51 protein-coding genes, 1 tRNA gene and 1 pseudogene (1 of these 53 only partly in view) are annotated in these 57,671 nt (G+C 41.4%); 9 read left to right on the forward strand and 44 right to left on the reverse strand.

From position 1 onward, the window contains the following. Positions 1-398 precede the first annotated feature (398 nt). The 4 genes from IAE45_RS12705 to IAE45_RS12720 form a co-directional block, all read right to left on the reverse strand. Positions 399-599, reverse strand: a complete 201-nt coding sequence (locus IAE45_RS12705) for a cold-shock protein (protein WP_005225331.1) — start codon at positions 597-599, stop codon at positions 399-401. A gap of 247 nt (positions 600-846) precedes the next feature. Then, entirely contained in the window at positions 847-2,307 is a 1,461-nt protein-coding gene (locus IAE45_RS12710; RefSeq protein ID WP_140965693.1) for a glycoside hydrolase family 1 protein, read from the reverse strand. Between the two features lies 1 nt (position 2,308). Continuing rightward, entirely contained in the window at positions 2,309-3,751 is a 1,443-nt protein-coding gene (locus IAE45_RS12715) for a glycoside hydrolase family 1 protein (RefSeq protein ID WP_200125950.1), read from the reverse strand. Further along, positions 3,748-5,619, reverse strand: a complete 1,872-nt coding sequence (locus tag IAE45_RS12720) for a beta-glucoside-specific PTS transporter subunit IIABC (protein WP_086338607.1) — start codon at positions 5,617-5,619, stop codon at positions 3,748-3,750. Before IAE45_RS12720 ends, IAE45_RS12715 begins: the two co-directional genes overlap by 4 nt. Before the next feature lie 107 nt (positions 5,620-5,726). On the opposite strand from IAE45_RS12720, the gene IAE45_RS12725 reads away from it, so the two are divergent. Continuing rightward, the gene (locus tag IAE45_RS12725) at positions 5,727-6,536 is read left to right on the forward strand and encodes a MurR/RpiR family transcriptional regulator (protein WP_144772045.1); all 810 of its coding nucleotides are present in this window, start codon (positions 5,727-5,729) and stop codon (positions 6,534-6,536) included. An 89-nt stretch (positions 6,537-6,625) separates the two neighbouring features. On the opposite strand, the gene IAE45_RS12730 is transcribed toward IAE45_RS12725, so the two are convergent. The 3 genes from IAE45_RS12730 to IAE45_RS12740 all read right to left on the reverse strand — a co-directional run bounded on the left by IAE45_RS12730 (position 6,626) and on the right by IAE45_RS12740 (position 10,296). Further along, positions 6,626-7,936 carry a PTS sugar transporter subunit IIC gene (locus tag IAE45_RS12730; protein WP_200125952.1) on the reverse strand — a complete coding sequence of 437 codons (1,311 nt, stop codon included), beginning with the start codon at positions 7,934-7,936 and terminating at the stop codon, positions 6,626-6,628. Between the two features lie 11 nt (positions 7,937-7,947). Continuing rightward, positions 7,948-9,360: a glycoside hydrolase family 1 protein gene (locus tag IAE45_RS12735; RefSeq protein WP_200125954.1), complete on the reverse strand. Its 1,413-nt coding sequence runs from the start codon at positions 9,358-9,360 to the stop codon at positions 7,948-7,950. A 156-nt stretch (positions 9,361-9,516) separates the two neighbouring features. Next, positions 9,517-10,296 (reverse strand): GntR family transcriptional regulator, encoded by a 780-nt coding sequence (locus IAE45_RS12740; RefSeq protein ID WP_200125956.1) that lies wholly within the window; start codon positions 10,294-10,296, stop codon positions 9,517-9,519. A 209-nt stretch (positions 10,297-10,505) separates the two neighbouring features. On the opposite strand from IAE45_RS12740, the gene IAE45_RS12745 reads away from it, so the two are divergent. Next, a complete protein-coding gene (locus IAE45_RS12745; protein WP_200125958.1) occupies positions 10,506-11,090 on the forward strand; it encodes a polymer-forming cytoskeletal protein in 585 nt (194 codons plus the stop codon). A 193-nt stretch (positions 11,091-11,283) separates the two neighbouring features. Here IAE45_RS12745 and IAE45_RS12750 read toward each other — a convergent pair whose 3' ends face one another. The 4 genes from IAE45_RS12750 to IAE45_RS12765 all read right to left on the reverse strand — a co-directional run bounded on the left by IAE45_RS12750 (position 11,284) and on the right by IAE45_RS12765 (position 15,852). After that, entirely contained in the window at positions 11,284-12,948 is a 1,665-nt protein-coding gene (locus tag IAE45_RS12750) for a peptide ABC transporter substrate-binding protein (RefSeq protein WP_200125960.1), read from the reverse strand. Between the two features lie 228 nt (positions 12,949-13,176). Further along, positions 13,177-14,124 (reverse strand): hypothetical protein, encoded by a 948-nt coding sequence (locus IAE45_RS12755; protein ID WP_081118379.1) that lies wholly within the window; start codon positions 14,122-14,124, stop codon positions 13,177-13,179. A 108-nt stretch (positions 14,125-14,232) separates the two neighbouring features. Further along, the gene (locus IAE45_RS12760; protein WP_200125962.1) at positions 14,233-15,072 is read right to left on the reverse strand and encodes a Cof-type HAD-IIB family hydrolase; all 840 of its coding nucleotides are present in this window, start codon (positions 15,070-15,072) and stop codon (positions 14,233-14,235) included. Positions 15,073-15,228: 156 nt separating this feature from the next. Continuing rightward, positions 15,229-15,852, reverse strand: a complete 624-nt coding sequence (locus IAE45_RS12765) for a GNAT family N-acetyltransferase (protein WP_200125964.1) — start codon at positions 15,850-15,852, stop codon at positions 15,229-15,231. 73 nt (positions 15,853-15,925) lie between these two features. Here IAE45_RS12765 and IAE45_RS12770 point away from each other — a divergent pair, with 73 nt between their 5' ends. Continuing rightward, positions 15,926-16,714, forward strand: coding sequence for a MerR family transcriptional regulator (locus IAE45_RS12770; RefSeq protein WP_200125966.1), 789 nt, complete (start codon positions 15,926-15,928; stop codon positions 16,712-16,714). A gap of 86 nt (positions 16,715-16,800) precedes the next feature. On the opposite strand, the gene IAE45_RS12775 is transcribed toward IAE45_RS12770, so the two are convergent. Beyond that, entirely contained in the window at positions 16,801-18,573 is a 1,773-nt protein-coding gene (locus IAE45_RS12775) for an oleate hydratase (protein WP_087627042.1), read from the reverse strand. Positions 18,574-18,816: 243 nt separating this feature from the next. Next, positions 18,817-20,460, reverse strand: a complete 1,644-nt coding sequence (locus tag IAE45_RS12780) for a C40 family peptidase (protein ID WP_077453567.1) — start codon at positions 20,458-20,460, stop codon at positions 18,817-18,819. A 613-nt stretch (positions 20,461-21,073) separates the two neighbouring features. Between IAE45_RS12780 and IAE45_RS12785 the strand changes: the two genes are divergently transcribed. Further along, complete coding sequence (locus IAE45_RS12785; RefSeq protein ID WP_170920126.1) at positions 21,074-21,214, forward strand: hypothetical protein; 141 nt, start codon at positions 21,074-21,076, stop codon at positions 21,212-21,214. 345 nt (positions 21,215-21,559) lie between these two features. Here IAE45_RS12785 and IAE45_RS12790 read toward each other — a convergent pair whose 3' ends face one another. The 4 genes from IAE45_RS12790 to IAE45_RS12805 all read right to left on the reverse strand — a co-directional run bounded on the left by IAE45_RS12790 (position 21,560) and on the right by IAE45_RS12805 (position 25,247). Beyond that, complete coding sequence (locus tag IAE45_RS12790; protein ID WP_081118375.1) at positions 21,560-22,018, reverse strand: GNAT family N-acetyltransferase; 459 nt, start codon at positions 22,016-22,018, stop codon at positions 21,560-21,562. Positions 22,019-22,090: 72 nt separating this feature from the next. Continuing rightward, positions 22,091-22,390, reverse strand: a complete 300-nt coding sequence (locus IAE45_RS12795; RefSeq protein ID WP_195266012.1) for a MazG-like family protein — start codon at positions 22,388-22,390, stop codon at positions 22,091-22,093. A 152-nt stretch (positions 22,391-22,542) separates the two neighbouring features. Then, a complete protein-coding gene (locus IAE45_RS12800) occupies positions 22,543-23,856 on the reverse strand; it encodes a PTS sugar transporter subunit IIC (RefSeq protein ID WP_005225308.1) in 1,314 nt (437 codons plus the stop codon). A gap of 11 nt (positions 23,857-23,867) precedes the next feature. Further along, entirely contained in the window at positions 23,868-25,247 is a 1,380-nt protein-coding gene (locus IAE45_RS12805; protein WP_200125968.1) for a glycoside hydrolase family 1 protein, read from the reverse strand. Positions 25,248-25,446: 199 nt separating this feature from the next. Here IAE45_RS12805 and IAE45_RS12810 point away from each other — a divergent pair, with 199 nt between their 5' ends. Further along, positions 25,447-26,145: a GntR family transcriptional regulator gene (locus IAE45_RS12810; protein WP_034868333.1), complete on the forward strand. Its 699-nt coding sequence runs from the start codon at positions 25,447-25,449 to the stop codon at positions 26,143-26,145. Between the two features lie 65 nt (positions 26,146-26,210). Here the strand turns inward: IAE45_RS12810 and IAE45_RS12815 are convergent, their stop codons facing one another. From IAE45_RS12815 to IAE45_RS12825, 3 genes are all read right to left on the reverse strand, one after another. Beyond that, positions 26,211-27,530 carry a glycosyltransferase family 2 protein gene (locus tag IAE45_RS12815; RefSeq protein WP_015509139.1) on the reverse strand — a complete coding sequence of 440 codons (1,320 nt, stop codon included), beginning with the start codon at positions 27,528-27,530 and terminating at the stop codon, positions 26,211-26,213. Continuing rightward, positions 27,530-28,036, reverse strand: a complete 507-nt coding sequence (locus tag IAE45_RS12820) for a hypothetical protein (protein WP_142963158.1) — start codon at positions 28,034-28,036, stop codon at positions 27,530-27,532. The genes IAE45_RS12815 and IAE45_RS12820 overlap by 1 nt, the downstream gene beginning before the upstream one ends. Before the next feature lie 98 nt (positions 28,037-28,134). Next, on the reverse strand, positions 28,135-28,881 hold the full coding sequence (locus IAE45_RS12825) for a YcjF family protein (RefSeq protein WP_142963159.1): 747 nt from the start codon (positions 28,879-28,881) through the stop codon (positions 28,135-28,137). Between the two features lie 390 nt (positions 28,882-29,271). On the opposite strand from IAE45_RS12825, the gene IAE45_RS12830 reads away from it, so the two are divergent. Then, positions 29,272-29,478, forward strand: coding sequence for a hypothetical protein (locus IAE45_RS12830; RefSeq protein ID WP_223597468.1), 207 nt, complete (start codon positions 29,272-29,274; stop codon positions 29,476-29,478). 206 nt (positions 29,479-29,684) lie between these two features. Here IAE45_RS12830 and groL read toward each other — a convergent pair whose 3' ends face one another. Both groL and groES read right to left on the reverse strand, forming a co-directional pair. After that, a complete protein-coding gene (gene groL / locus IAE45_RS12835; RefSeq protein ID WP_005237384.1) occupies positions 29,685-31,313 on the reverse strand; it encodes a chaperonin GroEL in 1,629 nt (542 codons plus the stop codon). 31 nt (positions 31,314-31,344) lie between these two features. Then, positions 31,345-31,629, reverse strand: a complete 285-nt coding sequence (groES, locus tag IAE45_RS12840) for a co-chaperone GroES (RefSeq protein WP_005225291.1) — start codon at positions 31,627-31,629, stop codon at positions 31,345-31,347. Between the two features lie 218 nt (positions 31,630-31,847). Between groES and IAE45_RS12845 the strand changes: the two genes are divergently transcribed. Continuing rightward, the gene (locus tag IAE45_RS12845; RefSeq protein ID WP_005225290.1) at positions 31,848-32,492 is read left to right on the forward strand and encodes a CPBP family intramembrane glutamic endopeptidase; all 645 of its coding nucleotides are present in this window, start codon (positions 31,848-31,850) and stop codon (positions 32,490-32,492) included. A gap of 42 nt (positions 32,493-32,534) precedes the next feature. Here IAE45_RS12845 and IAE45_RS12850 read toward each other — a convergent pair whose 3' ends face one another. The 10 genes from IAE45_RS12850 to IAE45_RS12895 all read right to left on the reverse strand — a co-directional run bounded on the left by IAE45_RS12850 (position 32,535) and on the right by IAE45_RS12895 (position 43,345). Then, complete coding sequence (locus tag IAE45_RS12850; RefSeq protein ID WP_200125970.1) at positions 32,535-33,965, reverse strand: 6-phospho-beta-glucosidase; 1,431 nt, start codon at positions 33,963-33,965, stop codon at positions 32,535-32,537. A 25-nt stretch (positions 33,966-33,990) separates the two neighbouring features. Further along, positions 33,991-35,283: a PTS sugar transporter subunit IIC gene (locus IAE45_RS12855; protein ID WP_005225288.1), complete on the reverse strand. Its 1,293-nt coding sequence runs from the start codon at positions 35,281-35,283 to the stop codon at positions 33,991-33,993. A 155-nt stretch (positions 35,284-35,438) separates the two neighbouring features. Beyond that, positions 35,439-36,176, reverse strand: a complete 738-nt coding sequence (locus tag IAE45_RS12860; protein WP_010747610.1) for a MurR/RpiR family transcriptional regulator — start codon at positions 36,174-36,176, stop codon at positions 35,439-35,441. A gap of 43 nt (positions 36,177-36,219) precedes the next feature. Then, positions 36,220-37,026, reverse strand: coding sequence for an MBL fold metallo-hydrolase (locus IAE45_RS12865; protein WP_005231151.1), 807 nt, complete (start codon positions 37,024-37,026; stop codon positions 36,220-36,222). A gap of 55 nt (positions 37,027-37,081) precedes the next feature. Further along, positions 37,082-37,936, reverse strand: a complete 855-nt coding sequence (locus IAE45_RS12870) for a two-component system regulatory protein YycI (RefSeq protein WP_194193935.1) — start codon at positions 37,934-37,936, stop codon at positions 37,082-37,084. Continuing rightward, positions 37,937-39,247, reverse strand: coding sequence for a YycH family regulatory protein (locus tag IAE45_RS12875; protein WP_200125972.1), 1,311 nt, complete (start codon positions 39,245-39,247; stop codon positions 37,937-37,939). Next, positions 39,244-41,085 carry a cell wall metabolism sensor histidine kinase WalK gene (gene walK / locus IAE45_RS12880; protein WP_077453585.1) on the reverse strand — a complete coding sequence of 614 codons (1,842 nt, stop codon included), beginning with the start codon at positions 41,083-41,085 and terminating at the stop codon, positions 39,244-39,246. Before walK ends, IAE45_RS12875 begins: the two co-directional genes overlap by 4 nt. Positions 41,086-41,088: 3 nt before the next feature. After that, the gene (gene yycF / locus IAE45_RS12885; RefSeq protein WP_010747607.1) at positions 41,089-41,793 is read right to left on the reverse strand and encodes a response regulator YycF; all 705 of its coding nucleotides are present in this window, start codon (positions 41,791-41,793) and stop codon (positions 41,089-41,091) included. A 132-nt stretch (positions 41,794-41,925) separates the two neighbouring features. Beyond that, positions 41,926-42,786, reverse strand: coding sequence for a DegV family protein (locus IAE45_RS12890; RefSeq protein ID WP_140965716.1), 861 nt, complete (start codon positions 42,784-42,786; stop codon positions 41,926-41,928). Then, on the reverse strand, positions 42,779-43,345 hold the full coding sequence (locus IAE45_RS12895; RefSeq protein WP_034872437.1) for a DUF1836 domain-containing protein: 567 nt from the start codon (positions 43,343-43,345) through the stop codon (positions 42,779-42,781). Before IAE45_RS12895 ends, IAE45_RS12890 begins: the two co-directional genes overlap by 8 nt. Before the next feature lie 268 nt (positions 43,346-43,613). Here IAE45_RS12895 and IAE45_RS12900 point away from each other — a divergent pair. Continuing rightward, positions 43,614-43,686, forward strand: a tRNA-Lys gene (locus IAE45_RS12900). Positions 43,687-44,375: 689 nt separating this feature from the next. On the opposite strand, the gene IAE45_RS12905 is transcribed toward IAE45_RS12900, so the two are convergent. The 8 genes and pseudogenes from IAE45_RS12905 to IAE45_RS12940 form a co-directional block, all read right to left on the reverse strand. Next, a complete protein-coding gene (locus IAE45_RS12905) occupies positions 44,376-45,380 on the reverse strand; it encodes an SIS domain-containing protein (RefSeq protein ID WP_140966287.1) in 1,005 nt (334 codons plus the stop codon). 11 nt (positions 45,381-45,391) lie between these two features. Further along, positions 45,392-46,441 carry an SIS domain-containing protein gene (locus IAE45_RS12910; RefSeq protein WP_200125974.1) on the reverse strand — a complete coding sequence of 350 codons (1,050 nt, stop codon included), beginning with the start codon at positions 46,439-46,441 and terminating at the stop codon, positions 45,392-45,394. 12 nt (positions 46,442-46,453) lie between these two features. Then, positions 46,454-47,272 (reverse strand): PTS system mannose/fructose/sorbose family transporter subunit IID, encoded by an 819-nt coding sequence (locus IAE45_RS12915; protein WP_170920130.1) that lies wholly within the window; start codon positions 47,270-47,272, stop codon positions 46,454-46,456. Further along, positions 47,259-48,044: a PTS mannose/fructose/sorbose/N-acetylgalactosamine transporter subunit IIC gene (locus IAE45_RS12920; RefSeq protein ID WP_074536862.1), complete on the reverse strand. Its 786-nt coding sequence runs from the start codon at positions 48,042-48,044 to the stop codon at positions 47,259-47,261. Before IAE45_RS12920 ends, IAE45_RS12915 begins: the two co-directional genes overlap by 14 nt. Before the next feature lie 17 nt (positions 48,045-48,061). After that, the gene (locus IAE45_RS12925; RefSeq protein ID WP_200125976.1) at positions 48,062-48,532 is read right to left on the reverse strand and encodes a PTS sugar transporter subunit IIB; all 471 of its coding nucleotides are present in this window, start codon (positions 48,530-48,532) and stop codon (positions 48,062-48,064) included. Between the two features lie 10 nt (positions 48,533-48,542). Further along, positions 48,543-48,962: a PTS sugar transporter subunit IIA gene (locus IAE45_RS12930; protein WP_074536866.1), complete on the reverse strand. Its 420-nt coding sequence runs from the start codon at positions 48,960-48,962 to the stop codon at positions 48,543-48,545. Positions 48,963-49,045: 83 nt separating this feature from the next. Continuing rightward, the gene (locus IAE45_RS12935) at positions 49,046-51,820 is read right to left on the reverse strand and encodes a sigma 54-interacting transcriptional regulator (protein ID WP_200125978.1); all 2,775 of its coding nucleotides are present in this window, start codon (positions 51,818-51,820) and stop codon (positions 49,046-49,048) included. A gap of 171 nt (positions 51,821-51,991) precedes the next feature. Next, a pseudogene (locus IAE45_RS12940) lies at positions 51,992-52,222 on the reverse strand (type II toxin-antitoxin system RelE family toxin). Positions 52,223-52,661: 439 nt separating this feature from the next. Here IAE45_RS12940 and IAE45_RS12945 point away from each other — a divergent pair. Continuing rightward, positions 52,662-54,089: an APC family permease gene (locus IAE45_RS12945; protein WP_005225272.1), complete on the forward strand. Its 1,428-nt coding sequence runs from the start codon at positions 52,662-52,664 to the stop codon at positions 54,087-54,089. 115 nt (positions 54,090-54,204) lie between these two features. On the opposite strand, the gene IAE45_RS12950 is transcribed toward IAE45_RS12945, so the two are convergent. From IAE45_RS12950 to IAE45_RS12965, 4 genes are all read right to left on the reverse strand, one after another. Continuing rightward, the gene (locus tag IAE45_RS12950; RefSeq protein ID WP_081118357.1) at positions 54,205-54,831 is read right to left on the reverse strand and encodes a TetR family transcriptional regulator; all 627 of its coding nucleotides are present in this window, start codon (positions 54,829-54,831) and stop codon (positions 54,205-54,207) included. 47 nt (positions 54,832-54,878) lie between these two features. Beyond that, positions 54,879-55,580, reverse strand: a complete 702-nt coding sequence (locus tag IAE45_RS12955) for an ABC transporter ATP-binding protein (protein WP_077453594.1) — start codon at positions 55,578-55,580, stop codon at positions 54,879-54,881. A 5-nt stretch (positions 55,581-55,585) separates the two neighbouring features. After that, a complete protein-coding gene (locus tag IAE45_RS12960) occupies positions 55,586-56,662 on the reverse strand; it encodes an ABC transporter permease (protein ID WP_200125980.1) in 1,077 nt (358 codons plus the stop codon). Positions 56,663-56,981: 319 nt separating this feature from the next. Continuing rightward, positions 56,982-57,671, reverse strand: the 3' portion of a protein-coding gene (locus tag IAE45_RS12965; RefSeq protein ID WP_015509125.1) for an L-lactate dehydrogenase. The gene runs 270 nt beyond the window's last position; the window shows 690 of its 960 coding nt (coding positions 271-960); the start codon falls outside the window, past its right edge — the gene reads right to left on this strand; its stop codon occupies positions 56,982-56,984.

Consider the following 57,671-nt stretch of genomic DNA (forward strand, 5'->3'; position numbering starts at 1 on the left):
TTCCATTGTACCTGTTTCTTTATTCCATTCAAATGAGACATGCCATTTGAATCACGAGCGATCATTGCTTTTATTGATAGCGATGTTCCTAAACCTATTCAATCACTTTTTCATTTACTTTGAACGGCATTTATTTATTGAATACGGTATAGCGCCCTCTTTCTCTTTTCCTCTTTTGATACGCTTATCATCGAATGAGAAATCATGGGTAAGATTAACACAACGCTTAGGGCTAGTTGAATAGTGAAATCAAAGATGTACTATTTACCATGTCAGGTACTCAAAACCTGCAACTATTCTCTTGTAGCAGGTCATCAAAACCCGATCCATTTCAATATTTATATAAAATAAAACAAAAAAAAGCGAGAACCCAATGGATTCTCGCTTGTTAACGTCAATTAACCTTTAACGATGTTTGTTGCTTGTAAGCCACGTTGGCCTTCTTCAACGTCGAAAGTCACTGCTTGACCTTCTTCTAAAGTTTTGAAGCCGTCGCCTTGGATAGCTGAGAAGTGAGCAAATACATCATTGCCGTCTTCACCTGTAATAAATCCAAAACCTTTATCTGCATTAAACCATTTTACTGTACCGTTATTCATAAACGTATACCTCCATATTACACATCGACTGTGTTTATTTGTTTGTAATAGAAAATGATGTGTAATTGAAGTGTGTATCAATAGAAAAGATAAACAAGTATTAACATATCAGAACTTTACCTATTCATCATAGCACGGTTAAAATAAAATAGCAAATAAAGTTGGGCTTTTTTCTTGATAAAAAGCGAAATTGTTAAGAAACCTTATGATTAAGCCTAGCAATTGCTTTATCTGGAAGAATCAAAAATCAAAGAGTTGCGCCGTTTGAAGCAATTACTTTTTTGTACCAATCAAATGACGCTTTCTTGATGCGTTTCTTTGTGCCATTGCCTTCATCGTCTTGGTCGACATAGATAAAACCATAGCGTTTCGACATTTGTGAGGTCGAAGCACTGATGATATCGATGCAGCCCCATGCCGTATAGCCAAAGACCTCGACGCCATCATGCAATGCTTCATTGATTTGTTCAATATGCTGACGCAGATAGTCGATTCGATAAAAATCATCGATCGTGCCATCTTCGTTTACGACATCCTCTGCTCCCAAACCGTTTTCGGCAATAAACAAAGGTTTTTGGTAGCGGTCATAGAGTTGATTCAATGCGGTTCGCAACCCTTTGGGATCGATCTGCCAGCCCCATTTACTGCTTGGCAAATAGGGGTTTTTGATCCCACCAGTAATCAAATTCCCGACAGCACTTTCCAATCGTTCTGGATGCGCGCTGACTGCACTGGACATATAGTAACTAAAGGAAACAAAATCCACAGGGTTTTCCCGGATGACTTCTAAGTCTCCTGGTTCGATCACCAATTCCACTCCTTTTTCTTCAAACATGCGGTTGGCATATGCTGGATAATAGCCTCTTGCCTGCACATCACTGAAAAAGAGTGAGGTTCGTTGACTTTCGACTGTTTTTTGAACATCGTCTGGATCACAGCTGTACGGCGTTAATAATTGATAGCTGATCATACAGCCGACCTTGGCATCCGGAATCAATCGATGGCAATAGTCAGTCACGATTGCGCTGGCGACAAATTGATGGTGCGCCCCTTGGTACTTGTCTTGTTCAATATTAGGATGACCTTCTTCAATGATCCCGACACTAACATATGGATGGTGTTTGACACAATTGATTTCATTAAAAGTCACCCAGTATTTGACTTTCTTTTGGTATCGCTCAATCACCGTCTTGGCAAAACGAACGTAAAAGTCGATCACTTGCCGATTCGGCCATCCTCCATACTCAGTCACTAAATACAATGGCATTTCATAATGGGATAGTGATACTACTGGTTCGATCCCATACTTCAAACACTCATCAAAGACTGCGTCGTAAAATGCCAATCCAGCTTCGTTTGGGTCTACCTCATCCCCCTTTGGAAAGATCCGTGTCCAGGCAATTGACATCCGATAGGCTTTGAAGCCCATCTCAGCAAATAAACGAATATCTTCTTTAAAGTGATGATAAAAATCGATGCCCTGTCTTTTCGGATAGTATTTCGTGCTGTTTGGATCCTGTGCTTCTGCAACTTGCTGATGAGTCATCATATGCCATTGGTCAGTCCAACGTTCTTTCGGCATGGAGGAATCGAATAGATAGACATCAGAAACCGACAAGCCTTTTCCATCGATTCCAGAACCTCCTTCAACTTGGTTGGCAGCTGTTGCTCCACCCCAGAGGAAATCTTTTGGAAAATAACTTTTCATTTTACTTGCCGCCTTTCAAAAATGATTCGTACGCCAACGCTTCCCCATTCGTGGCGATCACTTGCTGATAATACGCAAAACTAGCTTTTTTCTTGCGGGAAAGATCTCCGCTACCATCTTTTTGCTTATCAACATAGATAAAGCCGTATCGTTTTTCCATCTCTCCTGTCCCCGCAGAAACGATATCGATTGGTCCCCACCATGTATAGCCTAGAATCGTTGCGCCATCTTTGATCGATTCCGCCATTGCTTCTACATGGTCTTTCAAATAGGCCATCCGTTCTTCATCGACGATCGATCCATCTTCATTGACAACATCCTTTAAACCAATTCCATTTTCAACGATAAATAATGGTTTTTGATAGCGATCAGTCAATTCGCTGCAAACATAGCGTAATGCCAACGGATCGATCGGCCATCCCCAAGCAGTTTCTTTTAGGTAAGGATTCTTTTTCCCCAATAATCCGCCAGTATTGCCTAAAATTTTCATGCCCGTTTCATGCAATGAGCTGCGGTAAAAACTAAAGCCTAAATAATCGCAGGTTCCCGCTTTAATGATCGCTAGATCTTCTTCTGTAATGTCCAGCAACAGATGATTATCCTTCACGATGCGGTCGAAGTATTCCGGATACGCTCCTCGCAATTGCACATCACTATAGAACAAGGAACGACGGCGCAGTTGATACGATTCAAAAACATCTTGCGGGTTGCACGTTGCAGGGTAAATCGGACTCAGTGACAGCATACAGCCAATCTGATTGTTTCCATCTACTGCCTTCCCATTCAAAACTGCTTTGGCACTTGCAACAAACATATTATGACTCGCTTGATAAAGTGCCTGTAATTTTTCTTCTTCAGTCTCGAAAGAAAACACATCGATACCTGCTGCGAGTAACGGGATCGTATGGGTATGGTTGATTTCATTGAAAGTCATCCAATATTTCACTTTCCCTTTATAGCGTGCAAAAACCACTTTTGTATACCGATCAAAAAAATCGATCAGTGCACGATTTTGCCAACCACCATATTTCGTCACCAAATGCAGTGGTGTCTCAAAGTGAGCTAACGTAACAACTGGTTGGATTCCTTTTTCATTCAAGGCATCAAATAAATCATCATAAAATTGTAAACCTGCTTCATTGGGTTCCGTTTCATCCCCATTCGGAAAAATGCGACTCCAAGCAATTGAGGTACGCAGACACTTCAAGCCCATTTCCGCAAACAGTTCAATGTCTTCTGGGTACCGATGATAAAAGTCGATGGCTTCATGGCTCGGATAAAAGTTGTCCTCCTCAAGCTGCAGTGAAACTTGCTCAATACGTTTTTCACCAACTGGTAAAATATCTGCTACGCTTAATCCTTTTCCTCCTTCCAAATAAGCTCCTTCGGCTTGATTTGCGGCGATTGCGCCGCCCCATAGGAAATTTTTTGGAAATACACTCATGAAATCGCTCCTTTTAATAAATCATTTGCTACCAATGCGGTAACGTCTTTTTTCGCTTGATCCACAACTGTCAATGCATCTTCTTTGATCACACTGGTAAAGACCAACATGGTTGTCGGATCATATCCTTTTTCAATAATTTTTGCTAAGTCAAAGGTGCCAATTTTTTGCCCCTTCACGACTTGATCCCCTTGTTTCACCGAAATCTCAAACACGCCTTTTGCTAAATCAACCGTGTCTAAGCCGATATGAACCAACACTTCCGTCCCAGCAGCTGATTGGATCCCAAAAGCATGTCCAGTTGGAAACACTGTCACAACCGTACCAGTAAGTGGCGCATAAATATCGCCGGCTGATGGATAAACGGCTAATCCATCCCCCATTGCTCGAGAAGAAAATACTTCATCTTTGACATCATCAAGCGTGATCGCTTCACCAGCAACTGGTGTCATCACTTGCAGCCCTGCACCTTCTTCTAAAACAGGTTCTAGCGTTTCTTCAAATCCTAATACATAGGTCAAAATAGCAGTACCGAAGAACGCAAAGGCAATGCCGATCAAATAGTACACAAAGGTGTCCCCAAAGAAAGCTGGCAATGTCGTCAATGCTGGAAAAACATAGACGATGGCCTTGGTTTGCATCATGCCCATAAACGCACCAGCAAGGGCACCAACGATGGTTTGAGCAATCAACGGCTTTTTAAATTTTACCGAAAGTCCATAGACGATGGGCTCTGTAATTCCTCCAAGCAATGCTGGAAGCAAAGAAGATAGCGCCAAGCCTTTGGTTTCTTTTCTGCGAGAGCGTAAAAATACACCTAAAGCAACCCCAGCACTCGCAAATGTTGCTGCTGCGATCATCGGGCGCAGCGTATCATAGCCATATACCGCTAGGTTATTGACCATGATCGGTACAACTCCCCAATGGATCCCGATCATTACTAAGAATGTCCAACCGCCACCGATCAACAAGCCAGCCAACAGCCCACTCTTATCGCTGATAAAGTTCATGGCATTGCCTAAACCGTCCCCAAGCATTACACCGACCGGTCCAATGATCAAAACGGTCAGAGGCACCATGATCAAAAGAGCCACTAGCGATAGAGCAAAAATCTCGATACTCTTAGGAATGATCCGTTTGAGTAGGCGTTCCAAGTGCGAGTAGATATAAATCGAAACAATCGCTGGAATCACGGTACCCGAATACCCCATCAGCACAGCTGGGATGCCAAAGAAATCAACCGTCACACCGTTTTCCGTCACCATTGCTGTAAAATTCGGCTCCAGCAACGCCCCAACGATTGCTAAAGCAATAAACATATTGACTTTGAAAATCCGCGCTGCACTGATCGCTAAAAATAAAGGCAAGAAATAAAAGACACTATTGCCAGCAGCAGCTAATATTTTATAGGTGCTTCCTTCCGCATCCATCAAATGATAGGTTGTAAAAACAACTAGCAAAGCTTTCAACATCCCTGCCCCTGCAAGAGCAACAATGATTGGATTAAAGATCGCAGACAATACATTGAAGAATCGGATAAATACATTGCCTTGTTTTTCTGTTGATTCTTCGGCATCCCCATCACTTTCCAAAGCATTTTGGATCGAATACTTACTCATGATCGTTTGAAAAACATCCGCTACATGATTACCGATCACGACTTGAAACTGGCCATTTCCTTCAATGACAGACAATACCCCATCAAGCTGCTGAATCTTATCCTTATTTTTTCGTGCCAACTCGACATCTTTCAACTTAAAACGCAATCTAGTGATGCAATGATACAGGCTAACGATATTTTGTTCCCCACCGACCTGTGCTATAATTTCACTAGCAAGTTTTGAATAATCTTTCGCCAAATGACTCACTCCCGTGTTTGATTTATAAAGCGCTTTATGGCGTTACTATAGCAGATTTTTTTCTCTCACCTGCGAAAGTTCGCAATTTGGAAACTGCTTACAAGAAAGGAAAGAAAATGGGCCTCTTAATCATTCGTTTATTGAATCTTTTAAATAATGCACCCACTGATTCCACCAACTACTATATCGGTTTGACCATGATCAACCATTATGATCAGATCCAAACTCTAAGCATTGGTGAATTCGCTGCTCTTTGCCATGTGTCAAAGTCAACCGTTTCAAAATTCGCTCGCACCTTGGGCTTTGATGATTATGGCGATCTAAAAGACAACGCTGCCTTTATCGAAAACCGCTTCAACAATCCCCTGAATTATCGTTCGAATATTTTGTCTGCCTTAGAGCAAGAGGGCGTAGACTCCTATTTTGACGCAGTTGTACAAGACATCGATTATCTGCGTCATCATCTTGATCTGCCAACCATCGAACGGGTCGCAAAAGCCATTGTGACGCATAAAAATGTCTTTGCTTTTGGAATTTTATTCTCAGAATCGGCTGCTATTGATTTCCAGATCAAACTAGCATACAACGGCAAGTTCATTCGGACCTTCCAAGACGATCTCGTACAGGAAGAAATCATCAAGACCGCTGATGAAGAATCGCTGTTTATCATTTTTACCAACTCCGGTGACTACCTAACGAAACAGCAAATTCGAAATGGAACACCACGGAAAGATTTCTTCGATCGAACCAAAGCCAAAGTCATCGTGATCACCGCTAATCCACAGATCTCGGAACTGCCCTTTGTCCAAGAAGCAATCATCTTCCCTCATCAAACCCATTTTCAAACCCATGCTTTTATGTATCAGTTCATCATGGATTTGATCGTATCGAAGTTCAAGCAGTTGACGGATCGAAAGCGCATGTAGCACAAAAAACACACGCACAGCCGATAGCGGAAAGAAGCTTCCGCTCACATGACTGGACGTGTGTTTGTTTTTTTATAGGAAAAATCTGCTTATTTGTTGCCCGTTTCGCTACCTCTCATACGGTTCGAAGCTAAAACAAATGGAGTATAGATCAAAAAGGCTAGAACCAAAATAACTACTTGAACCAAAATGGCCGCAAAACTCTGGTAACCTACGAAAGCATTGACAAATAAGGGCAATCCAAACGGCACTTCTACACTAGCTGCTGGAATAATCTGGGTCACTGTAGCAATGTAAGCAACAACGGTAGCCATCAATTGCGAAAGGATAAATGGAATCGCAAAAATTGGATTCATAACGATCGGTAATCCATAGACTAGCGGTTCGTTTATACCGAAAATTCCTGGAATCAAAGCTAGTTTTGAAATGAGTTTTTGATCTTCTCTTTTTGAAAAAACCAGTAAAGAGAGAATCAAGGCAATCGTCACTCCAGCCCCACCCATTACCACATATACTCGAAAGAATGTCATGGTCAACGGATTTGTAGCAGCTTCTCCTGCTTGAACTTGCGCAATATTGTCTGCAAGACCTGCTAACGCCAATGGACTTAAGATAGGCATGATTACCATATTGCCATGCAGACCAAAGACCCAAAAAATGGCTGAAGCAAAAGCCAATAAAATGATTCCAACAGGACCGTTTTGCATCACTTTTTGCATCGGTACTTGCAATGTATTATAGATAATGTCACTTAAATAATTGCCCGTCCAATTGAAAATAACGGTACTAATAATTGAAAATACTAGAAGAACGAGCAGTACTGGTATCAAAGAATTAAAAGACCGAGCAATTCCGCTTGGTACACTTTCTGGCATTCGGATTTTTAATTTTTCTTTTTTCATTAACCAAGAAAAAAGTTCTACTGAAAGAGTAGCAATTAGCATCGCTACAAACAATCCTTGTGCATTGATACTTGTTGTTGCAATACCACTAGTTAGGATGTCCTCCATTCCTTCCACTACTGTTACGATCGCTTGTGGCACGATTGTCAAAAATGAAACGACTGCTACTAACGCACTATAGTTTTCATCCACACCATTTCTTTGCCCAATAGTTTTCCCAATCAAAAAGGCAATGGCAATACTCATCGTCGACATAGTTGCATAATTAATTGCTGTAAAAGCTGGACCGATAGCGCTTAAAAAAGAAAAAGTTGCAAATTGCGCCAAACCGACTTCTTCAGAACAAAGAATAGTGTTAAATAAAGTTGCGAACGAGCCAACAATAATAAATGGCATATAAACGGTAAAGGCTGTTTTAATACTGTAAAGATATTTATTCTGATTGATTGCTTCGGCAGTGTGGCCGATTTTATTCGCAAAAGAATCAAAAAAAGACATAATTTTCCCTCCTACATATCAGCTAGATTATTATTTTGTTCGATTATTTTTTTGTAATACGCAAAGCTGTCTTTCTTGCGACGCTCAAAAGTTCCGTTCCCTTCATTATCAACATCTACGTGGATAAAACCGTATCTTTTATTCATTTCTCCTGTGCCTGCACTTACAATATCTATGATCCCCCACCACGTATAAGCAAGGATTTCACAGCCATCATGGATGGCTTCAGATAAGGCAAGCAAATGATCTCTTAAATAGTTTTGGCGTTCTTTATCGATAATCTTGCCATTAGCGTCTATGTGATCTTCCATGCCGAGGCCATTTTCAGCAATCATTAAAGGAATTTGATAGCGATCATACAATTCGTTACAAACATACCGCAATCCCAAAGGATCAATTTGCCAGCCCCAAGGCGAAGTTACTAAATAGGGATTTTTTTTCCCTTGTGGACCGCCAGTTCCCGTCTTCATCTTTAAATCATGAGAGTAGACTGTCGTTAAGTAGTAACTGAATGCTAAATAGTCACTCGTATAGGATTGAATCGTTTCTAAATCGCCTTTTTCTATTTCAAGATTAATAGATAACTCTTCAAATAATCGTTTAGAATATGCTGGATAGGCACCTCGGATCATCACGTCTGAAAAAAACAAAGATTTTCTGCGAAACTCATAACTACCAAATATATCTTTCGGATTGGGTGTATCAGGATACACACCACTAAGTGAAAGCATACAGCCCATTTTTGCTTTAGGATTTATCTTCTTCAATGATTTGTTTGCTAAAGAATGGGCAACGAACATATGATGAGCTGCTTGATATTGCGCTTGTGCAGGATTTTCGTCTTCCTCAGTTCTTAAAGCACCCGCAAACCACGGAATTTTTACAATATTATTGATTTCATTAAAGCTCATCCAATAAGTGACCTTTTTACCATATTCTGAAAAAATCACCTCACAATAATTGAGAAAAAAAGAAATCAGTTGCCGATTTTTCCAGCCACCGTATTCTGTCGCCAAGAATAATGGTGTTTCATAATGAGAGATGGTCACGATTGGTTCGATCTTTGCAGCTATTAGTCCATCAATCAAGCGATGGTAAAAGTCTATTCCTTCTTGATTCGCTTCTTTCTCATCGCCACGTGGAAAAAGTCGCGCCCAGTTGATTGAAAAACGAAAGCATTGTAGACCCATTTCTTTTAACAAAGCAATGTCTTCTTCAACATAATGATAAAAATCGATTGCCTTATGGGAAGGATAATAGTGATCTTTTTTTAACTGAGGATCAATCGTCAGTAATCGATCTTTCCCCACCGGTAAAATGTCGCAGATTCCCAATCCCTTGAGCCCCTCTTGGTAGGCTCCTTCCGCTTGGTTTGCTGCAATGGCTCCGCCAAATAAAAACTTGTAGGGAAATCCTTTGCTCATAACTATCACTCCTCTTTCTTGATAGCTAAAATTTATCATAGAAAAAGAAAAACACAATTTTATAAAAAGGCTTACAATTTTTGATTTAAAAAGGTTTCACAAAAAATCTGGTACCTTTTAAAGATAGAAATCCATCTATAAAAAGTACCAGAAAAATCAAAAATCATGAAGTTTATCTTGTTGATGTCGAAAATCGAAGGTTTCTTTATTAAATGGCAAACGGAAAGTCCCTTTATAATCTACAGCAATTCTTGAAGTTAACTCAACAATCAGTCCCTCAGTAGTAATCGTTCGGCTGGTGACTTTCATTGCAGCACTATTTTTTTTAAGATGAAAGACTTGCGCATCTTGCTCCGAGAGATTTACAGCTTCAAAACTCGTCAAACTATGAGAGATATAATAACCAGCATCAATCAATAGTTTCTGAATCGAACCTTTCCCCATCTCTTCATCAAAATAAGGAAATACTTTTTTAGGAAAAATCGACTCTTGGATCTCCGTTACCTTTTGATCAAGAATGCGTAGACGCTTCAATTCCCAAACAGATCCAATCAATTGGGCATCAAAGATATTCGCTTCTCTTTTTGTCATTTCTCGTTCTTTTAATAAAAGGACTTTTGATTCTATTTGATTCGACTTTTTTTCAGTTACCGAGCTGTAGATCAAGCTTGGGTTTACTTTTGTCTTCTTGATTAGATAACCTTTTTTAGGGACAGCTTCCAAAACACCTATATCGATCAATTTTTTTAACGCTTTTCTAACAGTATTTCGCGATACTTCATATTTTTCCGAGAGATTTCTTTCTGAAAGAATTTTTTGGGAGGGTTTGCTCTTCTTTTGATAGATTTTGCTTAATAAATCCTCCACAATAAACTCAGCTTTACTCATTCTTTCCCCCCTTTTTTTCAGACTATAGCTTCCTTCAAATTTTAGCATTAATCTTTGTCAATAAACCACCTACGATTTTTTTAACCTACAGAAATTTTCCTACCTCTCCCATCTGTGAATTTGAATTTTTTTTAATCCTAGACTGCTATTTATTAAATTTCTCCTCATTTATGTTTTTTGTTTCACAAACTTCACTTCGGTATGGTATAATCATTTTGTTTTTAAGAAAACTATGGGAATACAAAGGAGAAGGAAACATGAAAAAAACTAAAATCACTTTAATCGCTGCATCATTGCTTATGGGAGGCACTCTTTTAGCTGCATGTAGTTCAGATAACGATACAGCTGCAAGCTCATCATCATCAACAGCAGCTTCAACTGCTGCATCAACTGAATCATCAGATGACGTTGTTTCAACTGCTTCTATCAGTGACCAAACTTCAGTGATCGAAAAAGCATTGAGCGCAGATGGTAACTGGATCGTTGCTGTAACTGGCGACATGACATTTGATAACGATGTAACCGTTGATGGCGAATTCCACGACAAAGGTGACGACTCTGCTGATATCTACCGTAAATTTGCATTGTACTCACAAGATGAAGACCGCAACGTAACAGCTGAATACACAGTAACTGTTCCTAAATTGATCGTTAACTCAGAAAACTTCAACATCGTTCACGGTGTAATCAAAGGTGACGTTAAAGTGAATGCTAACGGCTTTGTATTGAACGGTGCAAAAGTTGAAGGTAACGTAACATTCACTTCAAAAGAATTCCAAGATTCAGCAACACTTGACGAAGATGGCGCTTCTGTAACAGGTGACGTAACAGTTAGCGAATAATCTTTCACTGGATTTCTGTGAAATAGATGAACAAAAAACGAGGTTGGCAAGTTGATCATTGATCCCTTGCCAACTTTTTTTGTTTTTTTATAAACAATTGCATCCGCTCTCATTACTAACATTGTGTAAGTAAGAACAAAGCTCAAGAAAAAAACTGGCTTGCTTACGCAAAACCAGCTTCTTCTTTAGACGCTTATTCTTCAATAACTGCCCACTTGTAATCGTATTGCGCACCGGCACCGTGAGAAACGACCCCTTTTACTTTTGGTGCACGTAAATGAGCTTCAACGTTTTGGTACACAGGGATAACCCCTTGTTGATCCATAATGATTTTCTCTGCATCCAACAGATCTTGCCAGCGGGCATCTGGATTGCCAGCATTTGTCGTGGCAGATGATTTCACTGCTGCATCGTACTCCTCACTTGTCCAACGACCCCGGTTGTATGAATTATCGGTTACAAATAGATCTGTAAAACTGCTGGCATCCGCATAGTCAGCACCCCAGCCACCCATAACGACATCAAAATCACCTGAGTTTGAACGATCAAGACGAACAGAGAAAGGTACGGGACTTAGGCTAACTTTCACCCCATCAAGCGTATCTTGAATCGCACTTTGAATATATTCAATGGCTTTTTTGGTTGAGTCTGTGTCAGAGGCCAAAATTTCAAAACTTAAAGAATCGATTCCCAAAGCCTCTTTGGCTTTTTCCCAATGTTCTTTGGCTTTTTCTTGATCGTATTCAATGACACTTTCCGCTTCATCGACAAAATCAGTATTATCAGTTGGGTTAAAGGTCATTCCTTTTGGTATCAATCCTGTGGAAGCCAATGAGCCATCACCTAAAATCGATGTCACTAATGCATCACGATCGATGGCATAAGAGATTGCTTTACGCAGATCCTCATTGCGGAATGGCGAATCTTCTTCTCGCTGATTCAACTCGATATAGGAAGTACGGGCTAATGGTTCTGACACAAATGCTTCATCATTGGCCATTTGCTGCGCCAATTCTCCTGTTAAGATGACGTCGTCCGCTTGCCCATCCTGGAATAGATTCAAGGAGGTCGATGATTCTTTTACGACGCTGACATTGATCGTATCAAGTTTCACTGTATCTTTATCCCAATATTGGTCGTTCTTTTCATATGACCATTCTGTATCGGTTCCTGGACCATCAAAGCCAGCTAACACAAACGGTCCATTGTAAACGGCATTGTCGCTTGTTGAAGCATATTGATCGCCGTTGTCTTCTACGACTGCTTGGCTTTGTGGGAAGAAGGATGGAAATGCCAATAAGTATTGGAAGTATGGCGTAGGTGTCGTCAGCGTGATTTCTAATTCATAGTCACTGACTGCTTTGATCCCCAATTCTGAGGCATCTTTATCACCTGCAGTTATCGCTTCGGCATTGGTTACGGGCGCAAATAAGTACGCATACTCAGAACCTGTTTCCGCACTTACAGTGCGTTGCCAGCCAAAGACATAATCCGCTGCTGTTACTGGTTCTCCATTTGACCATTTGGCATCTTCTCGTAATTTCAATTTATAGGTCAGACCATCTTCACTGACTTCCGCTAATTCGGCGGCACCTGCTGGTTCGGGCTTACTATCAGCATCTAAGCGGTACAACCCTTCATACACATTATTTAAAGCACTAAAACTGATCGTATCGGTGGCTAAGGATAGATCGGCACTAGGCATTTCTTGTTGAACCACAACATTAAAAATTTGTTCGGCAGCTGCTGTCCCACTACCACTTGAACTTTCACCTGTACTTGATGTCCCTCCTGTTGAGCAACCTGCTAATACGATTCCACAAACAGCGATGACACCATATCCCCATTTTTTCTTCATCTTACCTACCCCTTATAAAAATCCAAAATTTTCAGAATTATTACAAAACTCTGAATGTAAATAAGATTTTAATAAATATTAATTATAAAAGCAAGCTATTTTTCTCATTTTATTATTATTTATTTTTTATGTTAACACTGCATGTTATTATTTATGACACAAAAACAAAAAACACAAAGCGAAAGAGATCGCGCTTTGTGTTTTTTTATCTTTGGATAGAAGAGTGGATTACTCCATTTTATAGCTTTGACGCGTCACTTTACCATCTCGTACCGCAGCGATAATAGTTGGCACAGCCCCAATCGCCGTAAAGAGATAGACCAGACCTAAGTTCCCATAATATTGACTCGCTTCCAAATACCCTTCACGAATCAAATCAGGTAAAATACGGAAAGCATAGAAGACATCAACATCCGTGTAATAATTCGCTACACTGATCGACCAGTCGATACGATTCCCGACATAGACCATAATGATCATGACGATGATACTACTAATAATACCTTTTGTACTGAGTTTTCCACCTAATAATTCATACCCTTTGATGGCACAGATCGCCATTGCGATTCCAGACAATGCAGCAACATACCCCAGTTGTCCTAATAAAATAATTGCGCCAGCACCAATCAGTGAACCAAGAAACGCGCCCACTGTTCCAGCTAGCCAATTTTCTTTTTTCTGCCCTTTTTCCCGTTCTTGTGCAAGGACCGCTTCTTGTTGTTTCTTAAAGCAAGCTTCACAGGCAATGACGGGAGCGCCGCCAATCGCATACAGCGAAACCGGTTCAGTGACCGCGCCACAGAAGGTACAAGCATTTTGGAAGCCTTTATTCTTCAAAAAATTCGTCAACTGGTCCAACGCAGTACGGATCTTATCCACAGTTTTCCCTGCCGTCATCGCTCCGCGTAATGTATAGGCAACTTGATATCCTTGGATCACACAGTCGGTGATCTCTTTTGACTCACTTAAAACTTCTTTGACTTCTTCTTGGTTGGGAAGTTCCCCATCTTTGCTAAGTGAAAAATGGGCCACTAGCGAATAACTATTGTTATTCTCTTGAACTAAAAAAAGTTTATAACTATGATACGTTCCATAAATCACCCCGGTGGAAGTATCAACTGAGAGCCCCAACGGCTCGGCAAATTTGGTCAATGTCTTCTCGATCTTCTTATTCATTTTTCTCCTTCTTTCCAACAAACACTTACCTTTTTAGGTATAGCTAAAAGTTTAAGGAGAGTAGAAATGAAAGTCAATCAATTTGTTCAAAAAACCTAGTTTTTTTATCTATTCTGTAACAAATCGCCGCAATGCATCAGCAACCCCATGGTCTGTATTGCTAGCCGTCACAAAATCAGCTTTTGCTTTGACCAAATCGGGCGCATTCTCCATCGCAACACCGATACCAGCTGAAGCAATCATTGGCAGGTCATTAAAATTATCGCCGATCGCTAAGGTTTGCGCCAGCGGCACTTGGAAATAGGCCGCTAATTCATTTAGCGCCTTATCTTTTCCCACAGCTTGATGAGTGACTTCCAAATAATTCTCTTTGGATAAATAAAAGGCGCTTTCTAAAAATCCAGCGTTCTGGCAGGCAGCATGAAGCGCTTGGATTTCTGCCGTTGTGCCGATCAAAAGAAACTTATGAACCTCAAAAGCTTCTTGTGCCAACAGTTGTTCTAATGAAGTTTCCACAGGAGTCTCTTTGGTGATTGCCGCTTCTGCCTGTGCCCATTGGTCCACTCTTTCGCAATACCACTGATCACCAGAGTAGACATTGATGGAAACATCAGGAAAATCAGCTTTGATGCGCGCGACCAAAGTCTTTGCCTCTGCTTTTTTGACCTCATGACTGAAAATCGGTACCAGTGTGCCCTGTTGATCGTATCGTCCAATCAGGGCACCGTTGTAACAAGCCAAGGGCCAGTCTTCTAGCCCTAACTCTTGAGCTATCGGTAGCATTCCTTTCGGGGAGCGAGCGGAAGCCAAAACAAAAGGAACCGCTTGCTGCTTCAATCGTTTGATTTCTTCAATCAAATCCAGATCGATTTGATGCTTATGATCCAAGATCGTCCCATCAATATCACTTAAAATAAACCCTATCTGCTTTTTTTCCAAATAAACCATCCTTTCCCATTCCCCATCCTTTTTACGAAAGCGGATTGATCTATCGCTTTCGACCAGAATAAGCGCCATTTCCATAAAACGAAAACAACTTTCTTGTCCTTCTTTGCTTCCAGTTTACCATACTAGCCAATGAAAAAAGAGTGCGTCGCTGCACTCTTAGGAAGTATAGATATAAAACTCGATTTCCTTCTTGATCGGCTTTTTGATCCAGCGTTTCACAGCAGCTGCCCGCTTCAAGCCCATATGCTCATAAAAACCGTAATTACAGGTAGTATCGGTATAAAGGAAAAACGGAGCCGTTTTTTCCTGCTGGACCATCGCTAAAAAGGAAGTAAAGAGCTGCTTGCCTACACCCAATCCTTGTGTTTTGGGACTAACGGCAAACAAACCAACTTCGGTCTGAAAAGGAGTTTGTAAATCTTTCAACATCGCTTGATTTAACTCAACCACCTCTTTGGCATAATGCAGCAGCGTGTTTCTCCCTTCTTTCGTAAGCAGTAAGCAGCCAGCATGCCACATCGTTTTCCCCCAATAGTGCATTGGATGAAGCTTCTTCCCTCTTTTACTGTCTGCTAATAAGATACCGACAGCTTCACCATTAAAAAGAGCCACACGTGAATAGGTCGCACGGGCAAGTTCATAACACAAAAAGACATGAGCAAAGTGCTTGGCGGTCATCTTGTCAAATTGCTTGTCGTAGTTCCAGCTATCAATAATTACTTGCACAAGCGCAGGCAGATCTTCTCGTTTAAATGGTCGATATGTTACTTGTTTATTCATTCTATCTTCCTCCCAGTAGTTGACTATCCTTAGTATAAAGTTTACAGTAACTGTAAAGTCAAGGAGGAACGCCATGAAAACCAAATTAAAAGTATCGGAAATGGCACGCTTAGCGCGGATCAATCCTCGGACACTCCACTATTATGACGAGATTGGGCTATTTCAACCAAACAGCAAAGACGAGAACGGGTATCGGTATTATTCCCTTGATCAACTTTTGGATCTCGGATTGATCCTGTCATTGAAAGAATTATCGATGCCCTTAAAAGAGATCCAAACAGCGTTGCGGGGGGATGCCGAGACCATGAGAAACTTATTGGAAGCCAAGCGGCAAACCATTGATGAAAAAATTCAGCAGTTGACCAACATCAAAAAAATCATCGAACGAAAAGCGGCGGATTTGCACCTAGCTGTAGAAAAAACTTTCCCCTTCACCTTGAAGGAACAGCCAGAGGAATATTTCGCCCTTAGTCCTAGATTAAACGGTAGCAGCATCCCAGAGATGATCACCCAAGCCTACGACCTTTTGATGGCACAGCCTTATCTTTTCTCAAATAACGAATATGGTTTTATGATTCGGACGAACAAAGACGATACGCAAGACATCGACTACGTTTACGTGCGGCAAGAAGAACCACAACGTGCTTCCTTCGTGAAACCGGCAGGATACTATTTAACCGCCATTTATCAGGGGGATGACGAAGGATTGAAGCAGTTCTATCAAAAACTCAAGCAGCTGATTGCGACGCACCAATGGCAAATCGATGACTACTTCTATGAACGATCGATCCACGAAACGACCCTTAGCAACGAGCAAGCTTATTTGACAGAGATCCAAGTACGGATTTTATCTGAGGAATAAGGATCGTTCAAACAGCGTTGGAAAAGTAAATAAAAGACGCAACGACAACGAGCAGTTTCTTTCGCCTCGTTGTCGTTGCGCTTTATTTAAATCAAATGGTTTTCTTTCAACAGATCGCCAATGTAGGTATGTTCGGTTTTCTTAACGAAGCCTTCCAATAGTTTACGTTCGATAAATGGTAGCTCCATTTCCGTGATTTTTTTCTTATCGGTCAGATAATAGACAGCTTTGGCCAAAGTACGTAGATCATAAGCGGAAGCAAACACTTCTGGTACCCCGCGTTCCACAGCTAATAGCTGATAAACAGCCTCCATGGCGGTCCGAACGGAATATTCTGTTGTAAATACAGTGTCTCGTTCAGTCTCTGCGAAATTACCGATAAAAGCTAAGTTTTTGGAGCCATTTGGAATAACCAATGGCCGATCCCCTGGTTCACGCAGCATGAAGTAAGAAGTGATAAACGGCATGTAGACTGGAACTGCCACACTTGATTCTTTTGAAATGCGTTGGATTTCTGCTTCCGGCACACCTAAGTGGTACAGCAGTTCTTGCACGATTTCTTGTCCAGAACATTGTTCAATTGGTTTTTTGATGTAGTTTCCTGGCGTATTTGACAACAATCCATACACCCATGTGATCGTTTGTTGGTCTTTTTGTTCTTTAAAGTGCGGTTGGCGATGGGTCGCAAAGCTCATCATCCAATTGGAATCTTTGATGGTGATGATCCCGCCAGTGACGATTCTGCCTGTTCGCAACTTGCGATGGGTCAATTTTTCTAAATAAGGTTCCACATCAAAATTTTGCCAAGTGACGGTTGCCGACACAAACCAGCTTTCTTCAGGTAAGTTTTCATAAAAGACTTCTGGATGACCAAACTCAGGCGATTGCGCCGCCAAGTTTTTCCATAAACGCCAGCTGCCACCAGGTGCTTTTGAGATAGGCGCTGGGGTATAATGGTCCCCTTGCGTGGAACTTTCAGTGATCGATCCGTTGGTAACAAAGACCAAGTCATCTTCTGACAAAGGAATTTCTTCGATTGCCCCCGCTTTTTCTAGCACAAGTTTTTGAGCAACTTTTTCCTCGCCCACGATCCGAACATCGATATTGCTGACGGTGCATTCATATTGGAAATCAACTCCTTGTTCTTCCAAATAAGCAAGTAGTGGTTTGACCAATGACTCATATTGGTTGTAACGGGTAAATTTTAACGCAGTAAAATCAGGCAAGCCATCGATATGGTGCACAAAACGCAACACATAGCGGCGCATTTCAATCGCCGAATGCCATTTTTCAAAGGCGAACATCGTACACCAGTATAGCCAAAAATTGGATTCAAAGAATTCTTCGCCAAAAACATCTTCGATTTTTTTCCCGATCAATTGATCTTCTGAAGTCATAAATAATTGGGTTAATTCTTTTTGTGCTGTAGCAGACAAGGTAAATTCTCCATCATCTGCTGCTCGTTGGCCGCGATTGTGGATGATCCGACAGTTAGACGAATTTGGATCATCGTGGTCCAACCAGTAAAACTCATCTAGCACCGAAGCATCTTCCACCTCCAAAGACGGAATCGAGCGAAATAGATCCCACAGACACTCAAAATGATTTTCCATTTCTCGACCGCCGCGGGTCACAAATCCATCATGGGGAATGAATTTTCCGTCTAATGAACCGCCTGATAAAGAAAGTTCTTCAAGGACGTGGATTTTCTCACCCGCCATATGGCCGTCACGGATCAAGAAGACTGCCGCAGCAAGTCCTGCTAATCCCCCACCAACAATATAGGCTTCTTTCTTTTCGACATCTTTCGGTTTTCTGCTTCTTGCAAAAGCTTCGTAATTTCCGTTCGTATATCTCATGTAGATCCCTCCTAATATTGGTACGTTTTTATGGTATCAGTAACTATTTTTTTTGACAAAAATTTGTACCAGTAAAAACAAGTGATTTTGACAAATCGGCCTTTTTGTCAAAAAAACAGGGCAAAGACCCACCTTTTAGAGGATCTGCGCCCAGCACAAAAAGCGCCCCTAAGAAAACTGATTGCAGCTTTCTTAGGGGCGTTTCTAACAAAGGACAAACTCTTTGCCTTTTCAATGAAATATTTATTTCACACGTAGAGCGAAGCTAGCAGTCGAAAAGCCTGATTGTGCTTCGGTGACTGTATAACCCGTGCTTGGCGCATGGATATAGCTTGTATTACTGGTAGCGATCGCTACGTGGTAGGTATTCCCTTTTTGACCCCAGAACAGCAAGTCGCCAGCTTGTGCTTGCGAGACAGGAATGATCGTCCCTGCGCTTTCTTGTGGGACTGTCCAATCACCGATGTTTTTGCCCGTCACTTTTAAGAAGACGTAGCGTGTAAACCCAGAACAGTCGAAAACATCTGGTCCTTTGCCTCCCCATTGATAAGGAGTGCCGATATGTTTTCTAGCTTCTGCAACGATCGCTGCTCCATCCACGCTCATTGGAACATTGGTATTGCCTGCGTTGTTATTGTTGCCAGGAGTCGTTGCACTGACTTCTTTGACATATGCTGCAGATACCCAGCCACCCGTTGATAACTTATACCAAGTGGTATTGCCATTGACTGACGTGCCTTGTTTTTGAGCAACTGCTTTGAAGGTCGCATTGCTGCCCAAACTGCTGACTACACTTGCAGAAGTTGATGCATTTGAGCGGACATTCATACCAGTGGTTGTTTGGAACGTCTTATTGATGGCTTGCTCACTCGCATTGCTTGAGCCGTTTGATGAGCCAGTATTGTTTGAACCTGTGTTTGAATTATTGTTATTACTTGTATTTCCAGAACTAGACGTGACATCACGCACATATGCCGCTGTGATCCAGCCACCGGTCGATACTTTGTACCAAACATTGGTGCCGCCAACGGATGTGCCATTTTTCTGGGCAACGACCTTCACCGTCGTGCTGTTGCTTAGGCTGCCAACGACACTGCCGCTTGTTGACGCACTCGAACGAACATTTAATGCCGCTGTTGTTTTCACGTTCTTGCTGATAGCCGTTTCTGCAGAAACACTTGTATTGCCGCCAGAAGAACTATTGCCTGTGGAGCTACTGGACACATCTTTGACATATGCTGCCGTGATCCAACCGCCTGTGGACAATTTGTACCAAGTGGTCGTGCCATTCACCGATGTACCACTCTTTTGTGCAACGACTTGTACTGTCGCATTACTGCTCAAACCGCGTACGACACTAGAACTTGTCGTTGCATTTGAACGGACGTTCAATGCAGTAGTCGTTTTCACTGATTTCGAAATTGCTTTTTCCGATGAAGAAGACGACGAATTGGACGAGCCTGTATTGGCAGAAGAGGAGCCTGAGGTGCTCTTCACATAAGCCCCTGAGATCCAGCCGCCTGTTGATAGCTTATACCATGTTGTATTGCCATTCACTGAGGTACCGTTCTTTTGAGCCACCGCAGTGATTGTTGTATTTGCTCCTACACCACTTACGATAGAGGCACTTGTTGAAGCATTTGAACGAACATTCAGTGAAGCTGTTGTTTTAAATTGTCGATTGATCGCCGTTTCAGCTGACGATCTGGCAAGAGTAGCAGTTGTGTTGGTTGATGACGAAGCGTTCGTCGTTTCGGTCGCATGAGCAAGAGACGTAAAGACACCTGATGTTGATGCTAACGCTGCTGTGATACCCAATCCTTTTTGTACGAAAAGGGACCGTTTTTGTTTCACTAAACGCTTACGTTTGATTTTCCGAGATTCCAATAAAACACCCCCTGTACCCCATTTTAACAAAAATTAATATTTTTTGATATTGTTTTCGTTTTGTATTTTTTTACTTTACGTTTAATAAAACGTGTCATTTATTTTCCTGCGTTATTCTTTTTGATCACTTTCTCTTTGGTGTTGCTCAATGGCACTCTATTTACAAAGATTTCTATAAACTACAGAAAAACGCTATTTCATTCAACGTTATTTTAATTCGCGAATAAAAACAGGAATTTTTTTGCAAACAAACCCACTTTTTGAAAAACAAGACTGTTATTTGAATAACATTTCTTTTCTTATCCCATTCTTCAAAAATCGATACTAAAATCACCCATTTATCATTCCTTTTTTACACAAGGGATCCTGTGAAAAAGTTTTTTCAAAAAGAATGCTTCTTTCACCAGTGTGATCGACGCTATGATGAAATCCTGTTACATCGCTTCCAACTGGATACGAATTATTTGATAGAGAAGTCACTCACTTCTACCGAAAGAAATATTTTCACAATTTATTTTATTCAAAAGATTATAATACCAAGGATAAAACCAAGCATTTGCATGAGTTTGTGAAATCGTGCTATACTTAAAAAAAAAGGAAGAGGTGACCGAGTATGAAAACAAAGACGAAAGAAAAAGTTTATGCTGAACGACAACATAACTATAAAACGAAAAAAGAAGAGATTTTCAAAAAAGCCCTAGATTCCGTACAGACCACAGACAAGAAAAAAGAAGAACAGAAAAAGAAAGCGTAGACTCCTGCGTTTTCTTTTTCTGTTGATCTGTAAAAAGACGAGGCTTCGCCGAAGGGTTGCGAGTCTCGTCTTTATTGTAATCGAAAAAAAGCAGGCTATGATACTTTCTATCTCAACCATTGCCAAGTCACCTTGAAAATCACCGAATGACTACCATCAATGCAGTAAAGGGAAATACTTCCTCAAAGAAGCGACAGTTTCTTATTTCAACGGGGATCAAGCACAATATTTAGTAGGCGAAAACACGTTCCTACAACATATTGTGGATAAACCTGTTGAAACTGTGCATAACTAAAAAGCCTGCGATTTTTTTCGCAGACTTTTTTATTTATTGACATGCTTGAATTAATCTAGAGATAAATAATAGCTCACATTATCTGGTAGCGGTTTAAAGCCATTCTTTTTATAAAAATCCGCTGCGGGCATACTTTCTTCAGTATCTAACAGGATCGTTGGGATCTCTTTCTTGAGTAGATCCTCTTTGATCCTTTCTAAAAAAGTGGAACCTAAGCCTTTTCCTTGGTGCGTGCCAGTAATTAAAAAGGTATCGATCACATACTCTTTTCCTTGATACCAGGGCTTGATAAAGCCTAAAGAAAGACCAATCAATTCATTCGATGCTCGATCTGTTAGTCGATAACCAATAAAAGTATTCATTGCCATCATTGATGATACATAGTCGGTGATTTGCGGCACTGTCAATTGGTCATTCCATGGTTCTGCTGAAAATACAGCAATATAGTGGTCCACGACTTCTGCTAAATCTGCCGTTGTTAATTCACGCATGCTTACGTTCTTTTCCATCCTATCTCCTGCTTCCATTTCTATTTCGGTAAGAGCCTATACTCGTAGAATCCACTAATTTTTCTGCGTGTATCAATCATCGATTCGTTTTGCATAGCCATTGCCATAACTGGTATAACGGCGCTTTTGGTTGACGGCCATTTTTTTATGAATCTCTGCTTCAAGATCGATGGAAAGGATTTCCGCTAACCCAAGAAGATAAATCGCCACATCCGCCAATTCTTCTCCTACCTCTTGTTGCTTCCGATACGCGTCAAAGGCTTCCCCTATTTCACCATATAAAGCCAAAAACTCTTTTTCAATATTTGTGACATTGAATTGGTGATCGATTTTGTTTTGATAGATCGCTTTTTGCATTTCTGATAGTTTCATAGTCGCTCCTTTTGGGATAGTATACCATTTAATTAAAGTTCAAAATAGAAACTTAGTAAAAAAATCACCTCAAAAAATAGTGACCCCCAAAACGTTAGAATTTTGTTCTAACTTTTGTAGGTCACTCTAGTATAGGATTCATCCTGTTTTGTTTATTCTGCCCGCTCCAATTCAGCAGATTTGATTGCAACCCGTTGAGCGATTTTTAAAAATGGAAAATAGATTGCTACACAAACGACGATGATGATCACTTGAACCAAAACAACTTTAAAATCCCCTTTTGATGCCAACAATGCACTAAGAATTGGTGGTGTCGTCCAAGGAACCATCACAGAAAGCGGCTCAATGAATCCTACTGCGGTAGCAAAGTAGCCAATCAACGTCGCAACAATTGGACTTGCAACGAAGGGAATGATCATGGGTAAATTGAAGACGATCGGTAAACCAAAGATGATTGGCTCGTTGATATTAAAAATACCCGGAGCTAGGGATAGATTGACGACATCCCGAAAAGGTTGGTAATTGCGGACGAATAAGAGCACTGCAATGATCAAGCTGATCGTAAATCCAGTCCCGCCTAGTTGTGCGAAAACCGTCACGAATGCTGAATTTAAGATATTGGGTGGCGTAGCGCCTTCTTGCACGGCTTGCATGTTTTCATTCATATTGACTAACAGCAATGGATCTAACAAGGTGCCATTGATGACGGTTTGGTGAATGCCTAAAGTAAACAGAAAATTGCCCGTTGAATAGATGATCAAGAACCCAAAAATCGATGTGTTCAACAAACGCAGTGGTTCTTGGATCACTGTTGAAATGATTTGAATCAGGTCGGTATCAAAGGCTGCTAGCACGGTCGCAACTACGGCAAAGAAGGAAATCACCAAAATAGCAGGGATCAACGTGCTGAAGGATTTGCTGACGGCAGGAGGAACTTGATCCCCTAAATTGATTTTTAAGTGCTTGTTTTCTGACAGTCGAATAAATAATTCCGTGGCAACTAACCCACAAATGATTCCAGAAAACATCCCTTTGGTCCCGACATCGTCAAATAGCATCACACCACTGATGGTCACTTCTGCTTGAGCGCCTTCTGGCATCACGGCATGAACCATCGCCAACATGACCACTAAGCAAGTCGTTGCCACAAAGGTTGCATTGATGGCGCTCGGATTGTTTTTGTTGCGGCAAAGAAAATAAGCGATCATCGGGGCGATCAGCAGACCGGCGATATTCAATGTTCCATTGGTGATGGAATTGCCAAACACTTGCATTCGCGCCAAGGCAGCCCCTTCTAAAAACCATGGAAAGAAGACATTATTAAACAACACAGCGATCCCTGCGATAATAAAGGCAGGCATTAAGGTCGCAAACGCATCACGAAGACTTTTGAGATGAACCTGATTGCCGAGACGGACCGAAAACTCTGTAAATTTATCTAAAAACGTGCGCTTTTCTGCTGCCATTTTTGTTCCTCCTATTCTGTATATGGGTTTGTATAGATCGTACTACCATTCGTTTTGATCACTTCTTTGAACCATTCATACGATTTTTTCGGTACACGTTTCATATCTCGCAACTCATGGTTGCCACGATTGACATACACGAGTCCGTATCGTTTCTCCATATCACCTTGCGAGCTCAAAATGTCGATCAGCCCCCAACCAAGATACCCAAGACAGACCACTCCATCTTCCACCATCGCTTCAAACATCGCTCGAATATGCTCTTGATGATAGGCAATACGGTAATCATCTTGAATCGGTTCTTTGCCATCCCAATGCTCTCTGACACCAATCCCGTTTTCAATCGGAAACACTGGCAAGCGGTACCGCTGATAGACTTTATTTAAGACATCACGGAAGCCGAGCGGATCAATTTGCCAATTCCATTCCGTCGTTTCGATATACGGATTGTCTTGTTTTCCAAAAGTCATGTACCGATTCGGCGGCGTTCCTTCAGGAATTTTTTCAGCATTCAAGGTAGAAGAAGCATAATAGCTAAAGGCAATGTAATCATTTTTCTGCGCTGCGATCGCTTCTAATTCCCCAGGTAAAATATTCATATTGAGTTGATGATTTTTCACGTATCGGTCTTGTGCTGCCGAATACTTGCCGTGCGCATAGCAATCTAATAAAGTAAAGTTCGCAAATTCATCAAACTCTCTTGCTGCTTTGATGTCTTGTGGACGACAAGTCGCTGGATACGCCTCAGAATACGCCAGCATGCCGCCGATCTTCGCATTTGTTGTTTCATGAAGATAATTACAGAGTTCTGCATGGCAAACCATGACATTGTGGAAAATCTGATACAATTCTTCTGTCGTTTCTTCCCCTTCTAAATAGCCGCTGATCTTAAAACCATGGTCTTGGTGGAAAAGATTTTGTTCGTTAAAGGTTAACCAATAATGGACTTTATCCGCAAAACGATCCACCATTTCTTTTCCAAAACGAATGAATGCGTCCTTCACTTCTTTGCTGATGAACCCGTTATAGGTTTTCGCCAGATGCAGAGGCATATCAAAATGGTACAAACAAATCATAGGCTCGATCCCTCGAGCTAACAGATCATCAATAAAACGATCGTAATAGGCGATCCCTTCTTCATTAAAGGCACCATCTCCATCGTGAACGACCCTTGACCAAGAAATTTGGAAACGATACATGTTCATCCCCAAATCTTGCATATAATCAAAATCTTCTGTATACACATGATAGTTATCATTTGCTACATGCCAATCGCTAGCCTGTTCCGAAGCTTCCCGTATATCATAAACGGATAAGCTTTTACCGCCTTCATTCCAACCACCTTCTGTCTGCATACTGCTGACACTGTTCCCCCAATAAAATTTTGTCATATTGATTCCTCCATCGTTTGTATTCGCTTACAAAACCTATTATAATTAGGTGAAATAGGCATGTAAATTTTTCAAAAACATATGCAAAGCTTTTTCTATACATGTGAATTTCAGCTGATTCTTTAGTGATAGACCTTGTTTTTATCCCCTTCAAACAAAACTCAAGTCCATGAATTTCTTTACATAAGGAGTGATGACTATGACAAAATACAAAGAGATCGTTGATCAGTTGCGGACGAATATTTATGAAGGTGTTTTTCCAGCTTTATCAAAACTACCGGAACAAACGGCGTTAGCCAAACGATTTCAAACCTCGCGAATGACGATCCAAAAAGCGCTAAATCAATTGAAGCAAGAAGGCCTGATTTCTACCAAAAGAGGTCATGGCACCTATGTCAATTCAGCGACCTACCAAGGACAGATCAATGAGTATATCGGTTTAGTCAACCGATATGGCGGACGGCATAAAGTGCAAAGTAAAATCATTAGTTTCAATGTACGTTTTCCAGAAGCCAACGAAATGGATTACTTGTCTTTGCGAGAAAACGAACCTGTTTATGATATCGTACGACTGCGCTATGTTGATAACGAACCCTTTGAATTGGAATACACGATCATGCCCATCAAAACCATTCCCGATATTGATATGGCGATCCTTGAACACTCGATCTATCGATATATCACTGATTCCTTACATCTCAAAATAGGTCCCGCCATACGTAAAATCCGTGCCGACAAAGCGGATTCCTATGATATCAAATATTTAGAAGTCGATCCCAATGATCCGATCTTAGAATTAGAACAAGTTGCTCGTCTCTCCGACGGACGACCTTTCGAATTTTCGCAAACTCGTTATCCATACCAAAATCGTGAGATTTACTATCTTTCTGAACCTTAATGGCAAAAAAACAAGTCTGAAGAAAACTCAGACTTGTTTTTTATTATCCAGGGAAGGTGTATTCGTTAAGATTCTTCGGTTTTTTTCGCGGTTCGCTCTGGACTGACCCAAACGCCGCTGCCGTAGCCAAGGATGGTCTTGACGGCTGGAATAAAGGTAGTGACGATCGTTATGGCATTGATCATCCAGTAAAACAGCATGTAAAAAGGAGCAAAACGGAAATACTTCAGCTTGCTGCGGTTATCATCCGCCAAGAGGCTGGTGAATAGCTGCATGACCCCCGCAATCATCTCGAAACAAACGAAGAGAAAGGCCATCGTAAACATATGATAGATCCGTTCGTAATTCCCAGTTGCACCATAATAGATCAGATAAAAGACAAACAAGGCAGATGAAAGCCAGAAAAAGAATGACCAGATGATACTTAATGTTTGATCGACAAACATAGCGGTTCGACCAATGTTTTCAAAAGGATGCAAAAAGACCTTTTTAAAGTTGGTCAGCCATACTTCTGTACCGCCCTTCGCCCAGCGTTTCCGTTGTCGGTAGAGCATCTTGAGTGTTTCTGGCACCTCCATGAAAAACATCACTCGTGAAGCAAATAAAGACAGCCAACCTCGGAATTGGTGGTCCCAGGCAATACTGATGTCTTCTGTAGCTCGATTTTGTCGAAACAGACCCACGTCCATCAATGCCGCGCGGCGATACATCGTATTGGCACCGCTATAGGCATAGATGACGCCGAAAACGGCTTGCTGGGTCCGTTTGATAATTCCTACGATACTTGAAAATTCAACGGTTTGTGATTTCCCTACGATCGTTGTGCGATTTTGAACATCCATATTCGCCGTAATGGCAGAGATATTGATGGAATCTTGGCGGATGAAATAATTGACATATTTCCATAACGCATCAGGTTCAGGAACCGTATCTGCGTCGTTGCTCAAGATCAATTCCCCTTTGGCAAACCCTACCCCAATATTAAAGGCATGGGCCTTTCCTTGGTTTTTTTCGATGCGCAACACTCTTAGATTTGGGTACTGTTCCATCAATCGGTCTAATATCACAGGGGTTTGATCCGTTGAGCCATCATCAGTCACCAACACCTCATAATTGCTGTAGTTCAGATTGTTCATTAAATAATGAATCGTGTCTTCAATAACGATTTCTTCATTGTGAGCTGGTACCATAATCGTGATCATCGGCTCGATCTCTTCGGGGATCGGTATCCACTCTAATTGACGATAACGGAACAAAAAACGATTGCAGATCACCCCGATGAACCAAGCAAAGCCACCTAAAATTGGATACGTAAAGAGAATCATTAAAACGACTGTTAAAAATGTATCCAACCACGGGAACCCAGTATCAAAATTGACAACCATCAGCCCACCCCGTTTCTACGGAAAAGTTCTTGGATCTCTCTTTCTCCGATGTTTTGCTCCGGTGCAACCGCGTAGTATTTTGCCCCGTGGCGTTCTTCTTTCGTCCCAAAGCGTTCTTCATAAAATGCTTCTAGCAACTCTTTGCGTTTTTCCAAGGCAGCTTCATCATGCATCGATTGCTTTTGCAGCAATCGTTTGAAGCGGCGGTTGTTCCTCAAGGTCAACAAAGTAAACGTCAGAACCAAGACCAAAAAAGAAATTCCTAAGAACAACGCCAAAAAATCAAAAGTCACTGCTTCTTCCAGATATGTCCGAAAGGCGATCCGATCCGCCAGATTCGGTAAAGTCAGCGGGATGGCCAGCCAGACAAAGGGAACCAAGACCATCAGCCAAGCAAGAATCGTCAAAATCGTTTGGCGGGTCTTCAAAGCAGAACGACCTTTTTGAAAATACGCATCGGTGACCAACCGTTCTTTGACTTCTTCCCGTGTCACTCGTTGTTTCATTTTACTCACTCCTTTAAAATAACTATTTATTTGCTGTGAAGAAAAAGAAGCAACAAAAGCAAATCGTCTGGACCTGCTTCGTTCTTCTTCTGTTTGTTTCACTTAGATTTCTTGCCAACTTTCAACGCATTGAACAGCGTGTGAAATTGGCCTTTAAAGGACATCACTTGCTCAAACACATCTTCCCCATCATTCAGCATCTTGACAGTCACCCAGCCTAATGCTTCGGTGATACCACTAGCCACACTGGCATTGATTGCAGCTCCAGCAACGGTGCCGACTGCTGGGACAAATTTCAAGATATTGCCAACGGCACTGCGACCAAAACTCACAACGACTAGCTCTTTCGAAATACTTTTCGCTAACCCTTCACGCCATGTTCGCCCAAAAATACGATACAAACGTGCCATCATCGTCATTTGAACTGGCACAAGTAACACTGCATCTGAAAAGGGAATCGGTGAACAGCCGATGATCGCCGCCGTCAAAGAAGCCGCATGGATCGTGCGGTGGGCTTTTTTTCGTGTTTCATCATCTACGCCAACTAAAAACTCCTCAAACACCTGATCAAATTGATCCTTGCTTTTCGCTAACACTTTTTCCGCCTGAGCTTTTGATCCGTCATAGCCTTTCATCACCAGGGCAGCCGATTTTTTCGGCATTCGCTTCATGACATCCGCAAAAAAAGAAGTAAACTCCGCTTCTTCTTGCAGCTCTTCTCTCGTTTGACTTTGCTCGACTTGAACGGACTGTTCCGTTAATAATTCATTTTCGTTTTGCTTCTTTTTGCGTTTTATCCATGTTTTTTTCAAAGAAATGTCTCCTTCTTTCGACTCGTTGTTCATTTAAAAATCAAAGTGAGCCATGATTTTGTTCCTCTTTCTATTTTAGCTCAGGTTTTTCAAGATAGCGAAAATGTAGCTTGAGAGAGCTTACACTTGCTAAAAAATGCAAATTTGCATCTTCAGATTATTTATTTATATTATCGTTTTTTTATGCTATGATACACAAAAGGAGTGGATCGAATGAAAAAGAAATTGAATTGGAAAGTCCTTTTTTATCTAGGCTTATTGACTTACTTTCTTTTAAGCGGGATCTTCGCATTCTTTGGCGTCGAAATACCGTTTCTTTATAAACGTTGATCTTCACGTTTTCTCAGAACCATATCATTCAACTCTTTGCTCTATGTTAAGAGAATCCATCATTCTATCGTCCATTCAATCTAATCAGAAAAGGTGATTTTCTTGTCCATTTTATTTGATCTATTGCAGCTGCTTGCCGTTATCTGTATCGCGTATTTATTGTTCACAAAAAACCATTTCCTCAAACAATTAACTGCTGTTCAGAAAATGGTCTTTGTCGTTTTATGTATTTCGGTGATACTGCCGGCTCTCTACGAATTTATTACTGGTTTTGCGCAGGGATTTTGGGAACGGTTGTGATTGACGTTCCTTACAAAACTCGCTGCCTTTACAAGACAAATAGATAGCTTATATCTACCAATCCTTTCTCCTTTGATTCAAGCAATGAACCAATTCTTTGGTGCTTAGAATACTAAGAAGAAAGGTTTTTTGTCTTTTTCTGTGTTGAAGTATTTTTTGATCGCACAAAAAAAGAACCCCTCAAAAGAGGAGTTCTCAAGGCTTGCTTACATCATGCCGCCCATACCCATTGATGGGTCCATTGCAGGAGCTGCTGGCGCTGCTGGTTCTGGTTTGTCGGCAACGACTGCTTCAGTCGTTAATAATAATGCGGCAACAGAAGCTGCGTTTTGTAATGCAGAACGCGTCACTTTTGTTGGGTCAACGATCCCAGCTTCTAGCATGTTTACCCATTCGCCAGTTGCTGCATTGAAACCAACGCCTAAGTCAGCGTTTTTCAATTTGTCGATGATGACTGAACCTTCGTAGCCTGCATTTTCAGCAATTTGACGAACTGGTTCTTCTAAGGCACGTAAAACGATTTTGACACCTGTTGCTGCATCGCCATCTGTTTCGATTTCTGCAACTTTGTTGATGACATTGACTAAGGCAGTTCCCCCACCTGAGACCATGCCTTCTTCAACAGCGGCACGTGTTGCATTCAATGCATCTTCAATACGTAATTTCAATTCTTTCAATTCAGTTTCAGTTGGTGCCCCAACTTTGATCACTGCAACCCCACCAGCAAGTTTTGCTAAGCGTTCTTGTAGTTTTTCACGGTCAAAGTCAGAAGTTGTATCAGCGATTTGGTTTTTGATCAATTGAACGCGTGCGTCAATCGCTTCTTTTTCACCAGCACCTTCAACGATCGTTGTGTTGTCTTTATCCACAACCACTTTGCTTGCTTGACCTAAGTTATCGATGGTTGCATCTTTCAACTCAAGGCCTAAGTCTTCAGTGATCACTGTACCACCAGTTAAGATCGCAATGTCTTCTAGCATTGCTTTACGACGGTCACCAAATCCTGGTGCTTTCACTGCGACAACATTGAATGTTCCACGGATTTTGTTCAATACAAGTGTTGGTAATGCTTCGCCATCAACGTCATCAGCGATGATTAATAATGGTTTTGATTGTTGTAAGATTTGTTCTAACAATGGCAAAATATCTTGGATGTTAGAGATTTTTTTGTCAGTGATCAAGATGTATGGATTTTCTAACGCTGCTTCCATTTTATCGTTGTCAGTTACCATGTATTGTGATAAGTACCCACGATCAAATTGCATTCCTTCCACGACATCTAATTCTGTTTCGATCCCTTTTGATTCTTCAATAGTAATAACGCCGTCATTACCGACTTTTTCCATTGCATCAGCAATGTATTGACCAACTTTTTCACTACCAGAAGAAACAGCACCAACTTGTGCGATCGCTTCTTTTGAATCAACGATTGATGAAATGTTGTGTAGCTCTTCTACAGCCACTTTTGTTGCCATTTCGATCCCGCGGCGAATACCTAATGGGTTCGCACCAGCGGTGACATTTTTCAATCCTTCACGAACGATTGCTTGTGTCAATAACGTAGCAGTCGTTGTTCCGTCACCAGCGATATCGTTTGTTTTTGAAGCCACTTCAGAAACAAGTTTTGCGCCCATGTTTTCAAAATGATCTTCTAATTCGATTTCTTTAGCGATCGTTACACCGTCATTTGTAATCAATGGTGAACCGTAAGATTTTTCTAAAACCACGTTACGACCTTTAGGGCCTAAGGTTACTTTTACTGTATCTGCTAATTTATCTACCCCACGAAGCATTGCTGCACGTGCGTCTTCTGCAAATTTGATTTCTTTTGCCATGATTTCATCACCTCAAGTATTTTTATTTTTCTTATTCTACTACTGCAATGATATCTTTTGCAGCAACGATCAAATATTCTGTTCCTTCATATTTCACTTCTGTGCCAGCGTATTTTTCAAACATAACTTGTTCGCCAACGTTGACAGCAACAGGAGCTTTTTCACCGTTTTCGAGCGTGCGTCCTTCGCCGACTGCAATAACGGTACCCGTTTGTGGTTTTTCTTTTGCTGCTGATGCAAGCACGATTCCGCCTACAGTTTTTTCTTCTTCTTTTGCAACTTCGATAATCACACGATCACCTAATGGTCTTAACACGATAAATCCCTCCAATGAATGTTATAGAATTTAGTATTAGCACTCTCTTATGTCGAGTGCTAACTTACATTTTCAATATTACTCATTTTCCCTCATTTTTGCAAGCCTTTTGCTAAATTTTTTTTTGCATTTCTATTTGATTGATAAAAATAGTAGGATTTTTTGTTTCTAGAAGCAACCTAGTCTATAATGAAGCAAAGGAGTGTGAGGAAACAACTATGTCTTTATCAAAATATTCTTTATCCACGATTCTTACTTACGGCATCGTCTTTTTTCTACCGATCGCTTTCGTCCCTAGCGGACATCAAGTAGCAGCAACAACGATCGGTTACTTAGCTGGTGCAGCGATCATGTTTTTCTTGTATTTCAAACAAACAGAACCGCTATCGTTTGAACACAAAAAAACCAAAGTCTCAGCGATTCTTATTTACGGGCTAACAGGCATTGTCGCAGCGATTTTGTTGCAAAATCTAGCCATCTTTATCGAATCCTTTTTCGGAGAAGTCAGCGCTTCGCAAAATACCGAAAACATTATTGCCATCGTGGTGCAAAACCCACTCTTTGCTCTCGCAGCAATGGTCGGTGGGCCAATTATGGAGGAATTTGTCTTCCGCAGAGCCTTAGTTGGCATCATTGGGAAATACAGCAATGTTTGGGTCGGTGTAGTGGTCAGCGCCGTAGCCTTTGCCTTTGCCCACAATGACAATCATCTCTTAGTCTATATTTTCTTAGGACTGTTCTTTTCTGGGCTGTATGCTTTGACCGGCAGTATTTGGACTTCCATGATCACACATGTGGGAATGAACACTTTAGTGATTATTATTCAGTTATTGCTTCATTACGGCTATATCCAAATGCCCTAAAGAAAAAACGCTACGCAGAAATTTTGCGTAACGTTTTTTTCTTTAGACCTTCGTGCCATTGGACGCAATCACTTGCTGATACCATGCAAATGAATCTTTCTTCCGACGAGCAAGGGTTCCATTTCCTTCATTGTCTTTGTCCACATAGATCACACCATAGCGTTTCTTCATTTCCCCTGTCCCCGCAGAAACCAAGTCAATGATGCCCCACGGTGTATAACCTAATAAGTCGACGCCATCATAAGCTACTGCTTCTTTCATCATTTCGATATGGGCTTTTAGGTAGTCAATACGGTAGTCATCGTGGATCTGTCCATCCTCTTCCACCGTATCCACCGCACCAAAGCCATTTTCTACAATGAAAAGCGGCAATTCGTAGCGTTCGTTAAACCAGTTCATGGCATAGCGCAAGCCTACGGGATCAATCTGCCAGCCCCATTCAGAAGCATCGACATAAGGATTGTCCACCAGATCTTGGCTCTCATCATAGTCATAGGTTGGATCATTCTCCTTGCCTTTGGTCGCAAAAGACATATAGTAGCTAAAACCAATGTAGTCAACACAGCCTTTTGCCAAAGCTGCTTCATCTTCAGGGGTGATATCTAAATCAAATTGTTTTCTTTCAAAATAGCTGCGCATATAACTCGGATAGTGCCCACGGGCATGAACATCTGAAAACCAATAGCGCCGCTGCATGGCCACCGTGGCTGCCATCATGTCTTTGGGATCGCAAGAATACGGATAGATTGGGCACATCGCGATCATCGATCCGATTTGAAACGCAGGATTGATCGCATGTCCTAGCGCCACCGCTTTTGCACTGGCAACGAGCTCGTAATGAGCTGCTTGGTACATGACTTTTTCTCGGTCTTCTCCTTCCGTAAAGAACAGACCAGAATTGGTAAATGGCGCAAAATCTTCTTTATAGTTTGCTTGATTATTGATTTCATTGAAGGTCATCCAATACTTCACTTTCTTTTGATAGCGCGTAAAACAAACTTCTGCAAAGCGGACAAACAAATCGATCAATTTACGGTTACGCCAACCTCCGTATTCGGTCACTAAATGATAAGGCATTTCAAAGTGAGACAGGGTAATGACTGGCTCAATGCCATAGCGTAAACACTCATCGAATAATTGATCATAAAAGGCCAGGCCTTCCTCATTCGGCTCGCGCTCATCCCCCTTTGGAAAAATACGGGTCCAGGCAATCGATGTTCGGAAGCACTTCAACCCTAATTCGGCAAAAAGCTTGATGTCTTCAGGATACCGATGATAAAAATCGATCGCTTCATGATTGGGATAGCTTTCGCCCGGTTGGATACCTTCCGTGATTCGGCGAGGAATTCCGTTGCCTCCGACAGTCATGACATCAGCAACACTCACGCCTTTTCCACCCGCACGATAGCCGCCTTCCAATTGGTGAGCAGCGACTGCGCCACCCCATAAAAAATCGCTTCTTAGTTTATTCATTTCTATTCAACCTGCTTCCTTGGTATTAAACGATCTCTGTTTCTTGTTTATAGTTCAAACTATCGACTTTACGAATGAAAGGATAGTAAATAAAGAAGCCGATTGCTAAAACAACAAATTGTAAAATAGCGGTCCGAATGCCACCTACTAGAAAACCTGAAATGATCGGCGGGGTCGTCCATGGAACTTGCACAGCAGTAAATAGCGGTACGATACCGGTATAAAGTGCAAAATACGTGATCACGCCTGAAACCATCGGTGTCAAAATAAATGGTAATACCATGATTGGGTTCATGACGATCGGTGTCGCAAAAATAATTGGTTCATTGATATTAAAGAATGCCGGGATCAAGGAAAGACGTCCTAATTGTTTGAACTGCGCCGAACGGGCAAAAGCCACCATGTATAGCACGATCCCAATCGTCATTCCTGCGCCAGTTACCGTCATAAATTGATCCAAAAACTGCTGGGTCACGATGTGTCCGCCATTTTCTAATGTCAATGCTTTACCAGATTCAAGAATAGCCGTATTGGCTAGTGAATTGGCTTGTAAAATTGGTCCCATGATCCCGCCCACGATCGTCGAACCGTGAACCCCAAAGAACCACAAGAATGGCACTAAGAAGCCTAACATCATTGCACCACCAAGGGAATCCGTCACCCCTTGCATCGGACTTTGAATCACGGTGTAGATCCATTCGACCACGGTTGTTTGAAAAACTTTATCAAAGAAAATATAAATGCCTAATGCGATGGTCGTCAAAACAGCGGCTGGAATCAATGCTGTAAATGAGTTTGCGACATTGGTGGGTACTTGCTCTGGCAGTTTGATTCGGATGTCGCGTTTCAAGAACCACGTATAGCCCCAACCCACAAAAAGTCCCACTAAGATGGCACTGATCATTCCTTGTCCACCGGTCCACGTCTTATCAATGACATTTGCGATGGTCACATTTGCTTCAGCATCCGTCACACTTGACTCCATAGTTAATAAGAAAATAACTAAACCAATCATTCCTGCAGGGAGTCCTTCGTAACCTTCTGCTTTTACATATGAATAGGCGATGCCCATTACGGCGAAAAAGGCCATAATTGCAAAAGAGGCGCCATAGGCTTGGTTGAAGTATTCACCTAAGCCGCTATTCGTTACCCAATCCGCAATCGACTGGACGGGAAAGTTTGCTAATAGCAGGAAAATCGATCCTACGATTGAAAAGGGCATCGTATAGAGCATACCGTTTCTTAATGCAGTGATTGCTTTCGTATTGACAAATTTTAATATTGGGGGTAATAATTTCTCATTGATCCATTCGTTCATCTCACATCACTCCTAAAATAAAATTCTATCCACCGGCCAGTGAATTCGCTTACAAATAAATCTTAATGGATAATATTCCCCTTGCCTATAGCTTTTCTAAGTTATGAAACATGTTCCAACAAAAAAAACAGCCGAAGCTGTTTTTTTACGATCACTTAGATTTGCTTGTAGACTTGATGGGCTAAAAGTTCGATCAGTGTAATCACCGGGACTTGCGTCGTCAGGTTCAAATCGACTTCTTTTCCCCCACTGACGACGGGCATATAATAGGAAATATTGTAATCTGCCATTTGGGCGATCGTCGATTTTTCATCATTGGTGATACTGAGTACTTTTGCCCCATACCGTTTGAAGTCCTCCGTTTGCTTGATCATTTGAATGGTTTCTCCCGAAACTGATAAAATGATCGCTAACGTATTTTCCATCCCACGAGGCGGTACTGGCAAAAAGGGATCGACGATGCTATAGGCATTGATGCCTAAATTAGCAAAATAGCGGCTGCCATAGGTGCCCAGAATGCCACTTGTGCCGATACCTGAAAACGCCACATGGCGTGCGGAAAGAATCAGTTCTACCGCTGGCTGGATAAACTTACGGTAATCTTCATTATTGACTTTTTTTAAGAATGTATTGACTTGGATCGTTGCATCATAGAAAAGATCAAACGCTCGTGCATCTTGTTCCTTTTTTTGACAGATCGCATACTTTAACTCTGAATACCCGCGATAGCCTAATTTCGTGATACATCGTAAAATCGTCGAGGTCGAGACATGGCATGCAGCTGACAATTCGCGGATCGTCAACTGATCGATCTCTTCAAAATGCTGGACAATGTACTTATAAACAGCCATTTCAAGCTCGTTCAGACGCTTGATTTTTTCTTCATCAAACATACCTGCTGCCTCCACCCGACAATTTTATCCTTTGTTTGATCGATTAGATTGCAAATAACTCCGTCGCTTTGTCAGGATCGGTATCATAGACTTCAAATGTTTCTCCAACACCTAGATCATGTTCTTTCATGGTGTTGACCATCGTTAAGTGCGCCAACTCTTTCAAGTTGTTTTCTTTACTTAAATGACCAAGATAGACCCGTTTGGTATTGTCGGTCAAGATATCCGTCATGACCAGAGCGCCATCTTCATTCGATAAGTGACCACGATCTCCAAGAATTCGCTGTTTGAGGCTCCATGGGTAAGGGCCCATTCGCAGCATTTCTAGGTCATGGTTGCTTTCCACAAGGTACGCATCGGCGCCTTTGATAATGCCTCGTACATGATCGCTGCAATAACCGGTATCCGTCAACATCACGAATGATTTGCCGTCTTTATGGAAACGATAAAATTGCGGCGCTGCAGCATCGTGAGAGACGCCAAAGCTTTCAATGTCCAAGTCACCCAAGGTCAGCACTTTTCCCATTTCAAAGATATGTTTTTGTTCGACAGCGACGTTACCGATCATTGGATCCATCGCTTGCCATGTTTTTGTATTCGCATAGACATCAAGTTTGTATTTTCGCGCCAGTACTCCGACACCGTGGATATGATCTCGATGTTCGTGGGTCACAAGAATGGCGTCCAAGTCTTCTGGTTTACGCCCTACTTCATCCAATAATGAAGTGATCTTCTTGCCGCTCAAACCGGCATCCACTAAGATCCGCTTTTTATTGCTTTCGATATAGAGCGAATTTCCTGAGCTTCCGCTGGCTAGAATACTTACTTGAAAGGCATTTTCCTTCATCATGGTTTACGTGACTTCCTCTCTGGTTGTTTCAACGAGTTCCATTATACCCGCTTTTTTATGGATTTTCTACCTTTTGAACGGCATTATTCGTGATGATCCGATTGCTGAAGGCATTGACCGTTTCGATTTGGATGGTGTCATCGCCATCTAATTGGAACGCAATAAACCATGCAGGAATATACACATTTTTTTCCCTAACCTTCAAAATCATCGTATAGGCTAATTCCGTCCAGAGAATTTTCGAGTGACTCGGCAGCTTGTTGTTTAGATAAAGCGTATTTACTGCTTCTTTTTCTGAATAAACCGTCATCTTTTCCCTTAGAGGCGTAATATTGGCGATATGTGTTTGGGTGTAACGGGCAATCTGCAATAGATCATCCGTTTGTTCTAAGGTGATATCGATTCGACTTGAGCTGTCATTGAAAGGAATGCCTTCATAGGATTGAACCGCCACCACGGTCGGATGATTGGCGTTCAAGACAGAGAGGTTTTCCAAATAGTCATATTCATCCCCAAACAGGACTTGATCTTTTCGTTGCAAAAAACCATTGACGGTTTCTTCCGTTTGGGAATCATCACTGATGTAAAAGCCATTGGTTGAGACATGGATCAACTGCTGCCCTTTGACCGTCGACCCTCTTTTGAACTGCGTATTGAGTTGCGGATTTCGTAGCTCCACATCAAAATCCGTCTGTTCACCGCTCAAATAATAGCCACTCAAGACCTCATCTGATAATTCGCCAGAATACCGAATGTCCTCAGACTCGAGGCGTTGTTCGATAGGAATCGTTTGGTTTGATTGTGAAACCATCTGATGCTCGCTGCGAGCCTCACTGTAAACATTGAATAAAAAGACGTTCAGACCAAGAAAAGCGAGGAAAAAAATCCATTCGATTCGTTTAAAATCCAATTAATTCTCCTCCGTTTCTGCTAATTTTGTCATTAATGCATCATAACTGATCCAAGACGAGTCATAATTGACATACCAAGCAGGCGTCAAATCAACGAGTGGTGCATCTTTGATCTCCCCCCATTGATAGCCAACGATGATCTGTTGCAATAATTCAGGATCAGCCCCTGCCGCAATCAGATCATTTTTGACCGACAAACTAGAGGGTAATTCAATCTCGGTTTCAGAAGGAATCGGCACTTGAATCGCGTTCAAACTGGCAGAAATCGTCATTTCCCGACTGCCGGTCTGACCACTTTCTGAAAAAGCCACACTGATCACCCCTTGACCACCAGTACTAAAGACTGGATAACCTTCAACGAAGACCCGATAATCCAAGTGCTTGTCTTGTTGATCAAAATAGCGGATCGTCCCAAAATTGTTGCCTAAACGAATAATATAATCCGCACTCAACATCGCCAGATCCGTTTCATCGGAACCATCTGTGGTGGTTTCAAACTTGACTTGCTGTTGATCTTGCAAGACCGTCATGTTTTGCCCACCTTCATAATAGTAGGTATCGACACTTTCATCATTGATTTTGACGTTTTTAGGATTGTTGAAAAAGGCTTCTCGGAACAAACTCTGAGACTGTGTCGAAGAATAGTAGCTGTATTTTTTCAGCTTGATCGAATCTTGCGTATAATATTGATTGCTGGTTCGTTCTTTATCTGCCACCATTGTCGTCCATTCCCGAGGATTATCTGCCAATAAATGTTTTACTTGGCTTTTATCCCAATCGATCTTGCCTCGAACTACTCGTTGATGGGTAAAGTCAACAAATTGGATCGTATTTTCTTCGAGATCAAACTGGATGCGAGAAAACGGAAAATCCTCTGTTTCACTTTCGTCCTCTAAGGATAGTTCTTTATCAAAGGTTTTCTCGTAGTCTTTCAAGTAAAACGTCGTATAGTAGTTTAAGGATATTCCTTGATTGACTTCTTGGGCTTTTGAAAAAGCTTGTTCCTCACCATAGGTCCGCAGGGTCAAATCACTGATCGTTGCCTCGTTGATCACCTCTTGGATCTCTCGAATCACCGCTTCAGAATTGGTTTCTTTGATATCCTCTTCATCATTCCAAGTCAGATATAGGGGCAAAAACAAATCGCTTTTTTGTTTGTAGGTTTGAACCGAAGGATTGACGCCAGTGTCTGTTTCCGTGCTGGCATTGTTGAACCCGGTCGGATTTAGCCAAATCATATAGGAGAAATAAAAACTCAAGGCGATCATCACGATCAAGCCTACACGAATGATTTTTTCTGAGATTCTCATACCCACCAATCCTCCTCATACGGTTCATACGGCAACATGATGTAAAATGTTGACCCGCGATTTTCTCGACTTTCCGCCCAAATCGCACCGCCATGAGCTTTGATGACTTCACGTGAGATCGCCAACCCTAAGCCGGTGCCTCCTTGTTGGCGGGCTCGAGCTTTATCGACTCGGTAAAAACGATCAAAGATCTTCGTGAGATCTTTTTTCGGAATTCCTAGTCCTTGGTCATTGATGCTAAGGACGATGTTGTTATGAGTCTCCATCAATTTCACCGTAATAATCCCACCATCTGGGGAATATTTGATGGCATTATTCATGATGTTGTCGATCACTTGGATCATTTTGTCCGTATCGACTTCCACCCACAATTCTCGTTTGGTAAACTCGCGGCGAATCAAATATTTTTTACTTTCATTCGTCACCATCATGTCAAAACGATCCAACACGAAATTAACCATTTCATTGAAATTGATATATTCCAACTGCAGTTGCGAATTGCCACTATCCATCCGCGACAAACTCAACAGATCATTGATCATGCGAATCATCCGATCCGTTTCATCCAAGGTCACTTTCAGAAAGTTCGGTGCAATTTCTGGATCTTTCCAAGCCCCTTCACTCAGCGCTTCGATGTAGCTGCGCATACTCGTTAGAGGCGTTCGCAACTCATGAGAAACGTTGGAGACAAATTCTCGCCGTTCCTGCTCATTCTTTTCTTGTTCCGTGACATCGTGCATTACGGCAACTAGACCGGAAATGAACCCGGACTCTCGACGGATCATGGAGAAATCAATGCGCAAAATCAGATTTGTTCCCGTCGAATCATTGCTAGGACGCTCCAATAGCATGTCTTCAGGGTTTTCCAAAAGCTTTCGTAACGTGTATTCTTCATCGATTTCCAATAACGTCAAAATCGACTGCCCGATCGCTTCTTCGTTAGTGACATTCAATAAGGACATCGCCATCTCATTGATGGTAATGACTTTGCCTCGTCGGTCGGTGGCAACAACCCCATCTGTCATGTGAGACAAGACGCTGTCCAAGCGGTTTCGCTCGGACTCCATCGCCTCTTGGGTCTCTTCGATTCGTTCCCCTAATTGATTAAAGGTTTCCGCCAGTTGCCCCAATTCATCTTTTCCATGAATCGCGACCTTGCGGCTATAATCTCCTTTGGCGATACGAATCGCTTGTTCCCGCATCTCTCCAATTGGTTGGGTAATGGAACGAGAGACCAATAGTGCCACAATGATCGAAATCACTGCCGCAATCAGCGAAGCGGTAACGAAGATGACCGCTGTTGTACTAACTTCATTGTATTTTGACTCAAGATTACTCCGTAAATAAAGGGTTCCTAAGACGGTATCCCCTGTCGGTGATTGGATCGACTGTACGATATTGAACACCCGCTGGCCGCTGGATTCATCATAAAGGACTTCACTACGGTTCGTATCGTAATCACGGTAATCATTTTTTTCTCCCACCGATCCACGATCATTGATATTGGTGGTTGCACGAATAATCCCTTGCTCATCCACCACCCGCATCTCCAAAATTTCCGAAGAGTTGGTACTCGTTAAGATTCGATTCAAGGAAGCATTCATGGAATCCCAATCCAAACCGTCATCATTATCCATGCGACTCAATTCAGAGCCTAATGTCACCACTAACGTGCTGGCCCGTGCCTCCATGTCGCGTTTGAAGGCATCGACCGTTGTTCTTTCCAATTCGCGAATAAAATACGCCCCGATAATCTGGATCGCAATCAATAAGATCAAGATAAAAGTCAGGGCGATTTTGAAGTTCACCGATTGAAAAAAGCGAACCTTATTTTTCATAGCTTATTCCTGTTCTGGGTTCCGCAAGTAATAGCCCACTCCGCGACGAGTAACCAAATAGTTTGGATGGCTCGGGCTGTCTTCGATTTTTTCACGTAAACGGCGCACCGTCACGTCAACGGTTCGGACATCACCAAAGTAGTCATAGCCCCAGACAGTCTGCAATAAATGTTCTCGGGTCATCACTTGACCAAGATGTTTCGCCAAGTAGTGCATCAATTCAAACTCCCGGTGCGTCAATTCGATGGCTGCACCATTTTTAGTGACCATGTAGGCATCCGGATGAATCGTTAAATCACCAATCGTTAATTCGCTGTTGGCATTGTCGTCTGCTTCCTTCGCAGCTGCCGAGCCGCGACGCAGATTGGCTTTGACGCGGGCCACCAATTCCCGGTTTGAAAATGGTTTGGTTACATAATCGTCCGCACCAAGCTCAAGGCCTAGTACTTTATCGATTTCAGAATCTTTGGCTGTGACCATGATGATCGGCATGTCATGGGTTTTGCGCACTTCCCGTGCAACTTCCAACCCATCCATTTTTGGTAACATCAGATCAAGTAAAATCAGATCAGGATCGACCTCAGCTACTTTTTCTAATGCCTCTTCTCCATCATAGGCGGTATATACTTCATATCCTTCTTTGGTTAAATTAAATTTGACGATATCAGAAATTGGTTTCTCATCGTCCACGACTAGGATCTTTTTCAAAAATGTCACCTCAATTTTTTTTGGTTTCTTACTTATTATACATTATTTAAACAGGCTTTTCATCTTTCCCAAAAACCGCCGCCTCATTCTTAAGGAAAGCACAAAAAAAGAAAGGCACGGGGCCTTTCTTTTTTACTCTTCTAAAAGCTGGATACCGATCCCTAACAACCCAGGACCCGTGTGGACAACTAATGCGGGAGAGATTTGCCCAAACAAGATTTCTTTGACCTTTGGAAATTCGGCTTCTAATCTTGCCTTCATCTCTTTGGCTTCTTGTAGTGCATCACCTTGGGCCACAGCTAAACGCACATGGCGATGATCACCGATAAATTGCTTGATCAAGTCGACGGTTTTGTCCAAGCTTTTCTTCCGTCCACGAGATTTTGCGACCGTATAGTAGATTCCCTCTTCATTACAAGAAATGATGGGATTCAATTTTAAAGCATTCCCTAAGATGGATGCGACAAGACCGATCCGGCCGCCTTTTTGTAAATACTCTAAGGTAGCTACGTTGAAAAAGACTTTATTTTTCGGGACTTCATTCGTTAGTTGTGCCTGCAATTCTTCCCAGGTCACGCCTTTTTCTAACAGCTCTGCCGCACGAATCGCTTGTAGCCCTGCACCGATCCCGATATTTTTCGTATCAAGTACAAAAACCTCAAGGTCGGTCCGTTGTTCACCTAACAGGCGAACAACATTAAACGTTCCACTCAATCCGCTGGAGATGGTTACAGCAAAGACTTTTTCATACCCATCGGCTTTGATCCGATCAAAGATTTCCCCGATCGCCGCGCCATCAGGTAATGAAGTACTAGGAATCTCTTGCGGCAAACGTTCGTAAATTTCTTCGGCAGTAATATCAACTTTATCGGTATAGGTCCGATCCTTGTAAATAATTTGCAATGGCAGCATATACATGCCGTATTGCTCCATGATCTGTGCGGGAACATCGGTACCTGAATCAACTAATAGGGCAATTTTCTCTTTATTCATGGGCTTCTCCTTTATGTGTTTCTAAATAAATGACTTCTAATTCGATTGTTTTTTCTGCCAACAATTTATTAGCAAAGGAACGCGTTGCACCTTTCATGGCCACTAATTCAATCGGGATTGGTTCCGATGCCATTTGCTCGGGCTCTCCCATTGCTTCTTTGCCAACAAGATGGATTGCTTTTTCTTGTTCTTCACAAAATACATTATAGGCATTTCTGATTCCGACAGCTTTCCCTTGAAAAAGGATGCCTGTCTTTATTTCTGGAATCGTCAACACTTGCTTCAGCATCGTGATCGCGATCAAAAATGCGAGATGCTTTTGGTTGTAACGTTTTTTTTCTGGTGCGGGGATCATCCCTTTTTTGACATAATTATTGACCATAGACGAGGTCAATAGCGGATGTTTTTCTGTTTGGATCACTGGTGATAAATATTGGTCAATCAAAGTGATTACCTGATCCATATACAGTTCCAGGGTCGGTAATTCTTCCCACCTAGGCAGATGGAATTCCAGCAGCGATTCGCCCCATGTTTTCATGTCCGATTGTAATTTTTCCATGTCATCCTCCATTTTGACTAACAGAAGGTTAGATTATCACAAACTAATCATCTAGTTTCGATAACTAGATACATTTTATCACGGCTTTCTGAGTTTTTAAAGCATTCTGATCAACCTTTTAAGAATTTCCTATCATTTGAAATTGGGGAATGAATGGTATTTTTTTAAGATAACCTCTGTTTTCCAACTGAAAAAGCACACATTTTTTTCAAAAGAATGATTGATTTTTAAACAACGGAGTGCTAAGATAATGAAGTACTTTTGGTACGGGCCGTTAGCTCAGTTGGTAGAGCAGCTGACTCTTAATCAGCGGGTCGCGGGTTCGAGCCCCTCACGGCCCATTGGGTGCCAAACCCACGGAACAGGTAAATGTTGGTGCGAAAGCATTTCGAAAACATTTATGCTGTTCCATTTTTTTGTTTAAGTCTTTTTTGGTCACCTTGAAAAGATGTACCAGGGTTTCCTTCTCCACTGCTGATCATTCAGAAACTTATATGACTATCCTTAACACTTATCTCTATCCCCAAAAAACACCTCGCTTCTAAGTAGTTCAGCTATGCTCTTTTCAAAAATCAAAGTAATTCGGTCTAACTTTTTAGGAAGAATTTCCACTTCTCAGACGTTTTTCAATGATAGATTGCTGCCATTTATTACAAATATTAGAAACCTTTTGATTTAGCCTCCCTCTTTTTCCCGTTAACTTTAAACTAACTTAATTGCCTTTCGTTAGTTTGTTATCAACAAGGAAGTATTAGATTTTAGTAACTGTTTAAGTCCCTTCAAATCCTTTTTCTTTTCGTTTCTTTTTGCTCCTCCAAAAAATACCAAAAAAAGCGTTCCATCAACATTTAGTTAACGAAACGCTCTATACATTGTTAAATTATGAATTCAGGTGTTCTTCATTTATGAAGTTTAAGAATAGATCACTTTTTCTTATTAAGGTAGCTTCCCTATCCACTCCATAGAAACATTATATTTCAGTGTTCTTTTGGGTTATCTTTCTATCGATCCTATTCCTCTTGGTTTTCTATCAGTACTCAAATTGGCGATAGTAGCGCCGAATTTCCATTGGGTGACAATTCATTTGTTCGACATAAGCATCAATGCGCTGCGTCACACAATGCATCAATAAGTGGGACAGCACTCGGCCGCGATATTTCTCACTGATTCCTGAAACAGGATAATCCTTGGTATCGATCAATGTATAGTTTCCACAAATTCTTGGCAATAATTTAGCTACTCTTTCTGATAATGGACGTTGCTCGTCTTCTCCCAAAAACACTGTGACAGGTGTGGTTTCGTCAACGATTTCCAACGTTCCGTGAAGAAACTCAGCAGCATGGATCGATTTTGAACGCAACCAGCTTTGTTCTTCCCAATAGCACATGGCGTAAGAATAGACTGCGCCCCATTGATTTCCCGCACCGATGAAATAATGCATCGCATCGTGACGATGTTTCTCCGCAAATGCTCGCCCAAATTCATCCGCCTGCTTTTCAGCTTCTACTAATCCTTTTGCTAAATATTGATCCAATTCTCGATAGTAGGCGTCGTAATCAGGAAAATCCCCATGGTTTTTCATTAATCGATCGGCAACCATAAAGAATTTGATTTGTTCGGTTCCCGGTGCAGGATACGTGATGACATGGTCACATTGTTCCGCCAAAATACTGCCTTTTGAATCAATAAATCCTAGTAATGTCGCTCCTACTTTTTTGATTTCTTCAACTGCTTTAACCACTTCTTGTGTCGTTCCAGTAACAGAGGACAAGATGACTAATGAGTCTTTCGTCAATCGACGGTTGCCGGTTGTATAGTATTCTGCCGCATGTTGGACGTAAACCGGTAAGTCACTTTTTCCATTAATGTAAGTGACAGCTTGCATCGCAGAAGCATAGGTACCGCCAATTCCTAGATAATAGATGGCGTCAAAGCCTTTTTCGTCAATGGCATCGACTAATTTTTCAATTTCTGGACGTAGATCTAACATTCCTTGAATATCGTCAATTTGTTGTTGTTCATTAAATTTCAGCATCTTTTCCACCTCTAAATTTTACTTTTTAGCACTTGATCAAAGTCATCAAAAATACGTTTACTCAAATCGATCCCTTTAGCAGCAGCCCCGAGATAGGAGAAAATTTGGAACGGAATAACTAAGAGCAAAGAAGAAAACGTTTCTTCACATGCAACATCCAACCCAAGTGTATCGGGATTCTTTGCCGCTGCTGTGGTGATCGTATAAGCTTTTCCCACATGGGATGCTAAATAATCATGCAACAGTTGGGCTCTTGATTGATTCGGGCTTGGTGCTTCAATAAAGAAAAGCACATGTTCATGGTTGGCTTCAAGATACGGCCCGTGCATATACGCTTCCAATTCAAATCCTTGCGAAGGCACTCGAATCGTTTCCGTAAATTTCGTTTCAAATTCTTTAGCGGTTCCCCAGTTTGGTCCATAACCGACTGCCACAAACCGATTCGCTAGTTTAAAAATACTTGCGTTTTTCTCAAAAAAATCAATTGTCTTAGCAATGATCTGAGGAATGGCTTCAATCATCTCCTCTAACTGATTTTTGATCATCGACACTTGGTCGTCGGATAATATACCTTTGCTGTAGCCAATAGATACCCCCATTAAATAGAGTTGCAATACTGTTGCTACATATCCTTTGGTCACGAATCCAACGGTCTCGATCCCAGTTCCTAGATCAATGCTTTCGTTAACTTTTTGAGCAAGGGGACTTTCGGGATCACTGCTTAAACCGATCGTATAAATATCTTGCTTGGACAACTGCGCCACTGCATCTATCGTAGAAACACTTTTTCCGCTTTGAGAAACCGCCAAAACTGTCTCGACTTCTTTAGAAAGATGGCCGTAATGATTAAAGTGGTATGGCTCTTCAATCGTGACAGTGATCTGCGCTAATTTCTCCATTGCGTACTTTGCTGCTAAACAGGCATTGGCAGAAGAGCCCGTTGCCAAAATCAGTAAATTCTCGATTGCAGCTCTTTTTTCTTCTTTTTTAGGAACAAACCCCTGCAAGATCTCAACTAGTGTTACTTGCTCTTCTTGTATATAGTCCATCATCGTTGCCACAACAATTCCTCCTTAAAAGAGTCCAATCAAGGATCCTAAAATACCTACGACTGCTAGTCCCAGCAGAATAATTAGCGGTTTGACTTCTTTTTTCAAAAGATAAAAGACAGCCCCAAAGGCACCCAATGACAATATTTTCGGAACGATATCATCAAAGATACTTTGAACCGTAACTGCATTTTCTCCTGAACCAATCTGCAACGGAATGTTGATATCGATCATCGTAGCGGTCATTCCTCCTACGACCATCAAACCAATGATTGCAGCGCCATAGGTTAAACTTTCCATCAAACCGTTTTCCTGAATTTTCTTTAAAAATCCTGTCCCAAGTTTATATCCCCAACCAGTCGCAAAATAACGAAATAGTAGATGAGGAACATTGAAAATCACTAGAAACAGAATCGGACCTAAGATATTTCCTTGTAATGCCAATGAAGTTCCTACCCCAGTAGCAATTAGTCGCAACGTTCCCCAAAAGAAGGAATCACCGATTCCCGCTAAAGGGCCCATCAAAGAGGTCTTGATGTTATCAATCGCTGAAGAATCAAAATTTGGATCATTGACATTTTCTTCTTCCATCGCCGCATTGATTCCTAAAATAAGCGTGACGATATGCGGGGTCGTGTTGAAAAATTCCAGGTGCCGTTTCAACGCATCGGCCATCGATTCTTTTGTTTTGTAGAGTTTCTTTAAAATCGGAATCATCGCATAGACATAAGCTAGGTTCATCTGTCGCTCATAGTTCCATGAGAACTCCATTTGAAATGAACGCCAGAAGACACGATTCAACTCTTTTTTGGTAATTTCGGATTTCTCATTAGAAGTCTTCATCATCATCTAGTACCTCCCCTGAAGTCATTTGAATAGATTGCCCTTGTCCACGAATGTTTCTTAAATTCACGACTACAACAGCCGTTATTGCTCCGAAGATTGCAATCCCTGTAACAGGAATCTCTAAATAAGCTGCTAATGCAAAACCTAAAAAGAAGTACGGTGCAACTTGTTTGTTAATCAGTAACCTAGCCAGCATGGCAAACCCAAGGGCTGGAATCAAACCAGTTGCAACTGATAGGCCGTTCTGTACAAAGGCTGGAATCATAGCCAATAATTTACTAATCGTATTGCTGCCTACCATAAAGGAGATCGTCACTACAAGGGCTAACATCAGAGATAGGCCAAAACCTGCTAATAAGTGCATTCGTTCTACACCTTTGTAGTTTCCATCTGCCGCGTATAAATCGGCTTTTTGGTTCATCATTGGGATAAGCAACCCCAAGTAAACATTTTTCAAAATAAGGGTCAATGTGGCAATTGGAAGTCCCAACAGTAAAGCCGTCTCGGTTCCCGCTCCTGCCGTAATTGCGAAAGCTGTACCCAGAATCCCTCCAGTTACGACATCTGGCGGAATAGAAGCACCGACAGAAAATGAGCCGATAAACGCTAACTCTAGTGTTGCACCCATAATAATTCCAGTGTTTATGTCCCCCAATACGATTCCTGTAAACAATCCAGTGACAATCGGACGCGACAGTAATGACGTTCCTAATGCGTATTCAGACTGCGCAATAAATGCAACAATTCCAAGTAATATTGCTTGCAGCATCTCTTTTGCTCCTTTCTTTATAAAACATCTTCGACAGCGACTTTTTTATCCGAAGGTACTTGACGGATATCGACAGCGATTCCTTTTGCGACCATTTTTCTCAAGAGTTCTTCTTCTGCTGGTAAAACATTGACTGCTTTGCCAATATTTTTAGAGCCTTCTTTGGCTTTGATCCCACCGAGATTGATCTTGTCGATCTCTGGACAGTTTTCTGCTAACTTATACGCATCTTTGATGGAATCAACTACGATGAATAATTTGTATTTATCCGTCACACCGCTTTGCAGGGCATGAATTGAATCCTCAATTGATTTGATCACCAGTTTTACGCCTTGCGGTTTTGCTAATTTGATCGTTGTCTTACGAATATCATTTGTCGGTACATCATCATTGGCAATCAAAATACAATCTGCGCCTAAATTTTGAGTCCAAGAAAATGCGACTTGGCCGTGTAATAGCCGATGATCGACTCGTGTTAAAACAATCATGTCGTCCCTCCTAAAATTCTTCTTCTTCGATTTCTTTTGCTACACTATCATTGCAAAACTGGATCATATCTTTCGAATTTGCCAGCGCTTGATGGATCGTTTCTAAAATTGCACCTCCCCCTTGAAGTTGTGTCGTCAATTCAATCAACAATGGCAAATTCAAACCTGCGATTAAATAAAAATTGGGTTGTTGGATATAACGCAAAAATTCATTGTTCACGCTGCCGCCAAAAATATCTGTGATAACGATCACTTCATGTTCTTTATATGTTTCCATCAGGGTATCTACCGTTGTCGTTAGATCAAATGCTTCGTCCACATAACAGTCAATCGCAAGGACTGATTGTTTTTTACCGCAGATAAGTTCTAACGAATGCAAGATTCCTGATGCAAATCGTCCGTGGGATGCTAAAATAACGAGTCGTTCCACTGCTTTCACCTCACTTTGCTCCAAGTTACATCTTACTAAACGCAAAAAGCGTGCCAAAAAAAGTGGCACGCTTTTCTTATCGATTAAAAATCCGCTTCAACCATTGAAGAATCAGTGTTTCCAAACAAAACATCATAGATGTAGCAAACTTCAGATTCCGGTATCGCGACACTGTAAACCTTCTCAATGACACTAAACGCTTTTTTGATCTCATTCAGCTGTTTTTCATGACACTGGAGTAATGTGTCGCTGGCATGATAAGTATCAATGGCTTCATTTCGAATAAGACGCTCAATTAAGCAACTCGTATGGACAAACAACGCGAGTTTGCGATCATTGGCGATCCGTTGCTGCCACATGCGCTCCAGATTTCCCACGAAAAATTCCATTTGAGAAATCACTTTTTCTGTATCTAGAATCGTTACCGATTGAATCACTCGATCCAATGAAAAGTTTCTTACTAATTGATTGTTCACATAGGCAATCATCTCTTCATCCAATTCTTCTTTTAGCCAACTTAATAGCACCTCTGTCCCAGCACCCGAAATTAGTTCTTCTAAAGAAATAAAAGGAGCCAGCTCTTGGCGAGGTTTAGTGGTTCCCACAACACCAACAATGTCATACGCTGCCAATGTCTGTCTTATATGTTCACTGTTTTCCAACTGGTTGAATTCATAAGGAAGGATCCGAATCTGTAAATGATCAGGAATACTCTTTTCTAATAAGGTAGAGATTTGAACAGCAGTTCCAATTCCGGTTGAACAAGTTGTAATGACAATTTTCTCTTTTTTCACTTTTGGAAGAATGATTTCCCATTCGTTTTGGTGAAAGGTATTTACTCGCTCTGGAATTTCTCTCAAGGAAATATTCTGTTGGATACACTCCCCCACAGCGAGGGCTACACTTGTCGTTACATTGTTCATCATAACAATTGGAACCGCCAATTCTGGAATATATTGATAGACTTCTTTCAAAGATCCCATGTCGAACAAGACAACGAGTCCATTAGATACATCGTTTTTCTGAATATAGGTGGTAACCCTTTCCGCAATTTGTTTGGGCGTGACCTCTAATGGCATATCGAAAGACTGAAAAACCGATTCATTCAATAAGCGGTTCGCAACATTCGCGATACTACTGGCGGTTGCGTAACCATGGGCTACTATGATGCTGCGGGGGAGCGATGAATCTTTGGAATACCCCATATCATTGATATAAAGTGTAAAAATGATTCGGTCCATACTTGTTAACTCGATATCCAATGCTTTTTGCACTAGGCCTAACAAATTCTCGGTGTAACGATCACTTGTAGAATAATGCTTTTTCACACTTTTCAATAGATTTTCTGTCAATAAAAGTTTGTCTTGATCATCCGGCAGCCACTCCACATTTCTCCGCAACCATAAATAATAACTGATTGTATAAACCATGCTACCATTAAAACTGATTTGAAAAGAATGCTCGATCTGCTCCATCATTCGCTGAACATGTTCTGTCACAAAAATCATTGTCCGCTGCTTTTGTTCCTGTTTATGATCAAACAATAAATTTTCGAAAAGCCTTTCGATCACTTTTGAAATAGGCTCGGCTGCCGCCGCAAAGTCCTGCCCTGCTTGGACATAATTAAGTAAGATCTGTTCATACGTTTGAATGATCTTTTGTTGTTCAGGTTCACTTTCCGCAGTTAGCTGCTGGATTTGAGTTTGGCTATCAACAAGAACCGGTTGCATTGTCCCCATTTCATTAGGTTCTTCTGTCAGTTGCAGTAAGTGTTCTGGCAAATGATACACAGTGACTGCTATTTTTTTTACTTCTCGTTTTAAACTGGCTGTATAGCTTTTGGCTGTAATAATTTTGATTGTACTTTTTAATTCGCCGACATTCCCAGAAAAATGACTGGTCGTTAAAATTTCGATTACTTGAGGTGAGAGCTCTAACGGCAAACCGATACGTTTTTGTTCTTCAATAAATGCTTGCAAAATCAACTGCTTCCTTTCGGAAACTGTCCGTTCTTCCAAAGCGGGCAGTGTCGCTTGGATCGGAATTCGCCGAATAAAGGTTGTTAGAAATGTTTGTTTCAAATCTTCGGTGGTCGCAAACACCAACCGACAATCAACTGAGATTGGCCGGCCCGTATCCCCCATTCGATAGATAACTCCCTGATCCAGAAAAGTGAATAATTTTTCCTGTCCTTCAGCATTCAGTCGATGAACTTCGTCAAGAAAGAGGACTCCACCGTCTGCTGCTTCAAATGCACCTCCGCGATCTTCTTCTGCGCCAGTGAAGGCTCCTTTTACATGTCCAAATAAATTGCTCGTCAATAGCTCATGGTTATTGGCATACTGTGCGCAATTGATCGTAATCAGCGGCGCATCACTTTCTAGTAATTCATTTGCCACACAATAATGATGGAACATTTTTACGAGAAAACTCTTCCCAGTTCCACTTTCTCCCGTTAATAAGAAAGGAAGCCCGCCATTTGGATAGAAGGCTGCCATCTTAATCTGTTCAATGACTTCTGCCAGACTACCTTTGCTGCCGATCACACTGGAAAAGAAATCTTCTTTTTGATCAAAAAAAGGCTTTTCTTCCGCCACAGCAGCCAGACTATCATACACGTTTTTTGTTAAAGGATAATTTTGGATTTCAAATGCCTGCTTATGAAAAAAATAAACGGGTCGGGTCGCAATTTTCACAAGGCGACCTTCTTCCGTTAACTGATTCAAGTAGTGACTGATGGTATTTCTCTTGACGGAAAACTTCTCGGCAATATCTTTCGCAGTAAAGACATCGCTTACATTTTCGATAGAGAAAAAAGCTGTTTGATTTTGCAAATACGCGAGTAATTGTTCTTTCATTGTCGTTCTCCTTGTCCGCTTTCTCTGATTATCATAACTTAAAAAGCTTGGGGATGCTATAGAACTTTTCGTAGAGTGATTGTCTTTTCTAAACACAAAAAAAGCAGCATCCTTGATGGCAGCTGCCGCTTTTTATTTTATCTATACAATACTTCTATGACCAATAGCAAATCATTCAATCACTATTTCTGATTCATTTCTATTTGCTAAAATACGATAATTGCCAATGCGATAACGTCATTTGCCACTACTGTTTTCATTTAATCCTTTCCCATATTGGTGAAGGTTGCTTGTTCCTTCTAAATTTTTTCTGATCCAAGCGACAATTATTCTTGCTTGATTTCGACCCATTTTCTTTAGTTGTTTTTGTAGCTGAGGCATGTATAATACTCTATACTTCATCTAACAATTTCTCCATATCAGCTTAAGAAATACCGACCTCTTCTTTCTTTTTAGAAAGAGCCATCGCTTCTTTTAAATGAAATGGTCCCTCTCCTATCCATCCCCTTGACCGAATGTAGTAGCATTTCTTTCAGATTATTAATGAATGATGATGTTTGCTTTTTCAATCATCAGAAATTTATTATTTTTTTAAAATAACAATTTAATTTTTCTTGACCAAAAGAATTCAGAGGTTTATCCTAACTATGGAAAATCGACGACTGGATAAAAAAGAAGCAAGTGAAATTTTTATTCAATTTGACCTTTGACATTTGTGAAAAAATGCATAAGAAACTTGATAGTGATCAAGCGCTTATGGAAAGAAATTTTTTTCTCACTAAATTTCAAAAAACGCTCTATTTTAACCAGTCAGAAAAATCATTTTAAGAAGGAGAAAGCGATGAATGAGAAACAATTACGCTGGTATAATATTGCGCTGATGGCGTTCGTCTCTGTTTGGGGACTGGGAAATGTTGTAAACAACTACGCTCAACAAGGGTTGACTGTTGTTGTTTCGTGGCTATTAATTATGGCTCTTTATTTTGTACCCTATGCATTAAGTGTTGGTCAGTTAGGATCGACCTTCAAAGAGTCAAGTGGTGGGGTCTCCTCATGGATCAAAGAAACCTCAACAAAGCGGTTGGCTTTCTTTGCTGCTTGGACTTATTGGGTCGTTCACGTGCCCTACTTGGCACAAAAACCCCAAGGAATCTTAGTATCATTGAGTTGGTTATTTAAAGGAAATGGTACATTTGTATCGACGATGGGTTCCATGGAAGTATCGTTGATTTGTTTAGCTATTTTTCTATTCTTTTTATGGATTGCCTCTAAAGGATTGACGACCTTAAAAATGATTGGGAACATCGCCGGAACAGCCATGTTCGTGATGTCGATTCTTTTTATCCTTTTAGCAGTGACTGCTCCAGCAATGACTGGTGCTGAAATTGCTACACCAAACATGTCATCTGTTTCAACCTATATCCCTAAATTTGACTTTACCTATTTAACCACGATCTCGATGCTGGTATTTGCAGTAGGTGGCTGTGAAAAAATCTCGCCTTACGTAAATAACACAAAAAATCCTGCCAAAGAATTTCCAAAAGGCATGATCTTTTTAGCCGGTATGGTGGCGTTATGTGCCTTGCTCGGCTCGATTGCAATGGGGATGCTTTTTGATGCCAACCATATTCCAGAAGATTTGATGGTCAACGGCGCTTATGAAGCCTTTCAACGACTAGGAAACTTCTACGGAATTGGCAACTTTTTTGTCATTCTTTATTCCATCGCCAATGCGTTGGCGCAAATTTCTGCGTTGGCATTTTCAATTGATGCCCCATTGAAAATATTATTGTCTGATGCTGATTCAGAATTTGTACCAAATGGCTTAGCAAAACTAAACAAAAAAGGAACACCAGTGAATGGGTATATTATGACTGGTATCCTAGTCAGCATTTTGATCATTATTCCAGCACTAGGAATCGGCAATATGACCGAACTGTATCGTTGGTTGTTGAACTTGAATTCAGTTGTCATGCCATTGCGTTACTTATGGGTCTTCTTAGCCTTTATGCTAGTCAATAAACATGCCAATCGCTTTACTTCCGATTATAAATTCGTGAAAAACACCAAGGTTGGCTTTGGGATCGGCTTATGGTGCTTCTTGTTCACGGCCTTTGCCTGCATTTTAGGGATGGTTCCTAAGCTTGATTATGCGGCAGATCCGCAAGCTTGGTTCTTCCAATTGGCCTTAAATATCATTACGCCAATCGCCTTTCTTTTGATTGGCTTGATCTTGCCGATCATTGCGAAACGTGTAAATAAAAAATAATCATTCCCTCAAAAAAGAGGTGTCCGACAACTATTTCAGTTGTCGGGCACCTCTTTCTTTGTAAATGAACTTCTTCGCCGCTCGCGGTATTTGGTCCATCCTCTTGCCGAAGCATTCATTCCTCTTTGTCGTCCTTTTTGATTCCATACTTGATCCATTGCACCTTATAGCGAAAATCTTTGATCAGCTCTTTTGCGGTCCATTCATTCGAAATGAAATCTGTCAGACTATCCATCACAACCGCCATAATAAAGTAAAGGAAACTGACGGCTTCTTGCGTATCATGGATCGTAAAGCGATTTTCTTCTAACAGTTCCAACCACTGACGAATCATGGGCGAATCGTCAGGGATCGCATCGCGCTTCGTCCAGGCATTGCTTTGGGTACATAAGTGGATCATTTTCCAATGATCATCTTCAGGTGACCATTGACTGCACCAAGCCAAGTATTCTTCGATCCCTTTGAAAAAATCATTTTTGTTGCGGTTGATAAACGTAAAAATCGCAGAATGGATTTGGTTGGAATAGTTGGTGATCGCATAGTCATAGGCATCTTCTAAGTTTTGAAAGTACTTGTAAAACGCCCCTCTAGAAATGTGCGATTTTTCGACGATGGCAGAGACCTTGACTTGACTGATATGCTTGCTGAAAAATTCTTCTAAAAGCACGGCATCGATTTTTTCTTTTTTCTCTTGTTTTAAATGAAAAAATGTTGTACTTGGCAAGGGATTCTCCTCCATCATTCGCAATCTACTCCCTCTATTATAAACAAATCCCTCTACTTTTCCACTCAGACTTGTGCAGTTTCTCTTGATGGGGCGTTTTGTTCGATGAGATTGCCATCTTCCATTCGGAAAATGCGATCACTCCATTGGATCATTCGCTCGTCGTGGGTGACCATGACTGTCGCTTTCTTTTTCTCATGTGCTTCTTTCACCAATAACTTCACGACTTCATACGCATGATCGGTGTCTAAGCTGGCAGTTGGTTCATCCGCTAAAATCAAGCTTGGGTCATTAAACAACGCCCTGCCGATCGCTACTCGTTGACGTTCCCCACCAGATAAATCGCGGGGAAACTTGTCTTGAAGGTCGAGAATATCTAATGAAGCAAGCAATTCATCAATCCGTTCCTTTTCCTTGGCTTTTCCTGAAACTTTGTCGACCAAATAAAATTGTTCCTTTACCGTTAGAAAAGGGATCAAATTCGAGCTTTGCAAGATAAACCCAATCTCTTTAAAACGCAACTTCCCTCGTTGCTTTTCATTTAATTGGGAAAAGTTCACCTGGTTGATGATGATCTCTCCAGATGTTGGACTTTGTAAGCCGCCAGCGATGGTCAAAAAGGTACTTTTCCCTGAACCAGAAGGGCCGATGATACTGACAAACTCCCCTTCTTGAACATGAAAATTCAGTCCTTTTAATGCCGTTACTTCCGTATGTTGCTTGCCAAATTTTTTTATAATATCCTTCATTACTAAAATGTCTTTCATCTTTGTTACCCTCCTATTGCCGTGATTGGATCGACTTTTGTGACCGTCCGAATGGAGAATAAGCCGCCTAGAACTGCCACGAGAATCAAGATGCCGCTATAAAGCAGCCATTGCTTTAATTCAAAGAAAAATGGCATGGCATCTGGTAAAAATAAACTGGTGCCGTATGCCGCCGCAAAGGCTAGGGCTACCCCGATCACACCGACCATAAATGCTTGCGCAATAATTGATTTAGCAATAAAGCTGGTCCGAATCCCTTGGGCTTTCATCACACCAAAAATCGCCGTTTTTTGTAGGGTGATCACATACATGAAAATTCCCACGATTGCCGTTGCAACAACAAACAAGAAGTAGATCATGGCGTTTAAGGTCAAGTTTTGGGCAGAAAATCCAGGAAGCTTTTCAATAAAGTCTTCCGTTGCCAACACTTTGAGCGGTGTTCCTTCTTGGTTATCGACTTTTGGCTCACTTGATTTGGTCACAATGATATTGATTGGCTGCTCCTTTTCAGATGCAAATGGTTGATTAGCAAACTTCATTTTTGTCCAAGTATCGAGGGAAGTATAAATCACTGGTGACACCGTATAAGACGTTTCTGGGGTGATCCCAACGACTTTGAAGGTTTCATCTGAACGCCCGATTTTCACTTGATCCCCGACCTTGATACCTTCTTCTGCTAAGTTTTCTGAAATCGTGATCTCATTTTCTTTTGAAAATGACTTGCCTTCTAAAACTTCTGGTAACAAGAACGCATCGTCTTGTGTACCAAAAACAGTCACATTGACTTGTTCATCGTTGACCGTGATGACACTGCTGTATAAACCAATCGGGGCTTTTTGGGTCCCTGCTACACGGTCTACATCCCCTCTCGTCAATTGCGAAGCCGCAAATGTGTCATTCGCATCTTCTGATAAAACGATCGCGGATGAATCCCAGTCGACGATGGCCTTTTTAAAATCCCAGTTAAGTCCGGTTGCTAAGCCAGACAATATAAAAACAACATAGGCGATCAAAAACATGATTCCTACGATCAGCCCATATCTTAATTTTGAATAACGCATTTCTTTTATAGCCAGAAACATTGCTCTTTCCTCCTGTTTTCCAAATGTTGACAAAGTGTCACTTTTTGAAGAATACCACACAAGGTGACACTTTGTCACTTTTTACAACTCGGAAAGTTTGTAAGGTTGATCGATCATTCTTTTTCTGTCATTCACTGAGGCTGTTTTTTTCTAAAGGAGTAAGAAAAAAGAGAGTTGAATACTGGGTGCTTCGCGTAAAATAAGCCATTTCCTTTTAACATTCTTGGCTAGATGTAAAAAAAGCATGGCCGACCGTAAATAGTCGAACCATGCTTTGGCAAAAACGAACCCGAGGATTTCATTACTGGTGTTCTAGAGATCAGCTGACTTTGCTTTGTCCAATTGTGGAAATTACTGCTCGTAACTGATGACACGAAGTATCAAACTGCCGTTTTTCCTCAGGAGTAAGCGTCAATTCAATAATTTCGCGAACACCGTTTTGGTCCACAACTGCAGGAACCCCTGTGAATAAATCGTTGATGCCATATTCTCCATCAAGGTAGGAAGAAACCGGTAGAATCGCTTGCTCATCATTTAAGATCGCTCGAACGATTCTTGCGACACTCATCCCTATTCCGTAAAAAGTTGCTTGTTTTCGATCGATGATTTCATAGGCGGCATTTTTTACTCGTTCAGAAAGAACCGCTAGATCGGCAACGGTCAAACGATCCTTTTGCTTGATCAATTCTACGATCGGTTGCCCACCGATCGTTGTATGGGACCAGACAGCGACTTCTGAATCACCATGTTCCCCAATGATATACCCATGAATATTCCGTGGATCGATGGCTAATTTTGCCGCCACTTCTTTTCGAAGTCTTGTGGTATCGAGGGTCGTTCCCGTACCAACGACACGATTGGCTGGCAACCCTGACACACGCCATGCTTGATAAGTTAAGACATCGACTGGGTTTGAAGCGATGACAAGCACGCCATCAAAGCCTGAAGCCATCACTTGTTTTGTGACGCTTGCCATAATTTCGGCGTTCACATCGATCAATTCAAGCCG

This window comes from Enterococcus sp. S53 (assembly GCF_016516865.1).
In the GTDB taxonomy this organism is placed as follows: domain Bacteria; phylum Bacillota; class Bacilli; order Lactobacillales; family Enterococcaceae; genus Enterococcus_D; species Enterococcus_D innesii.

Bases quoted from the DNA above. Each gene is read 5' to 3' on its own strand.
- IAE45_RS12795 (WP_195266012.1), bottom strand. From the start codon at position 22,390: ATGAAACTATCAGAAATGCAAAAAGCGATCTATCAAAACAAAATCGAT.
- IAE45_RS12895 (WP_034872437.1), bottom strand. From the start codon at position 43,345: ATGGAAAAATTACAATCGGACATGAAAACATGGGGCGAATCGCTGCTG.
- IAE45_RS12950 (WP_081118357.1), bottom strand. From the start codon at position 54,831: ATGATGGAGGAGAATCCCTTGCCAAGTACAACATTTTTTCATTTAAAA.
- IAE45_RS12890 (WP_140965716.1), bottom strand. From the start codon at position 42,786: ATGAATAAAGAGAAAATTGCCCTATTAGTTGATTCAGGTACCGATGTT.
- IAE45_RS12745 (WP_200125958.1), top strand. From the start codon at position 10,506: ATGAAAAAAACTAAAATCACTTTAATCGCTGCATCATTGCTTATGGGA.
- IAE45_RS12800 (WP_005225308.1), bottom strand. From the start codon at position 23,856: ATGGCAGCAGAAAAGCGCACGTTTTTAGATAAATTTACAGAGTTTTCG.
- IAE45_RS12750 (WP_200125960.1), bottom strand. From the start codon at position 12,948: ATGAAGAAAAAATGGGGATATGGTGTCATCGCTGTTTGTGGAATCGTA.
- IAE45_RS12755 (WP_081118379.1), bottom strand. From the start codon at position 14,124: ATGAATAAGAAGATCGAGAAGACATTGACCAAATTTGCCGAGCCGTTG.
- IAE45_RS12860 (WP_010747610.1), bottom strand. From the start codon at position 36,176: ATGTTTGATGAAGAAAAAATCAAGCGTCTGAACGAGCTTGAAATGGCT.
- IAE45_RS12815 (WP_015509139.1), bottom strand. From the start codon at position 27,530: ATGGTTGTCAATTTTGATACTGGGTTCCCGTGGTTGGATACATTTTTA.
- IAE45_RS12935 (WP_200125978.1), bottom strand. From the start codon at position 51,820: ATGAAAGAACAATTACTCGCGTATTTGCAAAATCAAACAGCTTTTTTC.
- IAE45_RS12920 (WP_074536862.1), bottom strand. From the start codon at position 48,044: ATGCTGCAAGCAATATTACTTGGAATTGTTGCATTTATTGCGCAGTCT.
- IAE45_RS12710 (WP_140965693.1), bottom strand. From the start codon at position 2,307: ATGAAAAGTTATTTTCCAAAAGATTTCCTCTGGGGTGGAGCAACAGCT.
- IAE45_RS12825 (WP_142963159.1), bottom strand. From the start codon at position 28,881: ATGAACAACGAGTCGAAAGAAGGAGACATTTCTTTGAAAAAAACATGG.
- IAE45_RS12725 (WP_144772045.1), top strand. From the start codon at position 5,727: ATGGGCCTCTTAATCATTCGTTTATTGAATCTTTTAAATAATGCACCC.
- IAE45_RS12905 (WP_140966287.1), bottom strand. From the start codon at position 45,380: ATGCTGAAATTTAATGAACAACAACAAATTGACGATATTCAAGGAATG.
- IAE45_RS12785 (WP_170920126.1), top strand. From the start codon at position 21,074: ATGAAAACAAAGACGAAAGAAAAAGTTTATGCTGAACGACAACATAAC.
- IAE45_RS12845 (WP_005225290.1), top strand. From the start codon at position 31,848: ATGTCTTTATCAAAATATTCTTTATCCACGATTCTTACTTACGGCATC.
- IAE45_RS12805 (WP_200125968.1), bottom strand. From the start codon at position 25,247: ATGACAAAATTTTATTGGGGGAACAGTGTCAGCAGTATGCAGACAGAA.
- IAE45_RS12955 (WP_077453594.1), bottom strand. From the start codon at position 55,580: ATGAAAGACATTTTAGTAATGAAGGATATTATAAAAAAATTTGGCAAG.
- IAE45_RS12820 (WP_142963158.1), bottom strand. From the start codon at position 28,036: ATGAAACAACGAGTGACACGGGAAGAAGTCAAAGAACGGTTGGTCACC.
- groL (WP_005237384.1), bottom strand. From the start codon at position 31,313: ATGGCAAAAGAAATCAAATTTGCAGAAGACGCACGTGCAGCAATGCTT.
- IAE45_RS12730 (WP_200125952.1), bottom strand. From the start codon at position 7,936: ATGTCTTTTTTTGATTCTTTTGCGAATAAAATCGGCCACACTGCCGAA.
- IAE45_RS12925 (WP_200125976.1), bottom strand. From the start codon at position 48,532: ATGATTGTTTTAACACGAGTCGATCATCGGCTATTACACGGCCAAGTC.
- IAE45_RS12790 (WP_081118375.1), bottom strand. From the start codon at position 22,018: ATGGAAAAGAACGTAAGCATGCGTGAATTAACAACGGCAGATTTAGCA.
- IAE45_RS12945 (WP_005225272.1), top strand. From the start codon at position 52,662: ATGAATGAGAAACAATTACGCTGGTATAATATTGCGCTGATGGCGTTC.
- IAE45_RS12705 (WP_005225331.1), bottom strand. From the start codon at position 599: ATGAATAACGGTACAGTAAAATGGTTTAATGCAGATAAAGGTTTTGGA.
- IAE45_RS12740 (WP_200125956.1), bottom strand. From the start codon at position 10,296: ATGCTAAAATTTGAAGGAAGCTATAGTCTGAAAAAAAGGGGGGAAAGA.
- IAE45_RS12960 (WP_200125980.1), bottom strand. From the start codon at position 56,662: ATGTTTCTGGCTATAAAAGAAATGCGTTATTCAAAATTAAGATATGGG.
- IAE45_RS12760 (WP_200125962.1), bottom strand. From the start codon at position 15,072: ATGGTTTATTTGGAAAAAAAGCAGATAGGGTTTATTTTAAGTGATATT.
- walK (WP_077453585.1), bottom strand. From the start codon at position 41,085: ATGAAAAATAAGGTTCGCTTTTTTCAATCGGTGAACTTCAAAATCGCC.
- IAE45_RS12875 (WP_200125972.1), bottom strand. From the start codon at position 39,247: ATGAGAATCTCAGAAAAAATCATTCGTGTAGGCTTGATCGTGATGATC.
- IAE45_RS12850 (WP_200125970.1), bottom strand. From the start codon at position 33,965: ATGAATAAACTAAGAAGCGATTTTTTATGGGGTGGCGCAGTCGCTGCT.
- IAE45_RS12915 (WP_170920130.1), bottom strand. From the start codon at position 47,272: ATGAAGACTTCTAATGAGAAATCCGAAATTACCAAAAAAGAGTTGAAT.
- IAE45_RS12865 (WP_005231151.1), bottom strand. From the start codon at position 37,026: ATGATGAAGGAAAATGCCTTTCAAGTAAGTATTCTAGCCAGCGGAAGC.
- IAE45_RS12765 (WP_200125964.1), bottom strand. From the start codon at position 15,852: ATGAATAAACAAGTAACATATCGACCATTTAAACGAGAAGATCTGCCT.
- IAE45_RS12770 (WP_200125966.1), top strand. From the start codon at position 15,926: ATGAAAACCAAATTAAAAGTATCGGAAATGGCACGCTTAGCGCGGATC.
- IAE45_RS12810 (WP_034868333.1), top strand. From the start codon at position 25,447: ATGACAAAATACAAAGAGATCGTTGATCAGTTGCGGACGAATATTTAT.
- IAE45_RS12775 (WP_087627042.1), bottom strand. From the start codon at position 18,573: ATGAGATATACGAACGGAAATTACGAAGCTTTTGCAAGAAGCAGAAAA.
- IAE45_RS12855 (WP_005225288.1), bottom strand. From the start codon at position 35,283: ATGAACGAATGGATCAATGAGAAATTATTACCCCCAATATTAAAATTT.
- IAE45_RS12735 (WP_200125954.1), bottom strand. From the start codon at position 9,360: ATGAGCAAAGGATTTCCCTACAAGTTTTTATTTGGCGGAGCCATTGCA.
- IAE45_RS12715 (WP_200125950.1), bottom strand. From the start codon at position 3,751: ATGAGTGTATTTCCAAAAAATTTCCTATGGGGCGGCGCAATCGCCGCA.